Raw genomic sequence first — 57,671 nt, 5'->3', positions numbered from 1 at the left:
ATCCAAGCAGCTGATCCCCCGTCACACCTCCCGCCACCATCAGCCCAAAGAATCCCAACGCCCACGCATACATTGGAACAAGCGCAATGGCTGATTTTTTAGTCCACAACTTCGCTGTTTTTGTCAGAACCATGTTGAATAAGAACGCGATTGCGACGGTATACGGCACAGGCACGGGCCCGACCCAAGTGTTGAGATAGACGATTTCTAGGAGGACGGAAATAACCCCTCCTAGGGAGAGCCAGAAAAGTCCCCATGCCGCTTCTCCCCTACTGAATTCTTGGTACACGTAGGAGCGGTTGTCATCGCTTGTTATGTGCTCAGCCACTCTTTTATCTCACTAGTTCTGCAACGATGTCGAGGCCACTAGGAAGGGGGCCTTGGCCCATCTGGTAGCACTCCGTGCGTAGGAGAGGTTGGGCGATCAGGTTGCTTAGCGCAAAAACAGCCGGCGCCGCATTCGGATCGCTAACGCCAGCGATAGCGGCGTGGGGGTTGGTCGCAGTTGTGGATCCGTCTGCAACCCAGAGTTGGGTGGCATGGGCTTTCATTGCTTCCTTTTTCCTAGCGAAGGCCTCATCGCTCAGTAGGATACGGACGTCGACGCTCTCGACGCACGCTATTTCATCTGGGCGCGAGCGTCGCCAAGCTTCGGGAACGGCGCTGATGGCATCGAGTCCGGCGTCAAGGTCTGTTTTATCTGTGACGGCCCAAATGATGCGGGCGACGGGCACACGCCGGACGGCTTCATGCGTGATCTTGTGCGCTTGAATGTGGTCTGGGTGTCCGTATCCTCCATCGGGCCCGTAGGTGATCACGAGGTCGGGGTTAATTCGCGCCAGAATTTCAACGAGCTGCTCCACTGCTTCCTCACCAGAGGAGACGAATGCGCGGGGATGTTCATGTGCTTTATCACCGACCATTCCTGAGTCGCGCCAATATCCCGCCCCGCCAAGGTGTTCCCCGCGCGCGCCTAGGAGAGAGAGGGAGCGTGACAACTCCCCAATCCGGAATCCCCCCAGTTGATCGGCCGAGTCTGCGACGAGCCCTTGGTAGGGTTCGCCGATAACTTCTCCTTGCTCTCCTAGCGTGCATGTCACCACGGTGACGTCAGCACCACGGAGCGAGAGTTCTGCGATGAGTCCGCCAGTCCAGATGGCTTCATCATCGGGGTGGGCATGAACGGCTATTACTTTTTTGCCGATAAGGTCGCGCATTAGTCCTCTTTGGGTGTCCAAGTGGCCAGGGCTGCAAGGTCTTCTGGCCACTGATCTAGCTGTGGGTCCGGTCCTACGATACCGCTGCCGCGCACTTGTAGGCGCAGGTCCTTGGTGATCTCGGTAGTAAAGTGTTGGCTTGTTTCGATGTTGGAGGCAATCGCGTTGAAGTCCTCTGGCGTGCGAACACCAGCGAGCACTTCGCTGATTTCAACATCGGTTTGTTTGTTGCACCAGTTGGTGAAATTAGTGGCCGGTTTAGGCCGTGAGCATTGGTAGCGATCAAGATTGTTCGCAGAATTCCACGTCATGATGGCATCCACGCTGCCGTCGATAAGCTTCGTGCCTAGGAGAGAGGCGGTGTCCGTGGTCACGAGCTTCGCACCTACTCCATGGCGCGCAAGAAGATCCACGAGCGCGCGGGCGGCGTTTTCTGCGTGTGGATCCGCGGGATCAACGCCGATCCTCACGTCCCTTCCTAGGGACGCAAGCAGCTCCGCATGGGGCTCATAGCTTTCCGACGCCACCACCAAGTCGCTAGAACGCCCCATAGCTAGCTTGGCAATTAGTCGGCGGTCCACCAGCGACCGTAATTCGGCCCGTTGGGCCTCGCTCAGATTAAGGTTGGCGATCAGCTGGAGCGTTAGGGGGCTTTCTTGAGTGCGCACCTGAGTGTTCGGCATCAACTCGAAGGCCTCGCGGGCGACCTCCGTAGGAGTGATGTCAAGGTAATGGATTTGCCCCGTCCGCAGCATCTCCGCCCCCTGGGTTACATCGCGAACTTCGGAGAAAGTAATCGTCTCATTCTTCGCAGGGTTTTTGCCCCAGAAGCGATCATTGCGATTCAGCGTGAGGATTCCTCGTTGTTTGTCGACGCTCGCCAGCGAATACTTCCATCCCGAAGCCGGAATGCTGTGAGCCATTACTGAGGTGAAGCTAGCGTCGCTATCTCGCAATAGGTGGCTGGGTAGGAGTGCGGAAAATAGGTCACGCCAATCGGCTACTTTGGCAGAGAAATCCACGTCTACCGTACGACCGCCATTAGAGGAGCGAATTCCAGCTATTGCTCGATACTTCGATGCGCCCAGAACGCCCGGGTTTGTCGACTTCGCCTCCCACAGATATTGGAAGTCGGACACTGTGATGGGGGTTCCGTCGCTCCACTGAGCTTCCGAACGAATGGTATACCGCACCGTCTGAACAGCGCTCGTGCTAGTAGGAGGAGCTATCTCCTGCGCGGAGGTAAGAAGATCAGCATTAATCTCCCCTCCTAGGAAGGCGCTAGGAAGGACGAGGGTGGCAAGCGCACGAACAAACACAGAGTCGTCCGACAACACGTGTGGATTCAATCCTCCGGTAATCGGATCTATGCCTATCGACACCGACTTTTTGGTTTTCTTTTCCGGCTTTGGTGCCGCCGAGGTACTGCTGGCAGCACTACTGACAGGGGGAGATTCCGGTTCTTTTTCCACCGGTGCGGGACCGGGATTTGCCGAACATGACACAAGCACCGCGGCCGAGATTGTTGCTAGGAAAACGCGGTGCTTGTTCATCATGCGAGCTATCTTACTTGTTGCGTGCTTTCTCACGTGCACGGGCACGGCCACGCTCGGTGGCATTGAGAATGACCTTGCGTACGCGTAGGACGTCTGGGGTCACTTCCACACACTCATCCTGACCACAGAACTCCATGGCTTCGTCGAGGGAAAGCACATGTGCCTTGGCCAGTGTGACGGTGGCATCAGCAGTAGCTGAGCGCATGTTGGTCAGCTTCTTTTCCTTGGTGATGTTCACATCCATGTCTTCATCACGGTTGTTAGCACCAACGACCATGCCTTCATAAGCTTCCATGCCTGGCTCGACGAAGAAGTTGCCGCGGTCGGAAAGCTGCGTGAGAGCGTAAGCGGTGATCTGGCCAGAACGGTCCGCCACGAGGGAGCCGGATGCACGCCCCTTGATTTCACCTGCCCATACGTCGATGCCTTCTGAGTAGGAGTTGGCAATGCCGGTACCACGAGTCTCGGTGAGGAAGATGGTACGGAAGCTGATCAGGCCGCGTGCAGGAACCTTGTATTCCATGCGGACCCAGTCATCAGAGATGTTGTCCATAGACAGCATCTGCCCCTTACGCGCAGCCATCAGCTGGGTGACGTTGCCCTGGTACTCCGATGGGATATCGATGACCATGTGCTCATAGGGCTCGTAGAGCTTGCCGTCGATAGTCTGCGTGACTACCTGAGGCTTGCCGACGGTCAACTCAAAGCCTTCACGACGCATCGTCTCCACGAGGACCGACAGCGACATTTCACCACGGCCCTGAACTTCCCATGCGTCTGGACGCTCAGTAGGAAGGACACGGATGGACACGTTACCGATCAATTCCTGATCCAAGCGTGCTTTCACCACACGAGCAGTCAGCTTGTCGCCGCCACCACGGCCGGCCAAAGGCGAAGTATTGACACCGATGGTCATGGAGATCGCAGGCTCATCAACGGTGATACGTGGAAGCGCAACAGGGTTTTCTGGGTCAGCGAGAGTATCGCCGATCATCACAGAATCAATGCCGGAGATAGCAGCAATATCTCCTGCCACTACCTCATCGGCAGGCACGCGAGTCACACCAACGGTGCGCAGCAGTTCGGCGATTTTAGCGCTCTTGGTGTGCTGATTGCCGTCCTCATCGTAGTGAATCCAAGCGACCTGTTGCCCCTTCTTCAACGTGCCGGAGTGCACACGGATCAAGCCGATGCGGCCTAGGAAGGAGGAAGAGTCCAAGTTGGTCACATGCGCCTGCAAAGGCCCATCAACATTGACGGTGGGCTCTGGCATGACGTCGTAGATAACGTCGAAAAGCGCTTGAAGATCTTCAGCCTCGGGGATGTTGCCGTTGCCGGGGTTTTCCACAGACGCCTTGCCTTCACGGCCAGAAGCGTAGAGAACCGGCAGGTCGAGCAGCTGCTCTGCGGCTTCTGCAGCCTCGGGGTCGTCCAAAGCTGAGGCCAGCTCTAGGAGGAGGTCCTGAGACTCCTCGACCACCTCGTCAATACGCGCATCAGGCCGGTCAGTCTTGTTGACCAAGATGATCACCGGCATTTTCGCTGCGAGCGCCTTACCCAGAACGAATCGGGTCTGTGGTAGCGGACCTTCGGAAGCGTCGACAAGCAAAACGACGCCATCCACCATGCTCAAGGCGCGCTCAACCTCGCCACCGAAGTCAGCGTGGCCAGGAGTATCGATCACGTTAATAACGAGATCGTTACCCTCTTTGCCCGCGCCTTTACGACGAATAGCCGTGTTCTTGGCCAGGATGGTGATGCCCTTTTCCTTTTCTAGGTCTCCAGAGTCCATCACGCGGTCGACGAGCTCTGCGTGTTCATCGAAGGCGCCTGACTGACGCAGCATAGCGTCTACAAGGGTGGTCTTTCCGTGGTCAACGTGCGCAACGATGGCTACATTGCGAAACTCTGGACGGGTCAAAAGTGTCTCCTGAAAAATTGGATGCGCCTGGTAAAATCACGTCGCCGAATCATGCGAAGAGTCCGGGCGCATAGTACAGCGCTGTTACATTACTCCACTTACCCACAACTGTGCACGTTAGAAACGTAGATACAGCAACATGTAACAAAAAGATCACGATGAGCGACGTGTATCAAGAGAGGAATTTTTCCGTTCCCCCACATTGAGAATATTAGTTAGTAACCCTTGACACTATTAAAGCAGTGACTACTGTTATTCGAGTAAACTCTTGTGATTATTGTGACTTGCTATTGTATTTATTGGCTTCCCTCGCCCAATAAACACGTCTCTCTATACGGCAATAGCAAATCCAATAGCTAGGAAGGCTGTACGTGCGCCGAATTACCCACGCCATCACCGCGACGCTTCTCGCGGCTACTTGCACTCTCACCTCAATCGGTGGTGCAACCGCTATGCCTGCACAACCTCTGCCGGCAGCGCCGCTTTTGTCGTCCTCGTCGACGGTTGACCTCTCCTCCTGGCTCCCCCTGGACCAACTCGGACGCCCGAATGCCGAAACCCTCAGCAAAGCGAAAGACTTTGCCAACACCCTGCCTGAACCAATCCGCAACCAACTGCTCGCAGCCGTGGCCTTCATAGAAGGGACCGGGCAGGGGGAAATTAAAGTCCCCGACAATGGTCCCCAGTTCAACCAGTTCCTCTGGCCCAGCATCGCGGGACGCTGCATCAGCGGGCAACTGACTGCCACAGGGTCAGCAATCGCCGTTCCCGGACCTGCAGAAATTCCAGCACCAGGAGCAAAAGAAGGCGAAACCGCCTTTGTTTTCACCGCGCTAGGAACTGGAAAACTCGCCCCCAATGAGCATCAAGCAATGAATGTTCACTGGTTTAATCTTTCCACGTTGCAGGGCGGAAGTACTCGACTCGTCGGCCACGGAATCAACCCAGATGGCCCTAGCACCGTATCCGGAACCGCTGATACGGGGAAGGGACGCGTCATTGCACTCATCGAGGGAACTATTGCCACAGAGGCAAGCCCCTGCACTTTCCTACCCACGGCTGCACTCTTCGAGGTGAAATAATGGTTGACCTGCATCCAGTGAAAAAGGAAACCTTCGATCCATCGTCGATGACCAATATCGACCCCAAAGGTTTTCAGCGGCGCGTAGACGACTTTCACTCCACCGATTTTGGCCTGTACATGGCCCGTGGTGCTGACCATCCCAAATTCGGCTACCTAGAGTCATGGCTCCTGCCTAGCTTGGGATTGCGAGCCAATATCTTCCATTTCCGTGAAGGTGTCGACGAACGTCAGGATTTCTACTTTGATGTCGCCGATATTTCCCGAGAAGACAACATGTGGGTCACTCGCGACTTGTATGTGGACCTCATCTCCGTAACCGGGGAACCCGTCAAAGTGGTAGACATCGATGAGCTCGCAGCAGCAACCTCAGCGGGCATCATCACCGCAGAAGAAGCCGAACGTGCAATTGACGCGACCCTCCTCGCCGTCGAAGGAATAACCCGCTACAACGACGATCCCATGAGCTGGCTCTCCTCCCTAGGCTACGACCTAGAATGGGCCGACACCGTCAAACTGGAGCCCGCACCATGATCACCATCTATCACAATTCACACTGCTCTAAGTCGCGCGCGGCGCTGGAGTTCGTGCAGGATCGAGGGCATGATGATGTGCAGGTCATTAATTACCTCTCTTCCCCTCCTAGCGAGGACACTCTTCGCGACCTCCTACGCACAGCAGGGCTAAGCCCCCACGAGGCAATACGAACAAACGAGCAGCTCTACCAAGACCTAGGCCTCTCGCCAGAAACTTCCGACGACGATCTCATTGCTACGATGGTAAAACACCCCCGGCTTATTCAACGGCCGATCGTATCCACGGATAAAGGCGTACGCCTTGCACGTCCCACGGAAGTAATAGAGGAGATTCTCTAAATGCGGCTTTTTCGCCGATTATCTGCTGTCACCACCGCCGTCGCTCTCTCGCTAGGAATAGTTGCTCCTAGTCACGCAGTCGTCGGCGGCACTGCAACCAATCAACCCAGTCTCGCTTATGTGGGACTAGGAGAGCAGCAATGCACAGGCGCTCTTGTAACTCCTGAATGGGTATTGAGCGCTCGGCATTGCCTTGGCGCCGGACCATCAACTATCGGCGTCGGCGGCCAAGTCTTCCGCGCTGTCGAACAAATTCCCCACCCCACCGCAGATATCGCGTTAATCAAGCTTGATCGACCATCTGGCACAGCGCCGATGACGCTTTCCAGCAACAACCTGTCTTTTGGTGAAAAAACCATCGCTGCAGGCTGGGGCGGGATCACCCACGGCCACGCGCAGTGGGCGGAGGCTACAACACAGCGCCGTGTCACCAACGTCCCCGGCCCCGACCGCCAGGCCGTCTTAATTGAGCAATGGATCAGCCAAGGAATCCTCCGCCAAGGCGATTCCGGAGGCCCGTTGATGGAAGGCAACGCTGTGGTCGGCGTTCTCAGCATGACCAGTCACACAGGTACGGTCGGCTGGTACACGCCTGTTGCGGAGCACACCGAGTGGATTTCAGCCATAAGCGGAGCGTCCAAACCGCCCGCCGCCGACGCTCCTAGCCCGCTTATCGACGCCACCGCTTTCCCCACCGTCATTCCGCTTCCAAGTTTCCCGCTCCCCTTCCACAGCCACTAAAACTCCTCGGGTTAGTTTGTAGCTCACACATAAAGCGAGGTCCTCACCAGAACTGGTGAGGACCTCGCTTTTTCTCTATCTCCTAGGGACTAAAGAATCATAATCACGACCCCGCTTTATCCCGTAAGCATATCCCGTTAGCCACCCTACAAAAACCACGCCTACTGCATAGACAGCAACCATCATCCAAGGGATATCAAACACTCTGAACGGATGATCTTCGACAGGTAAGCGGATCAGCTCTGCACGCTCTAACGCGAACAGCCAAACCATAGTTCCTACTGCGCCGGTCAAGGCTACGAATAGTCCTTGCATCGCACTGAATCGTCGAATCAGCTTCTTCTCCCCTCCTAGGGAGAACATTGTGGTGACTTCACGACGAGTCTCAAAGCTGGCCAACGCCACTAGGAGAAGGATGAGGCCAAAGCACAGCACCCACGACAGGAACAAAACTACTGCCACTTCAAACCGATCTTGTAACGCCGACAGCCTCGTTACCGTGACATTGGCAAAGTCATCTCCGGAATAGCCTGGCTTTAGTTTCTCCCACCAACTAAGCTCCGAACCACCCACTAAGTAAGAAGCCCGGAATACTGCTTCTACGCCCAAAGATCGCGCGGTCTCTGGAGAGACGACCACGGCGTTAGTATGGGCGCCTGGCACAGCCATCGCAAGAAGTTCGTGATGGTCGCCGTCTTTGTCAGTCGTTTTCCTTTTAACGGCCACATTGATTTTTCCTGATTCAACGAGATCCGGATTAAAGGCCACTGCCCCGCCGTGAGCAATTGTCTGTTCTAAGCGGTCGATTACTTTTTTATCGAGAGTTTTCAGCTCGCTGTCGGCCAGCATGCTTATAACTGATGGCGTCACCACATAAACAGAAATTTCTTTATCCCAATTGTTAAAGAAGCTAAAGGAATCCAATAGCGACAACCTAGAGTCTGAATCTGCCACCTTCTTACTAGGAGGGAGGACGTTAATTTCGCTGAACCTCCCCCGTTGCGAGGAGTAATAAGAAGCGTATTCGTCGACACGCAATGGTGCGGAATGCTGTGCTTGCTTTTTCCGAATAGCAGCCTCATAAGGACTAGAGTCCGAAGCCACTGCCTCGTTAGCTGTTATCCGAATCCCGTTGACATGGACTTGCGTTCTTAGATCCGCGGGACCTGTGACACTTAGGAATACAAAGACGCATATCATCATCGTTCCAGTGATCGCGCCAACCGCAGGCCCTGTTCTGGATATGCTTCGGAGCGCATCGCGCAGCCCGAGTCGCATACTCAGAGGCATTCGACGACCGAGCTTCGCTAGGAAGAGGATTGTGGCCGGCGCCGATATAATCGCACCAATAACGACCATCACCGCCCATACCCCAATAGGCTGCTCAGGATTCGAGAGCACAATGCCTATCAACCCCAGAATGCCAAGTGCTGGCCCCACAAAGTAGAGCGGCCTCAACCTCACAATGCGTGTCGACGCCCCCTCCGCCAGCGCTTGAACAGGCTCCATCGAGGCGCTGCGTATCGCAGGAAGCATCGCTGCACACAGGCCGGCAATGACAGCTACAGCCACCGACAAAAGTGCAATGTCCCAGGCAAAGCCGAAGACATACACGCCTTCTATGCCCCACGGAAGAAGCATCCCAAGGAATAGGCCAGCCACCGTTCCTAGTAAGGAGCCCAGCAAGCCGACGAGTGCCCCCTGCCACAGCATGATCTTCCTCAGCTGCCGGGGATCGGCACCGACTGCAGCCAACAATCCAGTTGAACGAATTGATCGCCGTGCGGCAACCGCAAAAACCGTGCCGACGATACTCGAGACCAAAATAACCGCGAGCGCCCCCACGGACACAAACATAAGGAATTCAATGTCTACATAAGAAGCGAGAAAGGACGAGTATCTCGATGGGATTACGTGCTCCACGCTATGAACCGAGACTCCTTTCGCCTCTTGACTTACGGCTTGGTCCACTATGCGCGGCGACTCCCACTCCACAGAGACTCCTTGAGGAAGCCGCGCACTTACCAACTCCGAGTCCCCGCCAAACTGAGCTACATTAATATCTTCTTTATTCAAGACCCCCACCGCTTTAGCCACACCGTCCATCACATTGGTGGAGTGATCATCGGTTCGCTCTGCGATGGTCAAAGTCAAAGGTTGCGCGCCTGCCCACGGGATAAACTTCATTTTCTCTCCTACTCGCTTGCCTAGGAGGGAGAGGGCGTCGTCGCTAAGAGCGATCTCACCGCGCGCTGGCACCTGCGGCTCATTCTTCGCCTGCGGAGAAGTCTTCAGAGTAAGGCGGATATCCGCGCCATAGGAGCTAGCAACCGAGGTCTCGAGCTGCCACACCGGGGTAAAAGTATCGGCGATGTCGGGAACAAGGTTCTTAATGCGCTCGATATCCGGTTTTTCCAGTTCCTCGCGGTCTCGCACACACCAGTTTTCCTCTTCTTTGTCTTTTTCTGAGCAGACGGTGTTGCTGATGTCCGCATAAGTACTAGGAAGACGACCCCTATCGTAGGACTGAGCCGAGATTCCCAGCAACGCGTTAGTAAAAGCGCATATCACCATGATCGGCAGTGCGAAAAGAGCAATTGCTACGCCCGATCGGATTTTGTGTGTAGACAGCTCGCGCCATGCCAGGCGTCTAGAAAGCGAAGTCACTATTGATCCCCCTGCAATCGTCCGTCACGCAAATACACCGTGCGATCTGCGTATGCGGCAAACCTCGGCTCGTGCGTCACTAGGAGGCCGGCTGCGCCTTGGTCAATGCGCGACCGCAGCACAGTCATGATGGCTTCTCCGGTGGTGGTATCTAGGGCGCCGGTGGGCTCGTCGGCAAGCAATAATCGACGATCGCCGATGAGAGCACGTGCGATGGCAACACGTTGGCGTTCGCCGCCCGAGAGCTCCGCCGGGAAGGAGTCGCCCGCGTTAGGAAGGCCGATGGCTTCCAAAGCTGCGGCAGCTTGTTCCTCACACGCCTTCCTAGTCATGCCGCTGAGTTCAAGCGGGAGGCCCACGTTTTCGGAGGCGGTAAGAGTTGGAATGAGGTTGAAGTCCTGGAAGACAAAGCCGACGGATTCGCGTCGCACGCGGGCGCGTTCTTTGGCGCTGAATCCGCTGGTGTCACAGCCGTCGATAAGCACGCGCCCGCGAGTAGGAGTGTCCAAGGTCCCTGCAATATTAAGAAGCGTCGATTTTCCCGCCCCCGATGGTCCCATAACCGCGACGAGCTCGCCGGCTTCTACTGTAAGCGACACCGAATCGAGAGTCGTCGTTGTCCGAGAACCGTCATCATGAATTTTGCCGATATTATCCAGAACTAATACTGCCGGTTGGGTCATCATTGTGGTTGTCCTTCTGCGGGGATCTCTAGAGTCTCTATGTGATCAAGCCATCTCGACTCTGCTTCAAGATTGAATATTCGCCTCTCCAGTAGGAGGCGAGCTGCGGTTCGCTGCGGTGCGAGCGCCATTTTTTGCTTCACAACGTCGCGAAGTTCCCACATCACAGCTTCCCGCTGCCGCTGCACCATCTCTCCTACTCCCGATGCATTGGTGGCTTGAGCCATCGCAATTTTGATAACGAGCTCATCGCGCTGATTTTTAGAAAGCAGCGTGGGAGTGCTCCACCATGTCTCCAATTCATCCCGCCCGTGAGCGGTAATGCCGTATACCTGCGCGGTATGTCCTGTGCTGCCCTCTACTTCTCCTAGGGACTCGACAAAGCCGTCGCGCTCCAGCCTTTGGATTGTCTGAAATACCTGACCGATGTTGAGGGGCCAGGTATGTTGCGTGAGTTCATGAAATTGTGTCCGCAACTCTCCTACTGGCCGTGGCTTAGCCGCTAGGAGGCTGAGTAGCGAATGCCGAATAGTCATACAGCTGCCTTCTTTGCAGAGTTTCTTGCTACCAAAGAGATGGTTACTCAGTAACCATGATTAAAAGTTACCGAGTAACCTTTAGGAGTGCAAGCTTTGCATGCAAAAAGAGAGGAGATTCGCAAAGAATCCCCTCTCCTAGTGACAACGAGAGCTAGCAGCGTTCACTACATGCCCGTGCCCAGCTCCACGCCCAAACCAGGAACAGAATCAATGAGGTTACGCGTATATTCTTCCTTCGCCGATAGGAAGAGGTCGTCAGTCGTCCCCTGCTCCACCACGCGCCCTTTTTGCATCACCACAACTTCATCCGCTGTTTGACGCACCACGGCAAGATCGTGCGTGATAAACAGATAGCTCAAATTGAGTTCGGACTGCAGATTGGCCAGCAGCTGCAGGATCTGGTTCTGCACCAGAACGTCCAGGGCCGAAACCGCCTCATCCAAAACGATGATCTCAGGGTTTAACGCCAGCGCGCGAGCTACAGCGATGCGTTGGCGCTGACCGCCGGAGAGTTCGTTGGGATAGCGTCGCATAGCTGAACGCGGCATAGCCACCATGTCTAGGAGGTCGGCCACGCGCTTCTCTCGCTCTTTGCGATTTCCTACCTGATGCACAACAAGCGGCTCTTCGATGCATCGGAAAATTGAATACGTTGGGTCTAATGAGCCATAGGGGTTTTGGAACACCACTTGCAGCTTGCGCCGCATCGCAAAGAGTTCCTTCTTCCCTAACGTAGATAGGTCCGTGCCTTTGTAGTAGACCTTGCCTGAGGTTGGGTCAATAAGGTTGAGGACCATATTGGCCACAGTTGATTTGCCGGACCCCGACTCTCCTACTAACGCGAGGGTCGTTCCTTGTTTCAGGGAGAAGCTGACGTCGTCGACAGCACGCAGCTCGGCTTTTTTACCACGCTGGCCACGAACATCGAAAACTTTGGTGAGATTTTCTACCCGAATGATCTCTTTACTGTCCGTCTTTTCAGAAGCAAGGATCTCAGAGCTTTCCACTCCATGCTCTTGCGCCGATTGGATGCGAGCAGAAGCTAAGGAAGGCGCAGCTTTAACCAACCGTTTGGTGTATGGATGCTGCGGGTCGCGGAGGATCTGAAGGCTGGGGCCGGATTCAACGACGCGCCCGCGGTGCATCACCACGAGGTGTTCGGCACGCTCAGCCGCCAGACCAAGGTCGTGGGTAATAAAGAGAACTGCGGTTCCCAAGTCCTGAGTGAGCCCACCCAAGTGATCTAGGATGCGCTTTTGTACCGTCACGTCCAGAGCCGAGGTGGGCTCGTCGGCAATGAGCAGCTTGGGACGCGCTGCCAAACCGATACCGATGAGAGCTCGCTGACGCATGCCTCCGGAAAATTCGTGCGGATATTGTTTCGCGCGGCGGTGGGCGTCGGGAAGCCCTGCTTCCTCTAAAAGCTCTGCGACGCGAGTATCCATATCAGAACCCGGGACCACATTATTTGCTTTCAGTGATTCCTTTACCTGCGTGCCAATGCGCCACACAGGGTTGAGGTTGCTCATAGGGTCTTGAGGGACAAGGCCGATCTGTGAGCCTCGGTAAGCCTGCATTTGTTTATCGGAAAGCTTTGTAATGTCTTTTCCGTCAAACAAGATTTGTCCGCCCGTTACTTTTCCAGTTCCGGGGAGCAGACCAATGATTGCCATTGCAGTGGTGGATTTACCCGAACCAGATTCACCCACGATGGCCACCGACTGGCCGGGATAGATGGTCAGGTTGACGCCGCGGACGGCGTCGACAGTGCCAGTTGAGGACGTAAAGGAGATTTGTAGGTCCTTCACCTCTAGAAGCGGCGCATTATTATTTTCACTCATTGCTCTTATCGCTTCCTAGACTTCGGATCAAGGGCATCACGGACTACGTCGCCCATCATGATAAAGCTCAAGACTGTCGCACCAAGCGCTACCGCCGGATAGAACAGCACCATGGGCTGAGTACGCAACGATACTTGGGCCTTAGCAATGTCTCCGCCCCACGAGACGATGTTCGGCGGGAGTCCAATGCCTAGGAAGGAGAGGGTGGCCTCCGCCACGATAAACGTTCCTAGCGCCACCGTCGCGTACACGATAATCGGGGCCGCAGCATTAGGCAGAATATGGCTGCTCAGGATCTTCCACTTAGATGCACCCACTGCACGCGCGGCAATAACGAATTCCTCGTTTTTAACCGACAGCACGGCACCTCGAGTGATACGGGCAATGTTGGTCCAACCAAACATAGCGAGCACCACCACGACCGTCATGACTGTGCGCTCCTGCTTAAACATCTGCATAACCACAATCGCCGCTAGGACGAGAGGGACGGCAAAGAAAATATCAGTAAGCCGAGACAACAAGGTGTCCAGGATGCCACCAAAGAAACCAGCGGCAGCTCCAATAACGGTTCCTATGATCACTACCGCAAGAGTGGTAAACACTCCTACTGCGACAGATGCCCGCGCACCGTAAATCATGCGTGCATAGATATCGCAACCTTGGCGATCAAAGCCAAAGGGATGTCCTTCTGTCGGATCTGCCAAAGATTTGGAGAGCTCACAAAAGCCTGGATCCGTGGACGTGAACATCTGCGGAATGACTGCGAGGAGCACTGCGGTAAGAATCAACGCAGCAGAGAACCAGAACAGTGGACGGCGGCGCAGATATTTCCATGCTTCACCCCATGTGGACGTGGGGGCAGACTCGTCGGCGACGGCGTCGACAGCACCCAAACCTGTCTCATCTACATCTGCGATGAAGTGCTCCTGCCCGGGGCGGGGCTGGAAAATATTGTGATTATGCATAGCGGATCCTCGGGTCAAGCAATGCGTAGATCAGGTCCACGACGAGGTTAGCGATGATATAGACGATCACGAGGACCGTGGTAAAGGACACGACTGTGGTGGGCTCGCCTTTAAGAATTGCCTGGTACATGGTGCCACCAACACCGTTGATACCAAAGATTCCTTCGGTCACGATAGCTCCGCCCATAAGCGCTCCAAGATCAGCGCCTAGGAAGGTGGCTACGGGGATCAGCGAGTTACGCAAGACGTGCCTCATGGTCACGTTTCTGCCGCTTAAGCCTTTCGCCCGCGCGGTGCGTACATAATCTGCCCGCAGGTTTTCTGAGACTGATTGCCGGGTGAGGCGAACCACATAGGCAAAGGACAACGCCCCTAGGACGATGGCTGGCATGAGGAGCGATGTGACTGACGTGTTCGATCCGACGGTTACCGGAAGAATCCCCCACTTCACGCCGACAAAGAACTGGAAAACAAAACCAATCACAAATGATGGAACGGCAATGACGATGAGCGACATGACGAGCACGGTGGAGTCGAAGATTCCGCCGCGACGCATTCCTGCGATCACGCCAAAACAAATGCCAAAGACAGCTTCAAAGATAAGCGCCATGACGGCAAGTTTTATGGTCACAGGGAAGGCATGAGCCATGGCTTCCGCGACAGGGCGACCGGAGAAGGTGGTGCCAAAGTCAAGGGAGAAGATGCCCTTGATATACAGCAGATATTGGATGATAAATGGCTTATCTAGATTGTATTCCGCCTCGATTCGTGCCCGGGTGGCTTCCGTCAGACCGCGGTCTCCACCGAGGGCCGCAACGGGATCGCCCGGCATGAGGAATACGAGTGCGTAGAGCAGGAGTGTCGCCCCAAAGAACACTGGGATCATTTGAAGCAAGCGGCGCCCAACATAGCGCAACATATGCAATTTCCTTAAAGCTTATTAACGATGGCTGAGCCCCGCGCAGAGACCACGCGGGGCCAAGCAACAAACGTCTTATATGACGGTGGGGTTTAGCCCTTGGTGATTTGTTCGTACACAGGAACGGACTTCCAACTGAAGACCACGTTGTCTACGTTTTGCGAGTAGCCACCGGTCACATTCGAGTACCACAGAGGAATAGCGGGAAGCTCCTTAAACAGGATCTCTTCTGCTTCCTGGTAAAGCTTGATTCCTTCTTCCACGGAGGAAGCTGCGGCAGCGTCGTTAAGCTTTTTGTCAAACTCAGGGTTGGAGTAGTCGCCGTCGTTGGAGCTGGCGTTGGTGGCGTAAATCGGGCTGAGGAAGTTACCCAGAAGCGGATAGTCGCCTTGCCATCCGGTACGGTATGCGCCCTTGATAGTGCGGTGCGTGACCTCGTCTCGCAAAGACTTGAAGTCTGGGTATGGCTTGCCGGATGCGGAAATTTCCAGGTTGTTCTTGATCTGGTTAGCTACCGCATCAACCCACGACTGGTGTCCGCCGTCAGAGTTGTAAGCGATGGTGAACTCACCGGTAAATGGAGAGATAGCGTCGGCCTTTGCCCACAGTTCCTTAGCCTTAGCAGCGTTGAATTTGGCGACATCGCTTCCGGGCAGCCCTTCCTTATATCCATCGACAACTGGGGATGAGAAGTCCTTGGCCGGGGTACGTGTCTCCTGGAAGATAGCTTTGGTCACTTCTTCGCGGTTAATCGCCAGGGAGATAGCTTGGCGACGCAACACGCCTTCCTCACCCGAGAAGTGCTCAAGCTTCTGCGGGATAGTAAAGGACTGGAAAACCGCAGCAGGCTGGTTAACAGCGCGCTCGCCCAGCTCGCTCTTAAAGGTGCCAAACGCAGAATCCGGAATAGCGTCGAGAACGTCGAGGTTACCGGCCAGGAGGTCGGAATACGCAGCATCCTGAGAAGAATAGAACGTAAACTTCACGCCGTCGTTCTTAGCCTTACGGTCCCCGGTGTACTCCTCATTGGGCACCAGGGTGATGGACTCGTTGTGGTTCCACTCCGCAACCTTGTAAGGGCCGGAGCTGATGGGCTTTTCACCAAAGGCCGCGATGTCATCAAACGCCACATCTGGAAGCGCAAAGTACGCGCTATAGCCTAGGCGAGCAGGGAAATCCGACACGGGCTGGGAAAGCTCAATGCTAAAGGTCTTATCATCGATAACCTTCAGCCCTTCAAGCTCCTTTACGCCGGTGTCAAAGCCCTTCACCAGCTCAAAGAAGGACGCATTGCGCTGATCGTTGGCCACAGCGTAATTCCAGGTCTTGACGTAATTCTCTGCTTTGATGGGAGTTCCATCCGAGAACTTCAGTCCGTCTTTCAAGGTGACCTTGTAAGTTCGGTCCCCCTCAAGGGTGATGGACTCGGCCTGCTCATTATGTGCCTTGCCATCCGAGTCATAGCGAACCAACCCCGAGTAAATAACATCCACGATGCGTCCGCCACCGGTCTCATTGGTGTTTGCGGGAATCAGCGGGTTCTGCGGCTCCGAGCCGTTAGCCAGAACGTAGTTTTTACCGGACTTGCTACCAGAGGAGTCCGAGGAGCAAGCAGCGAGGCTCACAGCAAGGGCCGCGGACATACCAACGGCGAGAGTCTTCTTAAGCGTCATTTACGACCTCCCAGGGGATGACGGACATCTTTCGCAATAGTCTCCAACCGGAAACGTGGTCATTGCTTGCACGAAATCCTAGTCCGTGACGCATGTCATTCATAAGGGCTACAGACGTGCCTAGGTCACTAAAACTGTCCACTTATAGTTTCTGTAAAAATTTCGCCCCTCCTACCTGCACGTCAGACGAATGGTGAGTTTCCCCATATGATTTTAAAGTTATTATCTTGTTACCAAATGGGGGTGAGATTCTTACCCCCTTAAGGCGGGAAAAACCACATCCCGAGACAACGGGGCTAACCTCTCGGAATCACTGTCGAGCCCAAACCACGCGATTTCCGCAATTTCTTCGTACACGGTGTGCGGTTTTTCTTCTCCGCTATAGAGAAACACGTCACAATCAACGGTCGCCCCCGGCTCGTTGGCAGCTGGTGCCTGATAACGCCCGATTGCTTCTAGTTCATCAGTGCCCATATGGATATGTAGCTCTTCAGCGATCTCCCGAATCGCCGCTGCCATGGGATCCTCCCCCTTCTCCAATTTCCCACCAGGCAGCATAAAAAAGTCAGTGTTTCGCTTGCGAACACTCGCTACTTTTCCGTCGTTAAAAAACACAACTGCCGCGATTCTGATAATCATTTCTCTCCTAGCCATAACCGCACATCCACATCCGGGAGCTTTGCACAATGAGCCCGCTCTTGAGCCGCCCATATGTCCCACCACGGCTCGTAATCAGGGTCACGTGCCAAGGCCCGCGCCTTCCGCCACGCTTCCGGGCCGTCAAGAACAACGCTAAAAACATAACCTTTGCTTCTCGACGCCGCCACTGTCTCCCTCGTGATCGCCCCAACGCCTTCGATCACCAGGTTCTTAGCTTGCACAGGCACCCACTCACCGCGCCGGTCGTGCTGCCAATCCCACCGCCAGTACCCAGAGGCCTCACCCAAGACCTCCTCAGCCACGATCCGAGAACCTTCAGCAAGGCCATGCCACCCTGGATAAATATCATCGAGATGAACCAATTCGAACCCCAAGATCCCCGCCAGCTTCCTAGCGAGTGTGGTTTTTCCGGAACCGGAGGGGCCGTCGATAAGCACAATCATGCGCCCAAGAACCTAAAACTTCCCGTGTACACGGAAACCGCAATCGCCACTGTCGACATCGCGCCGCATGCCGCGAGTAGGAGGGCGTCACGACGCCCAAAGGTTGAGGTTCTCGCCCACGTCCTATCCGAATACCGGCCAAACCCCCGAGCCTCCATCGCCGTGGCTAGCTTCGCACCGCGTCGCAACGCTAAAACAAGCAGGCCAAACGTCACAGAAAAAGCTGTCTTCATGCGGCCTTTGTCATCCAATCCCCTCGCCCGGCGCGCCCGGCGCAGCGACTGCCAATCTCGACGAAACAGCGAAATAAGCCTGGTACTGGCCACTGCCCCGATCACAAACCGAGACGGCAACTTGAGCACCTGAGCAAGCCCATCTCCGAGTTCCGTGGGATCGATGGCCGTGAGCAACACAATGACCGGTAGCCCTACGGCCAAGACACGCACCATGATTGCGGCGGCGAGACTCAAAGAATTATCCGTCACATGGGCAAAAAGGAAAGACGCATACTCATGTCCTTCGGGCCTGCCGTATAGGGCCATCGAGAGCCCGGCTATCGGGGTGGCAATAAAAATGGGAAGGCCTCGCCGCGCCAGCACTCGCCAGCGCACCCCAACACAGGGCGCACACACCACTGTAAACATCACTGCAATGGCTGCCGACACAATATCCACGCTGATCAAAAGAGGCGTGGTAAACAATGCCAGGCCGAGAACGCGGGAGACCGGGTTGACGTCCTTGATGAGGTTCACAGCTGAATCTCCTTATCTCCTAGCGCCGCGCGGTACAGCGGGTCGTGGGTAATGGATACCACGGTGGTCCCGTTGTCCGTGAGCTGACGCAAGAGCAGAACGAGCTCAGTAAAAGTGCGGCGATCCTGGCCAAAAGTCGGCTCGTCTAAGAACACCACGTGAGGTGTGTTCACCAAAATGGTAGCCACAGAAAGTCGTCGCTTTTGTCCCCCGGACAACGTAAAGGGATTCGCTTCCGCCAAGTGGTCCAGGCGGAGCGTCGCTAGGAGAGAGTCAGCGCGACGACGCACCTCGTCTTGGGACGTTTTCGCCCCTCGGGCCCCGACAAGAAGTTCCTCGCGCACCGTTTTAGCCACAAACTGGTGCTCAGGATCTTGGAAGACGTACCCCATACGGGCAGCAAGCGCTGTCGAGGACCATGTATAAGGGTGGGGGCCGAGCTTTCCGGCGATTGCCGGGGCTACTCGCACTTCCCCTCCTAGGGACGGAAGTAATCCTGCGAGGGTGAGCAAGGTTGTTGTCTTTCCAGCGCCGTTGGCCCCGGTAAGTACAGTCGAATAACCCCGAGGTACGGCAAGGTTCAGCGAATCATGTAGTGGAGAGTCCCAGCCCACGGCCAAATCATGCGTGGTCAGCGCGTGTTCCGCTGATGCGCTCACTGGCTGTGCCGCGGGTAGGAGGGGATCGTTGCCCGGCACCCACACGCCGCCTTGAGCGAGTTCTTCTCCATGCTGAGAAATCACGGTATCGGCTGGGCCATCAGCGATGATGCTTCCGTCATCGCCTAGCACGATAATGCGGTCCACAAATGCGAGCCACGTATCCACGCGATGCTCGATGATTATTACAGTGGCGTTCGTGGCGTCCGCAGCGGTTTCCACTGCTGCCACCACGTCGCGGACTCCTTGTGGGTCCAGGTTGGCGGTGGGTTCGTCGAGAAGCAATAAATCCGCGCCCATAGCGAGCACTCCAGCAAGTGCGAGTCGCTGTTTTTGACCTCCCGACAGCAACGCCGTGGGATGGTCCAGAGGCAGCTGCAGACCAACGTGGTCCAAGGCAACAGGCACGCGACGCCATATCTCGTCCCTAGGAAGGCGGAGGTTTTCACAGCCAAACGCCACATCATCTCCTACTCGCGAGGAGATAACCTGTGAATCCGGGTCCTGCAGCACCATCCCAGGCGTCGCATGGACCTCTAGGAGACCTTCGCCTTCCCCTTCATCGGCGCCCAGCACGCCCGCCAACGCAGAAAGCAACGTGGATTTTCCGGCACCCGACGCCCCGAGTAGGAGGATGCGTTCCCCACGCTCCACCTCAAGATTGATGCCCTGCAAAGCATGCTTGATACGACTTGAGTGACGGTACCCAAAATCCCGTGCATAAATCTGAGGGGGCATTCCTATCTTCCTATTCAACAAGGTGGTGCTGGGAACAGTATTTTTAGTCCAGTCGCATACGGCCCAGCCCAGCCGACGCAGCGACCGCCTCTCACCTTGTGGCGCGCGGATAGATGACACAGGAAAGGCCATAATTGTCGTTTTTGAGAACGGTAGAGCGTACGCCACTGATAAAAGCCCAGGAAAGCTTTTCTTGTGTTCTCAAAAACGACATTTCCCCTTCCTAGCCGCATAACCAGCCACGTGCCACGCGCGGAAAATCCATGGCACGAGCTGAGTGGGAGCCGAGCGAGAGCACTAAACCCGCGCGCGAGCCTCCCGGCCTGCGGCGAAGCGGTCCAAAGCACCAGTTGAGGCCAGCGCTTTAACCAAGAGGTAGCTTACGAGTCCCGCCAAAATCGCACCGGAGACTGCCATCGCCCCTAGATACGTCAGGTTAAACGCAAGTGTCTTGGCGTAGTTGGCACTCAGGAAGAGCTCGAGGATGAATGCGCCAACTCCAGCACCCACACCCGCAAGCATCGCGACGACCACACCAAAGCGCTTATACAAGAAAGCAGCCAAAATCAGTTCTGCGCCCAAGCCCTGCGCCAGGCCTGAATATAGTGTTTCAATCCCCCATTGATTTCCGATTCCTGCGGAGACCGCAGCTGCCAGAACTTCCACGAATACCGCAGCGCCAGGCTTGCGAATCACAAGCCCACCGATCACGCCGCCCATCAACCAAATGCCGGTGGCGATGCCTCCCAGACCAGGAGTAAGTGCGTTAGCCGCCTGGTACCACGCGTATCCAACGGAGTTCCACGCCCAGAAGATCAATCCACAGGCAATGCCCAGAACTGACGCAATAACAATGTCCACAACACGCCACGACGCGCGCGCGGAAGCAGATGAAGATACAGATGTACTCATGTTTTCTCCCTATCGCCGGCATTATCCGGATCAGGTTCCTACGGTTTGGGGCTTTACGACGCACCGTATAGCGACCCATCTCAGCTCAAGGCGTATAGCCCCTTAAGCACCCGTTTTCTTTGTGCAATTATGCGCGCGGGACAGTTTACCTCTATCGGTGTAAAAGAACATCAAGGATCAGGCGATGCATTCGTGCTTCTCTACCCCCGCGCTCCGCCATCCGCACCACAGCTCCTACTTGAGCATCCAGCTCGCTAGGAAGGCCGTCGAGAATATCCCTTTGCATCGAGCTAGTCGCATGAGCAGCCTGACTATCAGCGAATGCAAGCGTGGCGTCCACACTATCTGCGGGAAGATTAATCCCTAATGCACGCCCGGCCTCTTCGACTTCCCGCATCAGGTTTTTTAAATCCGCTCGGTATGTTGTGCGAATATCTCCCAAAGGCTTCTCCACAAGAGCGCCTAGCGCGCCAAAGCACGTGACAAACATAGCCTTTGCCCAAATGTCTTCCATCACCGCAGGGTGAACAATCGGTTCGATACCTGTTTTAGCTAAAACCTGCTGCAATTCATTGACAGTGTCCTGCGTTGCCGGGTCTACCGAACCAAAAGTAAAGCTCAGGACTCCTCCCGTAAATTCGACTTCCGCAGGCCCCCTCCTAGTAAGGAAACTACGCACCACACCTGGGACAACTGCAGCAGCACCAAAAGTATCGATGGCTATCTGTGGCATTTCCACAGAATTTTGTGTGGTCACCAGCACGGCGCCGCAGGGCAGCGCTTCTGGCAATCCGGGGGCTGAAAGAGTCTTCGTGGCTAGGAGAACGATGTCTGCCGACTCTACTTCTGAGAGAGAAGACACCGCCTGCACGGGAACGTCGCGAAGCCCCTCGGGCGTGTGAATACGCAGTCCCCTGCTTTTTAGTGCCTGCAGACTCTCATTTCGAGCCACAAAAGTAACATCTGTCCCAGTCTCATGAAGCAAAGCGCCGAAGTATCCGCCAACCGCCCCGGCGCCGATAATAACGATGTGCATGATCTAGACCTTATGCCACAGTGCTTTCTTGTTGGGGAGATGACTGAATCCCCGCTACGATGGAATTTCTCTATTTCCCTCTCACGTTAGGATTTTCTCATGGCTGGTGGCCTCGCTGCCCTTCTCGACGACGTAGCCCTTATCGCCCGAGCAGCTGCCGCCAACGTTGATGATGTTGCAGCGGCAGCTGCAAAAACGAGTGCCAAAGCCGCAGGCGTGGTGGTCGATGACACCGCAGTGACCCCACAATATGTCAAAGGGGTGGCACCTGCCCGAGAACTTCCTATCATCTGGCGTATTGCTAAAGGCTCCATCGTTAACAAGCTGCTCATTATTTTGCCTATTGCGTTGCTACTCAACGCCATAGCGCCGGGCCTGCTTACTCCCATCCTCATGCTTGGAGGCGCTTATCTGTGCTTTGAGGGGGCAGAAAAAGTCTGGGAAATGATCTCCGGCAAGCAGCACGCGAGTGAAGAAAAAGCCGGCGATAAAGACGAAAACACTCTCGTCCGCGGCGCAATTACCACCGACCTCATCCTGTCTGCAGAGATCATGGTTATCTCGCTGAATGAGGTAGCCGATAAGAGCATCTGGATGGAAGCCGCAGTCCTTATTACTGTCGGAATTTTTATTACCGCAATTGTCTACGGAGCGGTTGCCCTCCTAGTCAAGATGGATGACTTTGGACTAAAACTTGGCACACGCGATTCAGCTGGTGCCAAGCGGCTCGGCAGAGGGCTCGTCACGGCAATGCCCAAGGTACTCAATGCTATTTCCGTTATCGGAATGCTGGCCATGTTGTGGGTGGGCGGTCATATCGTGGTTGCCGGGCTTGCGGAGCTTGGGTGGTGGCATCTTCCGCATGACGTGATCCACGATCTTGTTCACCGGGTGGGGCACTTAGGCAAGTTTGTCCGGTGGGTTGTGGAAACAACATGTTCATTGATCTTCGGCCTTCTCCTAGGCGGCATCATCGTGGCCGTAGTCGAGCCGATTCACCGTGCATTGCACAAGAAAAAGCATTAAACGCTTCTAGGCCCGCGCCTACCCCTATTGTGTAGAACCCCGATAAGATTTCTTATCGGGGTCAGTTTTCGTGATGCGTCAACATAATTCACTGCGTATGCTGATTCTTCGTATTTTCACCCCAGATTCATTAGCCCCTCTTGCCGATCCGGCTCCCCCACTCAGTGCCTTAACTCTAGGAGCAACTGCCTCATGTCCCAAGAATTCATCCGAGTCATCGGCGCACATGAAAATAACCTTCGCGGCATTACCGTAGATATCCCCAAGCGCAAACTCACCGTTTTTACAGGTGTCTCGGGATCAGGAAAGTCGTCGTTAGTGTTTAGCACGATCGCCGCGGAGTCGCAACGGCTCATTAATGAGACCTACTCCACCTTCGTACAAGGCTTTATGCCCACGTTGGCGCGACCAGACGTAGACGGCCTGGAAGGTATCACCACGGCCATCGTGGTGGATCAAGAACCCATGGGCACCAATTCACGTTCCACAGTAGGAACGGCAACAGATGCCACCGCGATGCTTCGCATTCTATTCTCCCGAATCGCACAACCGTCCGTAGGAGGGCCTGGGGCATACTCGTTCAACGTTCCTAGCGTCCAGGCCTCCGGCGCGATCTCCGTAGGAGGAGGGAAGAAAGAACACGTCAACTTCAAGCGCACCGGCGGACAATGCCCCACGTGCGAAGGCATGGGCCGGGTGAGCGACATTGATATGTCTGAATTGGTGGATACGTCGTTGTCGCTTAACGACGGCGCCCTCCTAGTCCCCGGGTACAAAGTGGGCTCCTGGGTGTGGAAGACTTTCGCGGAAACGGGACTGTACCCGGCAGACAAGCCCATCGATGCGTTCACCGAAAAACAAAAACACTCGCTGCTCTACCAGGAGGCGACAAAGGTCAAGTTCAACGGCTTCAACTACACCTATGAGGGTCTTGTTCCTAGGGTGAAAAAGTCTATTCTGAGCAAAGATCGCGAGTCGATGCAAAAGGCTATAGGAGAGTTTGTCGATCGCGCCGTGACCTTCATCGCCTGCCCCGAATGCGGCGGCACGCGGTTGGCTCGCCATGCCTTGGAGTCCAAGATCAAGGGAAAAAACATTGCCGAGCTGTGCCAGATGGAGATCAAAGACCTTGCGGAGTGGATGCACGGCGTCACTGATAAATCCGTTGCCCCCTTGTTGGAAGCGATCCAGCACAACTTAGAGAGCTTCGTCGACATCGGCCTGGGCTATCTCACCTTGGATCGTCCGGCAAGCAGTCTTTCTGGTGGTGAGGCTCAGCGGACAAAGATGGTGCGCCATCTAGGCTCCGCGCTCACCGATGTCACATATATCTTTGATGAGCCCACCGCCGGCCTGCACCCGCACGACATCGAGCGGATGAATCGCCTGCTCCTGGAGCTCCGCGACAAAGGCAACACCGTGCTCGTTGTGGAGCACAAGCCTGAAACCATCGCGATCGCCGACCACATTATTGACCTAGGCCCAGGCGCAGGTAGCGAAGGCGGCATACTGCAATATGCGGGGGGCTTGGCAGGACTTAAAACATCAGGAACGATCACTGGCAAGCATCTCGACGACCGCACCACCACCAAAGCCAGCGTCCGCGCTTCTCGCGGAGTCATCGAGGTCCGCGATTCCACACTGAACAACCTCGACCACGTTGATGCAGATATTCCGCTGGGAGTACTCACCGTGGTTACGGGTGTGTCTGGGTCGGGAAAATCCTCTTTGATCGCATCGCTGCCCAAAAACGATGACATCGTCATGGTCGATCAGTCCCCTATCCGCGGTTCCCGCCGCTCAAACCCCGCCACGTACACGGGCACCCTGGAACCCATTAGGAAGGCCTTTGCAAAAGCCAACGGCGTAAAACCCGCGCTATTTTCTCCTAATTCCGAAGGCGCGTGCGCCAATTGCAAGGGCGCGGGCGTGGTGTACCTCGACCTGGGGATTATGTCTGGCGTTGACCTTCCTTGCGAGGTCTGCGAGGGGCGGCGTTTCGACGACTCCGTCCTGGGCTATCACTTTGGCGGCAAAGATATTGCCACTGTTTTAACTATGCCTGCCAAAGAGGCCTTGGAGTTCTTCTCCTCAGCAGAAGCCAAAGTTCCGGCCGCGGCCAAGATTCTCAAGCGGATTGTCGACGTCGGACTCGGATACATCACGCTCGGTCAACCGTTGACCACATTGTCAGGTGGCGAGCGTCAACGCCTCAAGCTCGCATCGCATCTGGCCGAGAAAGCCACCACTTTCATCTTGGACGAACCGACCACGGGGTTGCATCTGGCGGACGTCGATAAGCTCCTTGCCCTATTGGATACCCTCGTTGACGCGCACAAAACCGTGATCTGCGTAGAGCACCATTTGGGAGTGATCGCCCACGCTGACCACGTGATAGACATGGGTCCCGGAGCAGGTTCTGCCGGCGGGCGCGTTGCTTTTTCTGGGACGCCGCAAGAGATGATCGACGAGGCGCATACTCTCACTGCGCAGTACCTGAAGTCTTATGTGAGCTAACCTCTCCTACTCATCGCGCCAGTAGGAGAGGGTATGTTAGGTAATGCTAACATTGCTAACTATGTTGCCTGATACCCATATCGGCTCATCCCCCACCAGCCTCCGTGGGATGAGTCCGCTTTCCGCCTGGCTTGTGCCGATATATGCGGTGCTGAGCTACTTCGCCGCGGGCATTGCTCTTGTCATTATGGCTTCTGCGCTTACTCGGTATATTCACGAGGAGGAGGCCCATCCTCTCTCCTACGCAGCAGCCGGCGCGGCCATCCTCGCCGCGAGCATGTTCACCGCCTTAGATATTCGCACCGGTGCACGCACTGCGCGCGACCACGAACGCCATACGCGACATCGTCTTTTAGCAGCGCTCTACTCTGCGCCAACCATGTCTAATCGGGATCGAAAAGAATTTCATCCCGGGAAACTCGTCGCACTCTTGACCGATAACGTCGAGCGAGCTGCAGAATTTCGCCATGCTTATTTAGGTTCCGCGCTAGCAGCCATGGTCTTCCCCATCGCTGTCGTCGTCTACATTGCCGTTGCTTATGACTGGCTTTTGGGGCTTAGTATGCTCGGTCAATTCATCCTTGTCCCCCTCCTCCTACGCGGCTTCATGCGATTGTTCCGGAGCCGTTCTGCCGATTCACGGCGCAAGCGGGCTGGACTTTCAGAAAAGTATCTCGACGCCATCAGAAATCTCACCACGATCAGCCTCATCACTGCTGGCAGTCGGGTTGAACAGCAACTACGCGCAGAAGGCGAACGCAACCGTGGCGCCACCATGAAATTGCTGGCAGGCAATCAAGTGGTGATCATCGTTATGGATCTTGCGGTTTCGCTTGTTCTTATCTGCACCACCGTTGCGATTATCGCTGTGCGTGTTTCCAGCGGATCCCTCTCTCCTAGTCACGGTTTAGCGTCCGTCTTCCTGTTGGTTCTCCTACTCGCACCGTTAGCCCAGGTCGCTGGTTTTTTCTACGTAGGAATGGGAGGCATCGCCGCGCAGCGAGCGATCAAGAAGTACCTTCACACGCACGAACACACAGAGGCCCTAGATAACAATGACGCCGGTTCGACGGAACACGACGTCTCCCGCGACGCTATCGTCGTCGATTCGCTGAACTTTTCCTACGGAGAGACTCCGGTACTCACCAACGTCAGTATCACGGTTCCGCATGGGGCAAAACTAGCTATCGTTGGTCGCTCTGGATCGGGCAAATCCACGCTGCTCCACCTCCTTCGCGGTCTCCTCCCCACGACTCCCGGCGCGATTACTATCCGAGGCCTAGACGCAGCAACAACGCCTCTCAACAACATCCGCACTGCCACCGCGACCGTAGCGCAGCACACCTGGCTCTTTAGCGGTTCGATCGCTGACAACCTGCGCATCGCGCGCATCGATGCCTCAGAAGCCGACATGTGGGAAGCACTTTCGCGCGCCAACCTAGCCGATGAGGTACGCAGTATGCCCCATGGCCTAGACACCGACGTTGGCGAGCGCGGGGCCTTCCTCTCCGGCGGACAGGCACAACGACTATCCCTTGCCCGCGCCTTATTATCCGGCCGCGACATTGTGCTTTTCGACGAACCCACCAGCCACATCGACCTCGAATCCGAGGCGCTCATCGTCTCTGCGATCCAACAACTCCCCGAGAGCATCACAGCCATCATGGTCACTCACCGCCCCGCCCTCCTAGCCGCAGCCGATACCGTCTACACAATGGAAGCAGGTGAGCTGCGATGACCGTGACAACTACGATGCCACCGTCACTAGGAGAGGTTGTGCGTTGGGTGCTTTCAATCACCCGACCCGTCCACGCTCCGCTCTATTTTTCCATCGTCATGCGCATTATCCAGCTCAGCTTAGGAATTATGATCTTTGGCTTGGCTGCACAAGGCGTAGGAGGAATCGTTATAGGCACTGACCGGATAACCCCTGTCCTGGTCACGTTGGCGGTGCTGGCCTGCATCAAAGCAGTCGCTCACTATCTCGAGCAGTTTTCCGGTCATTATGTCGCGTTTAAGGCTCTTGAGTTGCTCCGCGGTGCAGCTTTTTCCCGCCTCTGGCCTAAGGCCCCCGGGGTGTTGCGTTCCACTAAATCTGGCGACCTGGTCACCTCCCTTACCAGGGACATCGACCGGATTGAGGTGCTTTATGCTCACACTATCGCCCCCACGATTGCGGGAGTCACCGTTCCCCTAGGATTCGGTGTTGCATGGGGTCTACTTTATGGCTGGCAGCTGTCTGCAGTTCCCCTTATTTTTGGCTTGTTTTCTGCGCTTGTGGTTCCACTGATTGGGGCAAAGCAGTCCTTCGTTGCCACACAAAAAGTGTTGAGCAGGCGCCGTGAGCTGTCGCAACACGTCACGGATTCGGTGTTCGGCGCCGAGGAAATCGTCTCCTACGGACGGCAGCAGGAACGGCTTGAGCAGAGTTGGGATATTGCGGGGGACGTCGCAAAGCTAGCTATGCCCGCCGCCCACTATCGTGCGCTTCGGCGTGGAATCAACCTCGGACTCACCTACGCGTGTGTGCTCGGCGTGCTCATCGTCGGAATCGCAAGCAACGCGAACCCCGCCGACATAGCGTTCATTATGGGCGGCTGCCTGCTGCTTTTCGACGCCCCACGTGGCCTAGAAGACGCCGCCGGTGCGCTCGATCACTCGCTTGCTGCCGCACGCAGACTCCACCACATTTGTCACCTCCCAGCTGCGGTCAGCGACGGCACTCTTAGTGTTGATCGCACGCAACCCGTCACGATCACCTGGGACAACGTTAGCTATGCATATCCCGACGCCCCGGAAAAGCCGATACTGCAGGGGTTTACGCAGACCATCGCAAACGGTGAGCACGCGGTCTTTGTTGCGCCATCAGGAAGTGGCAAATCCACGGCAGTCCATCTCCTACTCAGGTTTGATAACCCCAGCAGCGGCGACATCCTACTCAACGGAATTTCCGTATCTCAGTATCAGTTGGCAGAACTGCGCAAAGCCATTGCGCTTGTGCCGCAGCGCAGTGAGTTGCTAACCGCAAGCATCAAATCCAACCTCCTGCTCGCGTGCCCCGATGCCACCGAAGAAGCCATGTGGCATGTGCTTAGTGTGGTGCACTTAGATCAAGAGATTCATCGCCTACCACAGGGCCTGGATTCACTCACCGGAACCGAGGTTGCGGGGCTATCCGGTGGGCAAATGCAGCGCTTATGCTTGGCACGAGCCCTGCTTACCCAACCATCGGTGCTGGTTCTCGACGAATTCACCGCCAACGTCAACGCAGAGCTGGACCAGGCAATCAGAAGCTCGCTTAAGGAGAATTATCCAGAGCTTACGATCATCGAAATCTCACATCGTGCGCACGAGCATGGTGATGACCAGCGGGTTATCTCTTTACTCTCCTAGCGAGGAATGCGCGGAATAGCAGAAGGAGGGACCAGATTATTCTGATCCCTCCACAGCACTTCAGCCTAAGCCTTTTTGACCACCGAGGATTTCAGGTAGATCCGCCCGAGGCTGGGCACAGAGGCATCAATGTCGTGGCCATTGACAGGCTGATCGAGCAGTCGGATGCTCTTGACTTTTGTCCCGACCTTGATGGTTCCACCGCCACTGCCAGCGATTTTCAGGCCTTTAACCACGGTCACGGAATCGCCGTCGGCAAGCAGATTACCCACGGCATCACGGATGCCTTTGTCTTCTGCAGACGATGATTCGTCGTCGTTGTCCGCGACGAGGGTCCATTCATAAGCGCACATCGGGCACACGAGGAGCGCACCTTGTTCATAGGTGTACGGCTCCGAGCATTCAGGACACGGAGGAAGTTGATCTAACATTGAACTTAAATTACACGACATTCCGCTGGAATTTAACTTCTACGAGAGGCGCTGTGATATCGCCTTACAACCTATGTCCTAGGACCCGTATGATACGGATCCCACACGAAAACCATTGCTGACAATCATTGCCATTAGTGGTAGCCTCACCAAGTGTCTTCAAACTCGTCCTCCCCCTCCGCACGCGACCTGCATACCCTGCTCAAAGGCCACACAGACGGCGGTATCCAGCAGCTCGCCGATCGTCTCATCTCACCGAATCCCACACCCCACCTGGCGCACCTATCCACAGGGACCAGCGCGTACACCTGGTGCCTCCTAGACACCTTCATCTTGGCCGGACTCTTCGCCTGCGACGTCCAGATTGAAAGCCGACCCCCTTCAGCAGCAACACCTCTGAGCATTTCGCTTATCGACGACACGCTCACCGCCAACCCAGACTTCGTCGTTTCTTTCCCTCTTACCTGCGACGAAAACGGCACCCACTTCACGGAGGCGTTCTACCCCTACGCAAACCTCTTTCCGACGATAGAGCATTATCATCATTGGGCTCCCCGACAGCCACGCCCCACCGTCCCCATCAGCGTCAGTCACGCACACTCCATCGCAGCCGATTTCGCCATGGATATACGGGCGCACAACAATAGCTGCGAAAGGGCTGACGTGCTTCCCCTGGCAATCGTCTCGCACTAGTACATGCGCAAAGATAGCACCTGATGAAGAACGCCCCCGGCATCGAATCTCCCGAAGGAAAACGATGCCGGGGGCGGGAATCCAGAAGCCATTGAAGCCATTGTGGCTCGGAGCAGTCTGACTAGACGTTGAACTTAAACTCCACCACGTCGCCGTCGACCATGACGTAGTCTTTGCCTTCCTGACGAACCTTGCCTTGAGCCTTGGCCTCAGCCATGGAACCAGCGGCATCAAGGTCTGCAAAAGAAACGATCTCCGCTTTAATAAAGCCGCGTTCAAAGTCAGTGTGGATCACGCCGGCCGCCTGAGGAGCAGTGTCACCCTGGTGAATGGTCCAGGCGCGGGATTCCTTGGGGCCTGCGGTGAGGTAGGTTTGCAGTCCGAGGGTGGCAAACCCGGCTTTGGCCAAGGAATGCAGTCCGGGCTCGGTCTGTCCTACGGATTCGAGAAGCTCCATGGCCTCGTCTTCTTCGAGCTCAAGCAACTCGGTTTCGGTCTTTGCGTCTAGGAAGACACAGTCCGCTGGGGCCACGAGGGCGGCGAGTTCTTGCTTGCGGGCGTCGTCGGTAAGCACTTCCTCGTCGGAGTTGAAGACGTAGAGGAAAGGCTTTGCCGTCATCAGGTGGAGCTCGCGCACCTTGGTCAGGTCCAACTCGCCGTTCTTTGCGGCGCTAAACAGCGTGCGGTCATCTTCCAACACGGCTTGTGCCTTCTTGGTCTCTTCGACGACCTCGGCCAAATCTTTATTCTTGCGTGCATCCTTTTCCAGACGCGGCAGGGCCTTTTCGATGGTCTGCAGGTCTGCAAGGATCAGCTCAGTGTTGATCACGGCGATGTCCGACATGGGATCAACCTTGCCGTCAACGTGGATCACGTTGTCATCGGCGAATGCTCGCACGACCTGGCAGATCGCGTCGGCTTCGCGAATGTTGGCTAGGAAGGCGTTGCCCATTCCCTCACCCTCAGATGCGCCTTTCACAATGCCGGCGATGTCCACGAAGGAGACAGTCGCGGGCAGGATGCGCTCGGAGCCGAAAATCTCGGCTAGGCGGGTCAGGCGGACGTCGGGAAGCTCGACGAGGCCGACGTTCGGCTCGATGGTGGCAAACGGGTAGTTTGCGGCGAGGACGTCGTTACGGGTCAGGGCGTTAAAAAGGGTGGACTTGCCAACGTTAGGCAGGCCGACGATTCCAAGTGTTAGGCTCACAGGCTCACATCCTAGCAACCTCGCTCCTAAGCCCAAACGCGCACGCCCCAGGAAACCCCTATGCCTTATACATAGGAGTTCCTGATCAATAGCGCTATGAGTTCATTCGGGCGGGGTGGCTGTGACAGTCGCTACCGATGCATACCGTGCGTATAAGGCACAATGTTGTTGTGACTTCGAATACTTCGCCCCACGACCACTCGGCCACAAATCCCCTGCCAGAAGAGCTCGGGGCGCTATTCGATGCTGAGGATAACCGGATGAACCAGCACGTCGCCAGCCCCGCGTCCTCGCAGCCCACGGCGACTCCGGGGAACACCGAACCTGTAGAGCCGCGCACGGAATCGTCGACAAGCTCCTTGCCTGACGAGGAAGCAACAGCCATCTTCGAGGAACTCGAACCAAGCTCCGAGCGCACCCATATTGACCGCTCTGAAATTATTGCTGACGGCGTCAAAGTCCTAGCCCAATGGTGCATCCGCATCCTGATCATCGCGGCGACGGGCTTTGCCGGCTGGTACGTGATTAAACAATTCTGGCGAGGCCTTCTCCCGGTTATTTTGGCGTTGATTGTCTGCACAGTGTTGTGGGGTCCCACGGCATGGATGCGCAAGCGAGGAGTCCCCAGCGGTCTTGCTGCACTCGTGAGCATCCTTGCCAGCTTTGGTTTTTTCGGCGGCCTCATCTGGGTTATCTCCCCCGATATAGCTCGCCAATCACAGACGTTGTACTTCCAAGCATTTGAAGGGATTCAAAAGGTACAGCTGTGGCTTCAGGGCCCCCCTTTTAATCTCGACTCAGACGAGCTCAGCAATCGCATTAATACTGCGGTGCAATGGTTCCAACGCCAAAGCGGGACCATCGCAGGCGAAATCTTCTCAGGTATCGGCATAGCTACCTCGGCCTTAGTCACCATCGGTGTGGTCTTGGTGCTTACGTTTTTCTTCCTCAAAGACGGAGAAGGATTCTTGCCTTGGCTGCGCAACATCGTGGGCAAGCGCGCAGGCTGGCATCTCACGGAGTTGCTTACACGATCCTGGATCACGCTCGGGGGCTTCGTCCGTGCTCAGGCTCTGGTTTCGCTTGTCGACGCCATCTTCATCGGAGCAGGCCTCATCCTACTCGGCGTTCCTATGGCCTTAGCCCTTGCCGTGCTCACCTTTATCGCTGGCTTCATCCCCATCATCGGAGCGTTTGTAGCCGGAGCCCTCGCCGTTTTAGTGGCACTTGTATCGCTGGGGCTTACCAAGGCAATCATCACACTGGCCATCGTTCTTGCGGTGCAACAGCTAGAGGGCAACGTGCTTTCTCCCCTGCTTCAATCGCGAGCAATGAACCTGCACCCGGTGGTCGTTCTGGTGTCTGTGACTGTGGGCGGCGGGCTGTTTGGAATCATGGGCGCTTTCCTAGCCGTTCCCACTGCCGCGATGATCGCCGTCCTCTTCCGTTACCTCCAAGACATGACGGCATTACGGGCTGGAGAGAAGTCAGCCGATGAGATCACTTTTGTTACTACCGCCGGTTCCATCACCGGAAAATTTGGCGAACGCCGCGGAAAAGAACTCTTAGAAAAGCGACGCCGCGAGCAACAAGAGCAAAAAACCGACGCTCCTCATCATGCCTCCACAGAGGGGACAGATACCAGGACAGGAGCTATTTCTCCGTTGGATAAGCTCAACGATCTTGTTCACTTCTTTGGCAAACATAAATAAAAATGCCTCTCGACGCTCCCGCGACACAACCTTATTAAATTCCTAAGATCGCGCTCGTTGCGTAAGATAACAAACGTGTCACAAACGTCCGAAACTCGCCATCAATCCCAGACGCCGCAAGCGTCCGGGAAGTTTTTCGGCATCTCTGTGTGGTCATCGATGTCGATCCTCGCGGCAGCGTTGATCACTGGACTATTGATCACGCTATCTACGGGTGTCATTGGCTGGCCTTTCCTAGCGCTTTTTGCCATCTTTGCTATCGTTTTTACGCTGCTTACAGAACCACGAGGCCTCTTCCTCATGGTCGCGAGCATTCCGTTGCTCTATTCCATAGCGGTCCTGGCTACCGGATGGTTCCTCGTGCAAGCTAATACGGCAGACGGGGCTCCTATCCGCAGATCTCAGGTCATCACAGCGGCTTATCCGTTGACGCAGCATTTTCCGTTGCTTATCTCGGTCACCGTGGGGGCGGCGCTCATCGCTGTTGTGCGCATCATGCTTTTGCGTCGTGGGGAAAAACGCATCACCGACGTCAAGACGAGCAACAGAATACGCCAGACTGAAGCCAACAATCGCAGCCGCAGCGCAGCAAGAAAAGCACGCGCTCAGGCCCAACGCAACCGCAGCGAGGCCACGGGATCGCGAGTCACTGTCGACGAGCTCATGCGTCGTAATCGCGAACAACCCCACAAGCCACGGGCGCCGCGCCCTTCGCTTAATGACCCGGAACAGCGCGTGCCTCGCACATATGCACCTCGTCCGCGATCCGCACCTGCACAAGGCCCGGTTCCTCACGCAGAGCCACGCCGCCCAGGCCCCGAGCGCATGCCTCAGCGAAGCCAAGCGCCGCATCCCCAGCCCAGGAGGGTGGCCCCCGAGCGCCCCATGCCGGAACGCAAGCTCATCGATCCTGAGCTATCGCGCCGCAAGACCCGGCGTTTTGACGACGATCTTTATAGCTAACAATAAAATCCCCCTTTCCTAGTCACAGTTCAGTTCTGTCTGTGACTAGGAAAGGGGGATTTTTATGTCTTTAGTCTTTAACGCGAGGCGGACGCAGCTCGCGAGGAAGCGCGAAAGTGATCTTTTCTGCGGCAGTGGTAATTTCGCTGACATCGGTGAAACCGAATGGTTCGAGATACTCCAAGACCCCCTGGACCAGAATCTCCGGAACAGATGCCCCAGAGGTCACTCCCACGGTGGTCACGTCATTGAGCCATTCGGGATCAATCTGGTGAGCATAGTCCACCAGATAAGAGGCTTTAGCTCCTGCCTGTAGTGCCACCTCGACCAATCGTTTTGAGTTGGATGAGTTCTGCGAGCCAACCACGATCACTAGGTCGGATTCCTCAGCAATAGCTTTTACCGCTACCTGACGGTTCTGGGTGGCGTAGCAGATGTCGTCGCTAGGAGGGTTGTGGAGGTGGCTAAACCGCTCGTGCAGCTTATTCACAATCGTCATAGTCTCATCAACGGACAACGTGGTTTGCGATAGCCAGATCAGCTTCTCGTTGTCCAAAAAATCTGGAAGGGCGTCCACGCCCTCAACCCCGTCGACAAGGTGCGTGACATCAGGAGCCTCACCTGCAGTGCCTTCTACCTCCTCGTGGCCCTCATGGCCGACGAGGAGAATGTGGTAGCCGTCGCGAGCAAAACGCTTCACTTCATTGTGAACTTTGGTCACAAGCGGGCATGTTGCGTCGAGAGTTTTCAGGCTGAGTTGACGCGCCTCCTCGTGAACAGCCGGGCTAACCCCGTGCGCGGAGAAGACGAGGTGAGCTCCCTCGGGGGTTTCATCGGTCTCGTCGACAAAGATGGCGCCTTTATCGGCAAGCATGTCAACCACGTAGCGGTTGTGGACGATTTCTTTACGCACGTACACGGGCGCGCCGTATTTTTCCAGAGCGCGTTCAACGGTTTCTACGGCTCGGTCTACTCCGGCGCAATATCCGCGAGGAGCCGCTACTAGGACGCGCTTGCCTTCGGTGTTACCGTCGCTGTGGCTGTGGCTCGCGCTGGAAGTAGTGACGTCATGTGGGCGTTGGTCGGGTGAGGTCATGACGACTAGCTTAAACTACTGCGCGATGTACCGAGACACTGTGCCGTATGCTTTACGAGAACATATCTTTTGCAGTGAAACGAGGATGGAGGCCGTACGTGGCTAGTTCGCCGAGTGCACCGGAACAAGCATGGCCGGTTCGCGAGCTCAACGCCAAGATAAAAGGCTGGATTGAAAAGCTGGGCCACGTGTGGGTTGAAGGTCAGATCACGCAGCTCAACGTGAAGCCAAGCTGGAAATTTTCCTATATCACGCTGCGCGATCCTGAGGCCGAGGCCAGCGTCCAGCTCACCTGTCCGACTCAACTTATCCGCTCACTCGCCACCCCTCTATCCGACGGCGACAGAGTTGTGGTCTACGGAAAGCCCGCGTTTTATACGGGTCGCGGTTCTTTTTCCCTGTGGGTCACCGACATTCGCCCCGTAGGTATAGGAGAGCTACTCGCTCGCATCGAACGGCTGCGCCAGCAGCTCGCGCAGGAGGGGCTTTTCGACGCCGCCCTCAAACGCCCCCTCCCCTTCCTACCCAGAAACATCGGTTTGATCACTGGCCGAGGTTCCGCTGCGGAGCGCGATGTCCTTGCTGTTGCCCAATCTCGTTGGCCCGAAGTCACCTTCACGGTCAAAAACACTGCGGTCCAAGGAGCCCGCGCAGTAAGCGAAATCATTGCGGCACTAGAGCAGCTCGACGCTGACCCCACTGTGGATGTCATCATCATCGCGCGCGGAGGCGGTTCGGTGGAGGACCTTCTGCCTTTTTCTGAAGAGGCCCTCCAACGCGCGGTTGCCGCAGCCACCACTCCTGTGGTCTCTGCGATTGGTCATGAACCCGATAACCCAGTCCTAGATAACGTTGCGGATCTTCGTGCTGCAACGCCTACCGACGCCGCCAAGCGGGTGGTTCCCGATGTGATCGCAGAACGAGAACTGATTGCAGAACTGCGCTCCCGCAGTGCTGCGGCACTGCGTAGTTGGGTACAACGCGAGCAGCATATGATTCAAGCTTTCCGTTCCCGCCCTGTTCTTGCGGATCCTTTATCCATGGTTCGTGCTCACACCGACGAGGTGAGCAGGATGCTGACCACTATGCGTCGTGAGATCACCTACCAACTCAATAATGAACGAGCTACCGTCGGCGCTTTGCGCAGTCAGGTCTCCGCGCTTGGCCCCTCTGCCACGCTGGCCCGTGGTTACGCAGTAGTTCAAGTTATTCCACGGGATGGGACACCACCAGAGGTGGTGACAACGATCGACCAATCCCCACCCGGCAGCCAGCTGCGCATTAGGGTTGCCGATGGCTCGATCACTGCCGCAAGCATGCAGACCTCACCTGCTGATTAGCTTTACACACAACGCTCTTATCTCAATCAACAACTAACAAGGACAACTTTGATGAACAGCGACGTGATCGGTCACGGAACCGGCGAAGACTCCTTCACTGCCATTGAGCAACTCAGCTATGAACAAGCCCGCAACGAGCTAGCTGAGATTGTTCGCATCCTGGAACTCGGTCAAATGAACCTAGACGAGTCCCTCACCTACTGGGAACGCGGTGAGGCTCTTGCCAAACGATGCGAGGAGCATCTCGCCGGGGCAGCACACCGCGTAGAACAAGCCCTGGCGCAAGGAGCAGAAAAATCCGCCGCCGAACACCCTGCCGACGACGGAGAAGACGCCTTCTGAGTGGCGTCGTAAAGCTTTTTGTTTTCTATTGCGTAGAAATCGGCTCTGCCTTTATAACGCGGGAGATGAGCTCATCAAAGTTCTCTTTAGGAGCAGCGCCGCTGACTAGGATGCGGGAGTCTCCCAAGTCTGCGATCCACAACGCGCGCACTCCTTTTTCCTCGGAACTGTATTCCGAAACGGTGACGCCCTCTACGATGTGAGAACCAGTTTTTTCGCGAACATGTGAGTCAAATGCTGCAGCAGCTTCCTTCTCTCCCAACCCAGTTTGTTCCAGCTGAATAAAGGAAGCCCCATTAATCACCCAGCCCACAACCGGCGCAGGAGTTCCCCCCAAATCATCCCGGCGCGCGGAATTAGCTACCCAACCAGGTATCTCCCCTGGATAGCGCACTGGAAACCCCATGCTGCAGGCTTCCAGGTGAAGATACGTCTTTGCGTCGACGGCATGGACGGGGCCATTTTCCGGCGCCCCCTTGTTAAAGCTGCACATTCCGGTAAAACCAATGCTAAGAGCAGCAACAAGAAGGATCACGCCAAGAGACAACACGATGTCTCTGCCGTTCTGATAAATACGAGGTTTCTCCACAGCCACGCACAACAGTATGACACGTCTAAGCCACGACCGTGCGAAGAAGTCCTTTCCTAGCCGCTTCTTTTCCGCTTTTCTCCTAGGAAGACTCCCCCTACAGCCGTAGTGCGATACCCTTCTCACTAGTTCAATTCTGCGCGAGAGGTCACATTTCCACACTTTCGGGTGTGCTGGTCAACCACCATAGGCCACGAGGGTGCAAGAATGTATGGGTATCAAGAATCCCCCGCTAGGAAACAACCCTCGGCGAGGGACCTCGTTAAATTTCTGCAGAATATACAGGCGCCACAGGAGGCCACCCTCATGACCAACCTTCATCCAGAAATTCCAGACCGTAACCTAGCCCTTGAACTCGTGCGTGTCACCGAGGCCGCAGCTTTGGCTTCAGGGCGATGGGTCGGTCGCGGAATGAAGAACGAAGGTGACGGCGCTGCCGTCGATGCAATGCGCAAGCTCATTAATTCGGTCCAGATGCGTGGCGTCGTGGTTATCGGAGAAGGTGAAAAAGACGAAGCTCCGATGTTGTTCAACGGTGAAAATGTGGGAACTGGTGAAGGCGCCGAGGTGGATATCGCCGTAGACCCTATCGACGGCACCACGTTGATGGCAGAAGGTCGCCCTAACGCGATCTCCGTGCTCGCTGCTGCAGAACGCGGTTCCATGTACGACCCATCAGCAGTGTTCTACATGAAGAAAATCGCGGTGGGCCCTGAGGCTGCAGGCTCCATCGACATCGAGGCTCCGGTCGCACACAACATCAATGCTGTAGCAAAAGCAAAGAACATCGCACCTGATCAGGTGACTGTTGTGGTCCTTGACCGTCCTCGTCATGCAGACCTTATTAAAGACATCCGCGAGGCAGGCGCAAAGGTCCGACTCATTCGCGATGGTGACGTCGCCGGCGCCGTAGCAGCAGCCCAGGAGACCAACTCTGTGGACATCATGATGGGCACGGGTGGCACCCCCGAGGGCATCATTACTGCATGCGCAATGAAATGTATGGGCGGAGAGATCCAAGGCATGCTCGCTCCTCGCGATGATGCCGAGGCTGACCGCGCACGTAGCGCGGGTCATGATCTCAGCCAGGTCCTTCTCACCAATGACCTAGTCAGCTCCGATAACTGCTTCTTTGTGGCGACCGGCGTAACCAACGGGGATATGCTCCGCGGCGTAAGCTATCGCGCAAATGGCGCGACCACGCGCTCTCTTGTTATGCGTTCTAAGTCCGGAACAATTCGCTACATCGAGTCTTCCCACAAACTGCAAAAACTACAGGAGTATTCGGTCGTCGATTACTCCAAAGTAACCAAATAAGTCTTCTTAAACCCACGGTGGTCTGACCAAATATGCGGTGAGGCCACCTTGGGTTTACCCCCGCGCTGTGACATTCCTGCATTGAAGTGCGTCACATTACCCGCGGGCTCCATATCCTAGCCACATACGGCAGCTTTTTTCGGCATACTTGTAGTCGTGTGAGTACATCGTCGTACCTTTTTCGCTCCATATAACGGAGCTTATGCACGGAGACGATGTCCACGACCAAGAGAAACTTCGTATCTACAAAGGTGGATCATTCATGACTGAGCAGCAGTACCGCATTGAGCACGACACCATGGGTGAAGTAAAGGTTCCTATTGATGCTCTATGGCGAGCACAAACTCAGCGCGCTGTGGAGAACTTCCCCATCTCAGGTCGTGGACTGGAATCCGCGCAGATCCGCGCAATGGGACTGCTCAAGGCAGCTTGCGCACAGGTAAATAAGGATCGTGGCCTCCTCGACGCAGCACAGGCAGATGCCATCATCGCTGCTGCTAAAGAAGTTGCAGAAGGCAAACACGACGCACAGTTCCCCATTGACGTGTTCCAGACAGGCTCCGGCACTTCCTCCAATATGAACGCCAACGAGGTCATCGCCTCCATTGCCCATGCAGCCGGCGTTGAGGTACACCCCAACGACCATGTCAACATGGGACAATCCTCCAACGATACGTTCCCCACGGCTACCCACGTTGCAGCCACAGAGGCCGCTGTCACCGACCTAATCCCCGGTTTGAAAGTTCTCCAGGAGTCCCTAGAGAAGAAAGCCAAGGAATGGGAAAGCGTGGTTAAGTCCGGCCGCACGCACCTTATGGACGCCGTTCCCGTCACCTTGGGCCAGGAGTTCGCCGGCTATGCACGCCAGATCGAAGCTGGTATCGAACGCGTCGAGGCTACGCTTCCGCGACTAGGAGAGCTGCCTATCGGCGGAACCGCCGTTGGTACAGGCCTTAACACTCCCGCAGACTTCGGCGACAAGGTCACTGCAGAGCTCGTAAGTCTGACCGGTGTTAAAGAACTGCGTCCTTGCGTCAACCATTTTGAGGCACAAGCAGCCCGCGATGGTCTGGTGGAGTTCTCCGGCGCAATGCGCACCATCGCCGTGTCGCTGACTAAGATCGCCAACGACATCCGCTGGATGGGTTCCGGCCCACTCACCGGCCTCGGCGAGATTCACCTGCCCGATTTGCAGCCGGGCTCGTCCATCATGCCAGGCAAGGTCAACCCAGTCCTATGCGAGACCGCTACCCAGGTAGCTGCCCAGGTTATAGGCAACGACGCCGCTGTTGCATTCGGTGGCGCCCAGGGAGCATTTGAGCTCAACGTTTTCATCCCAATGATGGCACGTAACGTGCTTGAGTCTTCTCGTCTCCTAGCTAACACAGCACGCATCTTTGCCACCCGCCTGGTGGACGGCATTCAGCCAAATGAAGAGCGCATGAAGACCCTCGCAGAGTCCTCCCCGTCCATCGTGACCCCACTCAACTCCGCTATCGGTTATGAAAACGCCGCAAAGGTCGCTAAGACTGCTCTAAAGGAAGGTAAGACCATCCGACAGACGGTCATTGATCTTGGCTTTGTAGCCGGCGAGAACCTTACGGAAGAAGAGATGGATAAGCGTCTCGACGTCCTCGCGATGTGCAACACAGATCGCGATAAGTAAGTAGGCAGACAGTAGCCACGCTTAAGAGCTGGGAAGGCATGCGGTGTCTTCCCAGCTCTTCGTCTTTTCTAGGAGAAAACCTAGGCTCCACTCTCCTATCAAAATTTTGCACAGGGTAAATTGTTGCACTAAGTTTACTTTTATGGCGAACGACCCTGAACTCCCCCTACGAGAGCGGAAACGCCGACAAACACACGCATCCATCGAGGACCATGCAACCAGGCTCGTCCTTGAGCGAGGATTAGACATCGTCACAGTGGAGGATATCTGCGCCGCAGTCGGTATTTCCAGACGCACCTTCTTCAACTATGTTGAATCAAAAAACATCGCAGTCTTTGGCAATACGCCCCGGTCTCCCCAGCCAGACGAGGTCTCCGAGTTTCTACGCACAAAGCATGCCAAACTCCCCCACGCGTTAATGTCGTTAGCCCTTAATAATGCATTTTCCGGAGAGCACACAGACGCAGTACTTCGAGCCGAGTTGCTTCGACGCAGAAAAACGATCAGTCAAAATAATCCAGAACACGTTAGCTGGTCAAAGCAAAAAATCACTCTCTTCCAAAGAGAACTCTCTGCGATCGTCGTAGATTATTTCGACCAGCATCCCGACCTCCGCGTCCTAGAAACACCTGCAAGCGTTGAGGCAGAAGCCATGGTTCGGATCGTTATTTCTGCGATTCTCATGGGATACCACCAATGGGCCTCCGACGAAACCGGAAGTTACGACGATCTAGCCCTCGCTTGTTTCCATGCCCTCGACATCCTTATCGCCTTTGCAAAGAAAAGCTCATGACGTTTTCAACGACATCCCTCAAACAGCAGCCACCACGCGATCGCCCCATAGGATGGATCATCGGCGCGCTCATGCTCAGCATGCTCATGGGCTCGCTCGGTCAAATGATTTTCTCCACTGCACTACCAACAATCGTTGGCAGCCTCGGCGGTGTACATCATATGTCTTGGGTCATCACGGCTTTCCTCCTAGGGCAGACCATCGCGATGCCGCTTTTTGGAAAACTGGGCGACCTCATGAACAGAAAACCGCTCTTCCTGTTTGCCAACGCTCTCTTCATGGCAGGCTCGTTACTAGGAGGGCTAGCACACTCCATGCCCGTTCTTATCGCAGCACGAGCAATCCAAGGAGTGGCCGGCGGCGCGTCAATGGTGTTATCCCAAGCCATTACTGCGGAAGTTACTTCCGCGCGAGAACGCGGAAAATATATGGGTCTCATGGGAATGGTCTTCGGAGTTTCCTCCGTCCTAGGGCCTGTCATCGGAGGTTGGATTACAGACGGCCCCGGCTGGCGCTGGGGATTGTGGTTTAATCTCCCCATCGGGGCTATATCCATGACGGCGATTGCTCTATTGCTCAAACTCCCTTCCAAGAAACGAGAGTTTCGTTTTGACTGGTGGGGAGCGATCACCATGGCTTTAGCCACAACGTCTTTAGTTCTTTCCGTGACATGGGGCGGACATGACTATGCATGGACCGACCCGGTGATCATTGGGCTTCTCCTCTGCACTCTCCTACTCGTCGTGCTACTTATCTTCATAGAGCTACGGGTTCTAGAGCCGATCATTCCCCTTACGCTTTTTAAAAATCGGAACTTTGTCCTCACCACCGGGGCAGGGCTATCAGTTGGCGTCATCATGTTCGGTTCTATGGCGTATCTGCCCACTTATCTTCAGATGGTCCACCACATGAGTCCCACGAGGGCCGGCCTTACCATGATCTCCATGATGGGTGGACTCATTGCAGCATCGATCACCGTGGGGAATCTGGTAGCAAAGACCGGCCGATATAAGGTCTTTCCTCTCGCCGGACAGATCGTTACCTCTATAGCACTTGTTCTTATGGGCTCCCTTGCTTTCGACGATTCCCTGGTGCGGGTGTGCTGTTATCTTTGTGCCTTTGGTATCGGGATAGGAAGCACTATGCAGATTTTAGTGCTCATCGTCCAAAACTCCTTCCCGCTATCCGTAGTAGGAACAGCCACCGGCGCCAACAACTTCTTCCGCCAGGTGGGAGGCACAATAGGCGCAGCACTTATCGGTTCCATATTCCTAGGCAACCTTGGTCGCCAGATGTCGATGCACCTTCCTCCAGCAGTTGAGCACGTCGTGCGACTAGGAGGGGAACCAGGACAATTCCACATTGCAGAAAGCAGCGGCAACCTCACTCCGGCATCCGTCGCTGCCCTACCAGACATTATTAAAAACGCCATCGCCGTGTCCTACAACGATGCTCTCACACCCGTTTTCCTTCTCCTTGCACCGATCTCACTGATTGCAGTAGAGCTTCTTTCCTTGATAAAGGAAAGAAGCTCGCTGAGACAGTCGAGACAACAGTGTCCAAACCTTAGCCCCAGCCGTCTTATCCCCCATTGCAAAAGGCTGCACTCACAACGGAGTGCAGCCTTTTCATCGTCTTAGCTGAGGTCGAGTGCAGCGGCAGTATGATCATCTATTTCCGGCTTGGGAAGCAGCTTTTCCCAAATGTCGGTGTCACGCCATTGTCCCGCCATTTCACCATATGTCATTTTTGCTAGGTGTCCTAAGGTCCCTACTTTTTCAAACCCTCGTGATTCATGCAGGCCCGCGGAGCCTTCATTTTCTGGAAAAATCCATGAATGAATGGACCATATTCCTAGCCCCTGGCACACGTCGATAAGCTTATCTAGGAGAGCCCCGGCAACTCCACGCCCTCTAGCATCCGGATGAATATAGATCGAGTCCTCCACAACCCCGCGGAATACCGAGCGCGAGGAGATGGGAGCTGCAGATACCCACCCTAGGATCTTCGAGTCATCTTCCGCATCTACGGCAACAAAAAGTGTCTCGGGAATCTTAGTCCCCGAGAACTTTTCCCAACTGGGTGCCTCAATTTCATAGGAGGCATGTCCAGTGTTCAACCCAAGGAGATAGATCTGTTGAACCTGCCCAAAGTCTGTCCGACGCAACGGCCGGATATAGAAATCCTTTGTGTGCATGTGTTCAATTCTGTCTAATTAGGACCTTGTTAGCCACTCGGAAGACCAGCTTTCTTAAGAATCGCAGACTTGAAGCGCTTATTTCTTCCGGATCTCCGCTGAGTATTCCCCTTTTTCATCTCGGATCCACGAAATGGTGCCTTTTTCAAATGTTTGACTCCAACCCCGAGAAATAGCTTCCTCGTCGTCGAGCGGCGCCCCGAGATCAGAGTTCACGCCGCCTCGCGCGATCCACGTTTCCGCGATTTTGCCTATCACGGGCTCAACGTCATCGTTTTTATAGACGAGGTACTTCCCGCCCTCGAATGAGGCCATATATGCACCTCCACCAACGTGTTCTACACCCGTGAGGGGACCAAAGTTTCGGGCTTTACCTATTTTTTCCGCCAGCTCTGAGGGGATCTGTATGGCGGTTCCGTTGGGTAGGAAGAATTGGGTCAAGGCGCTGTCATCGTCACCTTGAGGAAAATCTGCCAGCTGAGAAAGCGATTTGGAAGCACCAGCTGTGCTTTCCACTGAGTTTCCAGATTCCGAAGGCGCATCCGCGGAAACTGCATCGTGCGTTTGAGCATCGGTAGGAAGCAAAGAGCTTGAAGCTGGCCCTGCATTGCTAGCTTTATCCGTTGCGGATGAACATGCCGTTAGCCCTGTAGCAAGGAGCACACTAGCTACTAAGACTTTTGCCCGATTCCTCGCTAGAAGACTGTCTTGAGACATAAAATCACCCTCTGTGTGTTAAGCCGTAGTGCAAACATACTGCGGAGCCGATTGTGAGTGTGAACCGACCTTTTTTGCAACCATCTACGCTAATCGTTAGCAGATCGAGACTCGATGGTTACATCTCTATGGCGGCTTATCGACGCCCACGTGGCTTCGTTTTTCGCCCCGCCTTCGGTCGTTGTCCTTTTGCTTTCCTGTCAGCTTCTCTTCGTTGTTGTTTGGCCAAGCTCTTCTCCCGAGCACTGAGCTTCTTTTCACCCGATTGCCGCGAAGAGTTGGGCTTTCGACCTTTGGCAATTCCCACAAAATCTTGAATATCCTCGGCATCGCGGTCTTTCTTCCACGCCAAAGCTATGGAAGTCTGCCCCACGTGAGTAGGAGAAGTGAAGTCCCGATGCTCTATGAGTTTTCCGCTCATAGCCTTGATAAGCGGGCGGGGCGCGATTGCGTAGCCGACATTTGCCGCCACAACCTGTAAAGCAGAGCGCAGTTCATCGATGTCCAGTTCCAAGGCTTCACCAATGCGGTAATTACAGATCTCACCTTCCAGGTCGGCATCGGAAAGCTTGTCCAGAAGCGTGAGCGTGTGCTCTTTGGGCAAAGCTATCCCCATGCTTTCTTGATATAACCGCACCACATGGAGATCTGCGCTGCCGTCAATGCGAGAATCAGGCAACCTTACCAAGGCTATATCCACAGAGCCTTCGAGCAGTTGTGTCACGGGAGCATGCGAGGCAGCACTATGGATTCCACCGTGCTGAGTACGGTCATCGAATCGGTGCAGCCACTTGTCCGGCTCGGTGCCAATGACAAAACTTAAGCTCATCATGGAAAACAATGCTACCGTTGAACGCGTGAATGAAGAATCTGTACGCAAGCCGTCTGGCACTGCAATGAAGCCCCAGACCGCTGCGAAGAAGTTGGGCATCTATTTGCCCGCCACTCCAGAGGAGTTCCAAGCTAACGCTCTCACCCATGAGGAGTTTGTGGCACTTCACAGCGATCCGCCTGAGTGGCTACAAGAATTGCGCCGCATGGGGCCGCACCCGCGTCCGGTTGTCGCGCAAAAACTCGGCGTCACCATCACTGCTCTTAAACGCAATGATATGGACAAAGCTTTGACCACAGCGGAAATCAAAGCTCTCTTGGAAAATCAACCAGAGTGGTTGCGTGCTGCACGCACTACCCTGGCCAACTCACGCAATGAGTCCACCAATAATGCGACTTCAAGCAATGAGGATAACAATAACCGGGACTAGTTCCTACGGCTTCTCCGCTCGTACCGACGGCTGAAAATGGGTAACCTTACCCGTTTTTCAGCCGTTTTTTAACTTTCTTCAGCACCTCTACCTGCTTTTATGCACCGTTTTGACATTAAGCTCCAGTAAGAAGTGTGACACGTCACCAAAGCCTTCATTTGCCAACAAATTCACTTGATGAATTTTTGCACTTTGTGCAGTTTCGGGCGTATTCTCACATTCCATGGCGAGAATCAACAGAAACGCCTGCGGGAACCGTGCAGTACCGATGGAATCCCACAGAAAAATAAAAAAAATCCGTACTCATCAAGCTATCGAAGACAGCGCAACGCGCCTTGTACTAGAACGTGGTTTTTCCAACGTCACTGTCGAGGAAATTTGTGAACCCGTCGGAGTGTCCAAACGAACATTCTTCAACTACTTCGCAACAAAAGACGACGCTGTCTTAGGCACAGGCCCGCGAAAACCTACACAACAAGAAAAGGAAGCCTTCCTCTCAACTGAGCATGAGGACCTCCCCAACGCAGTCCTCAGCATGCTGGTGAAACTCATCTTTGACCCCACCCGTGATGAATATTTTTCCGCTTCGACGCAAAAACGCCGCAGGGAAATCTGGGAGAAGGACCCCGTGCTCATGCAACAGCACTTTGGTCGTTTTCACCAAACAAATTCAGAGTTAGAAAAACTCATCACCAAATATCTTCACACCCACCCAGCTGCAAGAAAAACAAAGCTCGAAGAACAACGTGAGGCCACAGTGCTCTGTGGAATTGCTTTCACCACCATCAAGCTCGGGTTCCAGTCTTTTAATAACGACTATCCCTCACCACAGCAGCTCCGTGACGCTTGTGAAGGAATGTTCTCCGCATTCCAAGATGTTTTCCGAGCAACTCCCTAAAACTCCCCTTTTGCGTCTTACCAGCCCGCATCAAGACGCCCTTTTATAATCTAGGACTTTCCCATGAACACCATTGATATCGATTCGGTGGACGTCGAAAAGCAAGAAAAGCACAAAGCTTCTCGACGTCGCACCAAGCCCAAAGCAAAACGGGAATCGAGCATGACTCCCGAGGAACAAAAACGCGCCTGGTGGGTGCTCTCTGCGCTCATGGTATCCATGCTACTTTCCAGCCTGGACCAAATGATTTTCTCCACAGCACTTCCTACCATCGTTGGCGAACTAGGTGGCGTAGACCACATGATGTGGGTTATCACCGCCTACATGGTCGGAGAGACCGTCATGCTGCCGATCTACGGCAAACTTGGAGACCTCATCGGCCGTAAAGGGCTCTTCATCGGAGCGCTTCTCATCTTCCTCATCGGCTCCATCTTTGGTGGCATAGCCAACACCATGACCATGCTGATCGCTGGACGCGCGATTCAAGGCATCGGCGGCGGCGGACTCATGATCCTCTCTCAAGCGATCATCGCCGACATCATCCCGGCCCGTGAACGCGGCCGCTATATGGGCTGGATGGGCGGAATCTTCGGCCTTTCCGCTGTTCTCGGCCCTCTCCTAGGCGGTTGGTTTACTGAAGGCATCGGCTGGCGATGGGCATTCTGGATGAATCTCCCTCTCGGAGCAATCGCAGTCGCTATTGCGATCTATTTCCTCCGTATCCCAACCCATGAAAAGAAACCGTTTACATGGGATTACCTGGGAACGATCTTTATGATCATCGCTACGGTTTCCCTAATACTCGTGACCACCTGGGGCGGCTCTCAATATGAGTGGTCTGATCCGCTGATCATCGGCCTGATTATCACTACGGTCATTTCCGCAGGTCTCTTAATCCTCGTTGAGCTCAAAGCAGCTGATCCGCTCATCCCACTCTCGTTCTTTACCAACCGTAACTTTGCGCTCACCACTGCCGCTGGCTTGGTCCTGGGAATCACCATGTTTGGTGTCCTAGGCTACCTTCCTACATACATGCAGATGGTATCCGGCATCTCTGCAACCGAAGCCGGATACATGATGATCCCCATGATGGTCGGCATGATGGGACTTTCTATTTGGTCTGGTGCACGCATCGCTAAAACTGGAAAGTACCGTCACTTCCCCGTCATCGGCATGGTGGTCACGCTCGGCGCACTCGCGCTGTTCCACACGCTTCACACCGATATCTCTCTCTGGCAGATCGGCCTTTACCTCTTCATCCTCGGCGTTGGCTTGGGATTCTCTATGCAAGTCCTGATTCTCATCGTGCAGAATACGCTCCCAATGGACGTTGTTGGATCTGCTACCGCCGTGAACAATTTCTTCCGTCAAATCGGTGCGTCCTTGGGATCTGCTCTTGTCGGCGGTATCTTTGTCGGCAACCTTTCCTCTCTCATGGCTGAACGACTCCCGGGTGCTATCCAGCAGCTTCCTCCTGAGCAGCAACAAGCCATGGCCGCACAGGGCGGACTTGATTCCAATGAAATCACCCCTGCTCTTGTCCACCAATTGCCTGGACCTGTGCACGATGCTTTCGTTTCTTCCTACAACGACGCGCTTACTCCGGTCTTTGTGATTCTCATGCCGATCGTGGTTCTGGCACTCATCCTGGTATCACTCATCAAACATGAGAAGCTTCGCGACACCACCATCTCGCAGCAGCCTCACAATTCCGATGCAGTGACCGAACCAGAAGAGCCTGCGTCCGATTCACCTGCTACCAAGGCCTAAAATCTCAACGTGTAAGCCCCCGATCACCAGCGTCACAAAGACGCACGGTGCCGGGGGCTTTCTCGTATTACCTCGTGTGGATTAGAGCAGCTTCCAATCCTCGAGGCCCTCATACAGCGGGTACTGTTCAGCGAGCTTGGTCACGCGTGCCCGCAGCTCAGCAACGTTAGCGTTTGTGCCCTGAGCCAGCGCCGTACCAATGATATCCGCAACCTCAGCAAAGCCAGCGGTATCAAAGCCACGAGTAGCCAGTGCCGGAGTACCAATGCGCAAACCGGAAGTGACCATTGGCGGACGAGGATCAAACGGGACAGCATTGCGGTTCACCGTAATGCCCACCTCATGCAAGAGATCCTCTGCTTGCTGTCCATCCATCTGGGAGTTACGCAGATCCACCAAAACCAAGTGAACGTCGGTACCACCAGTCAAAACGTCTACGCCTGCGGCCTTGCAGTCGGCAGAAACGAGGCGCTCAGCAATGAGTTGTGCACCCTCAAGAGTACGCTCTTGACGGTTCTTGAACTCCTCAGTAGCAGCAATCTTCATGGCCACGGCCTTAGCCGCAATAGCATGCATGAGAGGACCACCCTGCTGGCCTGGGAAGACCGCAGAGTTGAGTTTCTTCGCATACTCTTGCTTGGCCAGGATCATGCCCGAGCGCGGACCACCTAGGGTCTTATGCACCGTGGTAGAAACAACATCCGCATAAGGAACCGGGCTTGGGTGCAAGTCCGCAGCAACGAGCCCAGCAAAGTGAGCCATATCCACCCACAGCTTGGCACCGACCTCATCTGCGATCGAACGGAATGCCTCGAAATCCTGCTGCCGTGGATACGCAGACCAACCAGCAATTAACACCTGCGGCTTCTCTGCCAGCGCTTGTTCCCGCACCTTATCCATATCAACCCGGAATGTCTCAGGGTCAACCTCGTATGCAGCAACCTCGTAAAGTTTGCCGGAGAAGTTTAGGTGCATACCGTGGGTCAGGTGCCCACCGTGTGCCAGCGACAGCCCCATAATTTTGTCGCCTGGGTTAGCCAACGCCATGAGCACAGCGGCATTTGCCTGTGCACCTGCGTGTGGTTGAACATTTGCAAATTCCGCACCGAAGACCTCTTTTGCACGATTGCGTGCCAGGTCTTCTACGATATCCGCATTTTCACAGCCTCCGTAGTAACGGCGGCCTGGGTAGCCTTCTGCGTATTTGTTAGTAAATACGGAGCCTTGTGCCTGCAAAACCGCACGAGGCACAAAATTCTCAGAAGCGATCATCTCAAGGGTGGATCGCTGACGATCAAGTTCGCCTGCGATAGCACCTGCAACTTCGGGATCCAATTCGCTCAGCGACTGGTTGCGGATGTCATCTGTCATTGCTGGACCACTTCACCTTTCTCATTATGTAGCCGACCAACAACGCATAAGTGTGGCCGGTAGGGGCACTACGCGAATAATTCTAACTAATCACAAGACCCACAACAGCTTTCGGCTGGAAAAGCAGCGGCAGCCTTGGGTTTATTGCACCCCCGTAGACACGAGCTCCATTATGTGCAAATGAACACACTTTGAGATTACGCCCCCACCAATTTCTGGGAGGCAAGCACCGCCATGCACAATAGACGTCATGGCTCGCCCGAAAGATTCCAGCCCATACCTTGACTTCGACCGTGATTCCTGGCGGCGTCTTCGTATGTCTATGCCCCAAGTTCTCACTGAGGAAGAGGTCATTGAGCTACGAGGAATCGGTGAAAACATTGATTTGGAAGAAGTCGCAGAGGTGTATCTTCCGCTGAGCCGTCTCATTCATCTACAGGTTCAAGCGCGTCAAGAGCTAACGGCAGCAACAGAAACCTTCCTAGGCGAAGATGCCGCCCATGTTCCGTTCATCATTGGGGTTGCGGGTTCTGTGGCTGTGGGAAAATCCACCACAGCGCGTCTGCTCCAGGTACTTCTGCAACGATGGGAAGAGCATCCGCGAGTCGATCTGGTCACCACAGATGGTTTTCTGTATCCCACGGATGAACTGAAAAAACGTGGAATTTTGGGTAGGAAAGGTTATCCGGAAAGCTACGATCAACGGGCGCTGCTGCGCTTTGTCACCGACGTAAAATCCGGAAAACACCACGTTACGGCACCGGTGTACTCCCACACTCTCTATAACAGGGTGGAAAACCAGGTGGCCACGATCTGCCAACCAGATATTTTAATTTTGGAGGGGCTCAACGTACTCCAAACCGGTCCGACCTTATCGGTGAGCGATCTTTTTGACTTTAGCGTGTATGTGGATGCCGCCATCGAAGACATCGAAAGATGGTATATCGATCGATTCCTCCACCTACGACAATCAGCATTCCGTGCCCCAAATGCGCACTTCTCTCATTACGCCGACATGTCCGACACTGCTGCGGTCAATGAGGCTCGCATGATCTGGCAGACCATCAATCTCCCCAACCTGGTCGAGCACATCCTTCCTACGCGGGTACGTGCTTCCTTGGTGCTTGGTAAAGATTCCAACCATAAAGTGCGGCGCGTAAGAATGCGCAAAATCTAGGAGGCTGCGCTGCGCGCCCACTCTATGACAGGTTGTAGCTTGTCGACGTCCACCTGATCCACAACCTTGTTATACCCAGCGATAATGCTCTTATCATTCGCATTTTTCAATGGTTTAGCCTTCAAAAATGCCACAAGCGACGTCATTGCCGCCTTATGCGTAGAACTGAGCTGCGAATAGTCCAACCTACCCGGGAGGTAAAAACGCGCGCAGCTTTCAGGGGCAGAGCTTCGCATTTGATCGCGTTTCTGGGCTGCGTCGAGAAGCGTCATCCCTACCGCTACGAGCGCGATCGGGTGGGTTTCATGGTATCGCTGCGCGACTTTGATGCCGGCGATACTCGGGCCATGAACCGGGCTGAGTATCACCACGGGGTGTCCGTCGCTAGGAATGGGGACGTCGAGCACTCCGATGCTCAGGGCGTCTACCGACTGCGCTAGTGATTCCGCATAGTGTTTGGTCGAGCCGTACACAGAGTGGAATCTGATGTGAATCATTTTCCAAACCTGCGGCTTCGTTTGGAGTACTCCCTGAGCGCGCGGAGAAAATCGAGGCGACGGAAAGCTGGCCAGTACGTATCCGTGAACCAAATCTCCGAATACGCTGCTTGCCACAGGAGAAAGCCAGACAATCGCTGTTCGCCCGAAGTACGAATCACTAGATCGGGATCGGGCTGCCCCGAGGTGTAAAGGTGCTTAGAGATAGAATCCACGGTAACTTTGTCGGCTATTTGCTCCGCCGCAGTACCAGACTCGACCTCTCCGGAGATGAGCTCGCGTACCGCATCGACGATCTCCTGACGACCTCCGTAGCCTACTGCTACATTCACGGCCACACCCGTATTATGAGCGGTCTTCTCCTGTGCATAGTTCATACGCTCTGCAACTTCCGACGGAAGCAGATCCAAGTGCCCCACCAGGCGAAGTCTACAGTTGATCTCTGGGTCGGCAAGCTCGTCAACGACGTCCCCAATGATGTCAAAAAGCATATCGAGCTCATCGCTAGCCCTGCCCAGATTCTCTGTGGAGAGTAAATAGACTGTCACCAACTCCACATCGGTGTCTTTACACCATCGGACCATTTCGCCGACTTTTTTAGCACCTACGCGATGTCCATGGGTAACATCAGCAAACCCTGCCTCACGTGCCCATCTGCGGTTGCCATCGCACATGATGGCAACGTGCGAAGGTTGCTTAGCGCCTGCGATCTCTCCCAGTAAGCGCTTCTCATAAAATGGATAGAGCACCACCTGTAGCGCCGCCTTGAACGGCGATGTAAGGGTCTCTTTCATGTTGTTGCTCCGCCTTCTTATGCAAGGGCGCCATCTAACGCAGTAGCGCACTACCGACAACGTGTCAGCTTAGAACCAGTACTTCTTGCCTCGATCAAGCACTCCGGCCTCTGCCATAGCTTTATCCAGCGTCTCGGTATCAAAAAGGTCGATCCCGTGTGCTTCCGCAAATAACCGACGCCGGTGAAGGCGCGTATAGCGACGTCGAAACGCCCAACCAATGTAGAGCACAGCAACAAGCAACGCGATCAGCACAAACCACCCGATTGGGGATGCTTTTCCAAACTCAGAGCCCACCGGACCAGTGATGGTTTGAGCGAGGTAGGTGATCGCGTTGGCTGGATCAACCGTATTCATCTAAGAGTTCTCCTCATAGTCACTGCTAGTCACTGTTACGTCATCCTCACCAGTTGCGTCCGCTGAGAATTTTTCTGCATTACTTCAACATACGCGTTCCCGTATGCCGGCGATGCTGCACTACAGGGGAACTGATAAATTCTAGCGCGGACTCACTTTCATAGAAAACGCACTTTTATTAAATAAGGTCTCGTTTTTACCCTTGTCCTCTACACTGCACCACCACGCTTCACTTACGGTAGTTAAAAACGCAGGACACGCCAAGAAAAGTTCAGTTGCCCAACCATCAGCTCGTACCCGCTTTTACTTAGCTGTGAATTAACCAACACTTCACATTATGGGCGATTCAGGTCTTTATACTCTCGATCAATTCCAGCAAAGAGGTCATTTTCTGGAATGGCAGTAGTTACGCGTGTTCTTGCCAACTCAAATTCCTCAGTAGGCCATAAACGCTGTTGGTCTTCCACCGGAGTACCAAAGAAAGCCCCTGCAGGATCTATTTGCGTGGCGTGGGCACGCAAAGCCTCATCACGCTGCTCAAAATATTCTTCACATCGAATTTGGGTGGTTACACGCGCCATGATGTCCGCACGATGAATCTGCCATCGCTCAAGCATGTCTACGTAAGGGCTTTCTTTCCCCTCTTGAATCAGCAAGTTGTGGAACATTTGCATACGTTGTCGGATAAACCCATGTGTGTAATACAGTTTGAGCGGCTCCCACGCAGCTCCAAGCTCTGGTTTATAAGCCGTCTGCCCTGAATGATCCCAAGCAAGCATAGAGACTTCATGGACCTTAAGGTGGTCAGGATGAGGATAACCACCATTTTCGTCGTAGGTAATGATCACGTGTGGCTGGAACTCTCGAATCACTGCCACGACCTTATCCACTACTTCCTCGGTGTCCGCAAGCGCAAAGCATCCGGGTGGTAACGCAGGTAAAGGATCTCCTTCAGGTAGCCCTGAATCGATGTAGCCCAGCCAACAATGGTGAGCACCTATGGCGCGAATTGACTCCGCCATCTCTTTCCTACGCACCTGCGCCATATTTTCTAGGATTCCAGGTTTATCCATGGCCGGATTAAGGATGGCTCCCCGCTCGCCACCAGTGCAGGTCAAAACGAGCACGTCGCAGCCTTCAGCGGCGTACTTTGCCATCGTGGCGGCACCTTTGCTGGCCTCATCATCTGGATGAGCATGTATAGCGAGAAGACGCAACCCGCGCATAGGAGTGGTCCTTTCCTAGCTAGTCATTTGTTCTTCAACTATAAAGCCGCAGTGTAGTCGGAGTTGCTAGTGCAGGGGTGAGATACTGATCGGATACTATGATGTGCACAGGAGGCGTCGAGAAGTCGCCCACGCTACCCGCGCTTCGCCGCAGATGCTGGAGCAATAAGCGAGATGGCGGGTACAGGATCTCACTGAGGAGCGTAAGAGATGACACCACAAGAGCCTTCGTCGTCAAGCAGCAGTAATACCGCCCGCGCACGCTACTCGGATCCCCAGAAACCACAAAAATCATCTCACCTAAGCGGCAAGCTCCTTGCCATTCTGATCCTCGTTATCACCGCTGCAATCGCGGTTGCGCTCATCAAATTTGTACAGCAAGATCGCCAAACAAAGATTTCTGGGCAGATCGCCAATGTTATGCAGGTTGATGGCAATAATTTCACGCTCACTGTCGACGTAACCAGGGATGATACGGACGTCGACCATTACTGCATCGTTACGGCCCTAGACTACGAAATGGCCGAAGTAGGACGTCGCGAATTCTTTTTGCCCAGCGGAGGAGATAAAACTCAGCGTATCGAGGTCCCTATCAAGACGTCTCAGGGCGCCGTATCCGGAAATCTCTATGGCTGCAGTTCTTCCATCCCTTTCTACTTGCACCGTAGTTAACCACAGCAAAGGACACACAGTCTCTTAGCGGGATCTCCCAGCCACAGCATCTGTGGTAGAATCCCAGCAAAAGCGCGCTATCCGCGTGATTCGGCCCCGAAACGTAAGTGTTGCCGTGCCAAACCGCACGTAAATTCTTTTATTCGGGGCCATCATCATGGCAGCAGAAGAGTACCTTGAGGCATCTTTCGCCTCATAGACTCCTCGCCGCCATTGATTTACATTGCGGATTGCCTCGATTACCAACGTGTAGAGGGATACGGATTATGGCCGAAAACCAAAAGCAGTACATCACCCCGGAAACCAAGGCTAAGCTCGAAGAAGAGCTCAATGCACTTATTGCACACCGCCCCGAGGTCGCAGCTGAGATCAACGAGCGCCGCGAGGAAGGCGATCTCAAAGAAAACGCCGGTTACGACGCTGCACGTGAAATGCAGGATCAAGAAGAAGCTCGCATCAAGCAGATCTCTGAAATCCTCGCTAACTCCACCACCGAGCGTGTAGGTATCGTTGAGGGCGTCGCCCACATCGGTTCCGTAGTGCACGTTTACTACAACGGCGATAAGAACGATAAGGAAACCTTCCTCATCGGTACTCGTGCGGCAGCCTCCGATAACAAGGACCTGGAAACCTTCTCTGAGCAGTCTCCCCTCGGTGCTGCAGTTGTTGGAGCTAAGGAAGGCGAGACTCGCGAGTACACTGCACCCAATGGCAAAACCATCACGGTGACCGTAGTTACTGCAGAGCCTTACGACTCCACCAAGGCCGCTACCATGCGTAAAAACTAATGCGCCGCATCGCCCGCTGCTTTTATTCCCTTATTGCAGCGGGCTTTTGCCTTTCCTCATTAGCGTGCACCCCTGCTTCCCACGTGGACTCACCTAAAAAGATTGCCACGGCAACGAGTGCGCGCTTAACTGCTAGCGTGACGACGTCGCCATCAACTCGAGTACCCCAACATCGCAGTAGCTCAGATTCCAGTACGACAGTAACCAGTGAGCCTTTTCTCTCACCTTCGCCTCCTCTCCTAGCGCCTGGACAGGTTCCATCATTCATTGACTGCGTTGGTTCTCCGACTACTAGACCTCGCACAATTTCTTTATCATGCACCGATAAAGACGACCGCGTTGTTGATATCACGTGGTCTTCGTGGAGTTCTGTTGAAGCCGTTGGCACTGGATTCAGAGAAATGGGAAAAACTCCCCGTACACCGGTAACAATCACCTTAAGAAATCCACTACAAAGTGCCGAAGCTATCGTTTTCGCTGATGTCTATGTCGATGGAGCAATGATTCCCTTATAACGCAGAAAGGTGACTGCTTCCTAGGAAGCAGTCACCTTAAAATGCGTATTTCTTATTTACCTCTGATTGAAGTAGCTCAGGAGACGGAGAATCTCCGTGTACAGCCACACAAGTGTCACAGCTAAGCCGAGCGCCACGCCCCACGCATTCTTGGAAGGAGCTCCCTGACGGATGAGACGGTCAGCGATATCAAAGTCCTGCAAGAAGCTCATCGCCGCTAGTCCAATGCATACGAGTGAGAAGATAATGGCGATAGGGCCACCGCTATAAAGCCCGAGGTTCACGCCGAAGAGGCTCAACACCAGGTTGCCCACCACAAGAACGAGAACACCGATGATGCAGGAGGTAAGAATCCGGTTGAACTTAGGCGTCACCTTCACTGCGCCTGTCTTGTATACGTACAGCATTCCCAGGAAAACGCCAACAGTGCCCAGCACTGCCTGACCGATCAAGGTTCCAGCGTTTTGCCCGCCGACAAGCCAGCCAGACAAGACAAGCGAGATACCGCCTACGAACAATCCCTCAAATGCCGCATAGGTCAAGGTGATAGGCGCAGAGCCAAACTTACGACCAAAGGAAGAGATCAGAACAGTGATCAGACCGCCGATAGCGCCGACGCCCGTCAGCATCAACGCAATGCCGGAATTCACCTGGGCAATTCCGAAGTTAAGGATCGCAAACGCGATGATGACTCCAAGGGTAATTCCCGTTTTAGAGACAACGTCATCCACGGTCATGGGACGATCGTTAACCTGCGGATCAAGCTGATTGTAACCATATCCCCCATAGGGGTTATCGATCTGCTGCTGGTAGCCCGCCTGGGTCTGTCGTTGGCGGGAACCCGTCAGAGAATTTAAGACCGGATTGCTACTGCGCATGGGGCGACACTTTTCCTTTCGCACCGATTCATTTTCTATGTACTACCTAGAAACGATACAGGTAACACTTTTGTTCCCGTAATTAAAAAATGCCTCGCTCTTTACTTCCTAGAGCGTTTATGGGCTGGGGATCAAAAGCTTTTCCGCAGCAACTCTCTCGTTTGCCGCAAGAGGGCGCAATTCCGCTGTGGTTGCCGGATTTAAACAGTGTTTTAGCGCATCCATGAGCGTCAACCCCTCGTTAGCATGTGCCAATGGAATCGGCAGCGCTATCGAGCCCGCCGCAACGTCAACTCTGGTGTGGGTTCCAGAAGGGATAGTCACTGTTTCTCCCATGCCCACAAAACGACAATATCCAGGAGTAGTCACAGTTGCAGTACCTTTATAAATCCACAACGCTAGATCCTGCTCAGCACGAGCAAAGGTGGTTGTCGCAGGAATGTGTGGAGGCTCTCCTACGCTTCCCATCCCCGTTGCACTGCCTGTAAAAGCAGATGGTGTCAATCCAGTATGCCTTCTAAAAGCTCGTGTCAACGATGACGTTGCACTGAATCCCACCAAATTCGCGACTACTGAGATAGTAAAATCATGAGGAAGAAGGGTAGCCGCAACAGAAACCCGATGAGCCGCACGCCATTCACTAAAGGTGAAGCCGGTTCCCTGCAAGAATTGACGCTGTAATGTCCGCGAGCTCACATGAAAACGTTGGGCAAATGACACGAGTGACGTCTGATCTGCGGGGTTAGCAACAAGTAATTGAGCGACCATTTTTGCGGCACCGGACTGCGGGGCAGGCGGAGGGCATGCACGCTCACTAAAAAGGCTTGCTATCTCCGGAGATAAGTCCTTCTCCCCCATCAGGCTCCGGGCAAACTCATAGACCATACGATGAGACCAACGGGATCCTAAGTGTATACGCCTAGTATTTCCTTGAAAATGAAAATCTGGGAACGTAATTGGCAATACCACCCCATGCCCCGAGACAAAAGCACCTACTGGAGCCACCACTATATCCCCAGCCATCACTGCAACTACCCGATCCGGCGCGTTGACAGTCGCAGTGCCTTGATCGCACCAAAGTAACACCGTGCTACCGAACCTAGACGTATGGGAAGTCACGCTAACCCTTTCTACTGCATCTAACATAAAATGCAATACTTTTTGCGCATCATTAACCATCGAGAAAAGCAAAAGCCACACGTGGTACGTGATGAGATACTTCCTCGATATTCTCAATCATTTTACGTAGCCCCATAAAGGTGCCTTTATGCCACATATTACAACATAGGTTTCCCTAAGCATACTTCCATAGGTTGATAGAGAAATATACTTCACACAAAAGCAAAACCACCGGACGCATCACAGCGCCAGTGGTTTTAAGAGAAAATAGCACGTAACTTTTCTAGACAGTGAGTCGAGATTTTCTATATGAACTGTCATAAGAAAGAGGCCTCAAGGAGGTAACACCAGTATGTCGTTCACCGCGATTTTCTAGAACATACGTCCATGCGGAATCTGCATAAGGATCAATCACACCGAGATGATACACAGCGCTATCGAAAGACTCCTTTTTCGCCGCAGCTGAAGAT

At 54.6% G+C, this 57,671-nt stretch carries 55 protein-coding genes and 1 pseudogene (2 of these 56 cut by a window edge); 23 read left to right on the top strand and 33 right to left on the bottom strand.

Annotated features, from left to right (window positions below; translation table 11 throughout):
* The 4 genes in view from CKV68_RS10760 to typA are tightly spaced (at most 10 nt apart) and all read right to left on the bottom strand, a layout consistent with a single transcriptional unit that may run on beyond the window.
* Positions 1-328, bottom strand: the 5' portion of a protein-coding gene (locus CKV68_RS10760) for a hypothetical protein (RefSeq protein ID WP_014525577.1). 74 nt of this gene lie to the left of the window's left edge; the window shows 328 of its 402 coding nt (coding positions 1-328); the start codon lies at positions 326-328; its stop codon lies off the left edge, out of view.
* A 4-nt stretch (positions 329-332) separates the two neighbouring features.
* Positions 333-1,217, bottom strand: a complete 885-nt coding sequence (mshB, locus tag CKV68_RS10755; RefSeq protein ID WP_095076181.1) for an N-acetyl-1-D-myo-inositol-2-amino-2-deoxy-alpha-D-glucopyranoside deacetylase — start codon at positions 1,215-1,217, stop codon at positions 333-335.
* Entirely contained in the window at positions 1,217-2,773 is a 1,557-nt protein-coding gene (locus CKV68_RS10750) for an ABC transporter family substrate-binding protein (RefSeq protein WP_095076180.1), read from the bottom strand. The genes mshB and CKV68_RS10750 overlap by 1 nt, the downstream gene beginning before the upstream one ends.
* A gap of 10 nt (positions 2,774-2,783) precedes the next feature.
* The gene (typA, locus tag CKV68_RS10745) at positions 2,784-4,694 is read right to left on the bottom strand and encodes a translational GTPase TypA (protein ID WP_013911198.1); all 1,911 of its coding nucleotides are present in this window, start codon (positions 4,692-4,694) and stop codon (positions 2,784-2,786) included.
* 371 nt (positions 4,695-5,065) lie between these two features.
* Here typA and CKV68_RS10740 point away from each other — a divergent pair, with 371 nt between their 5' ends.
* From CKV68_RS10740 to CKV68_RS10725, 4 genes are read left to right on the top strand one after another with little or no spacing between them, the layout of a single operon-like run.
* On the top strand, positions 5,066-5,776 hold the full coding sequence (locus CKV68_RS10740) for an Rv1157c family protein (protein WP_014525574.1): 711 nt from the start codon (positions 5,066-5,068) through the stop codon (positions 5,774-5,776).
* A complete protein-coding gene (locus CKV68_RS10735) occupies positions 5,776-6,309 on the top strand; it encodes a ribonuclease FAU-1 family protein (protein ID WP_013911196.1) in 534 nt (177 codons plus the stop codon). The genes CKV68_RS10740 and CKV68_RS10735 overlap by 1 nt, the downstream gene beginning before the upstream one ends.
* Complete coding sequence (gene arsC / locus CKV68_RS10730; protein WP_014525573.1) at positions 6,306-6,650, top strand: arsenate reductase (glutaredoxin); 345 nt, start codon at positions 6,306-6,308, stop codon at positions 6,648-6,650. Before CKV68_RS10735 ends, arsC begins: the two co-directional genes overlap by 4 nt.
* On the top strand, positions 6,651-7,391 hold the full coding sequence (locus CKV68_RS10725) for a S1 family peptidase (protein WP_013911194.1): 741 nt from the start codon (positions 6,651-6,653) through the stop codon (positions 7,389-7,391). It abuts the gene before it with no gap.
* A 75-nt stretch (positions 7,392-7,466) separates the two neighbouring features.
* Here CKV68_RS10725 and CKV68_RS10720 read toward each other — a convergent pair whose 3' ends face one another.
* The 13 genes from CKV68_RS10720 to CKV68_RS10660 form a co-directional block, all read right to left on the bottom strand.
* On the bottom strand, positions 7,467-10,058 hold the full coding sequence (locus tag CKV68_RS10720) for an FtsX-like permease family protein (protein WP_095076179.1): 2,592 nt from the start codon (positions 10,056-10,058) through the stop codon (positions 7,467-7,469).
* Entirely contained in the window at positions 10,058-10,744 is a 687-nt protein-coding gene (locus tag CKV68_RS10715; RefSeq protein ID WP_029974967.1) for an ABC transporter ATP-binding protein, read from the bottom strand. The genes CKV68_RS10720 and CKV68_RS10715 overlap by 1 nt, the downstream gene beginning before the upstream one ends.
* Positions 10,741-11,277, bottom strand: coding sequence for a PadR family transcriptional regulator (locus CKV68_RS10710; RefSeq protein ID WP_013911191.1), 537 nt, complete (start codon positions 11,275-11,277; stop codon positions 10,741-10,743). Before CKV68_RS10710 ends, CKV68_RS10715 begins: the two co-directional genes overlap by 4 nt.
* A 167-nt stretch (positions 11,278-11,444) precedes the next feature.
* Complete coding sequence (locus CKV68_RS10705; RefSeq protein ID WP_038618081.1) at positions 11,445-13,121, bottom strand: dipeptide ABC transporter ATP-binding protein; 1,677 nt, start codon at positions 13,119-13,121, stop codon at positions 11,445-11,447.
* 5 nt (positions 13,122-13,126) lie between these two features.
* Positions 13,127-14,086 carry an ABC transporter permease gene (locus CKV68_RS10700; RefSeq protein WP_095076178.1) on the bottom strand — a complete coding sequence of 320 codons (960 nt, stop codon included), beginning with the start codon at positions 14,084-14,086 and terminating at the stop codon, positions 13,127-13,129.
* The gene (locus tag CKV68_RS10695; protein ID WP_013911188.1) at positions 14,079-15,005 is read right to left on the bottom strand and encodes an ABC transporter permease; all 927 of its coding nucleotides are present in this window, start codon (positions 15,003-15,005) and stop codon (positions 14,079-14,081) included. The genes CKV68_RS10700 and CKV68_RS10695 overlap by 8 nt, the downstream gene beginning before the upstream one ends.
* Before the next feature lie 92 nt (positions 15,006-15,097).
* A complete protein-coding gene (locus CKV68_RS10690) occupies positions 15,098-16,678 on the bottom strand; it encodes a peptide ABC transporter substrate-binding protein (protein ID WP_014525570.1) in 1,581 nt (526 codons plus the stop codon).
* Between the two features lie 252 nt (positions 16,679-16,930).
* A complete protein-coding gene (locus CKV68_RS10685; protein WP_014525569.1) occupies positions 16,931-17,317 on the bottom strand; it encodes an NUDIX hydrolase in 387 nt (128 codons plus the stop codon).
* A complete protein-coding gene (locus CKV68_RS10680; RefSeq protein WP_013911184.1) occupies positions 17,314-17,781 on the bottom strand; it encodes an AAA family ATPase in 468 nt (155 codons plus the stop codon). Before CKV68_RS10680 ends, CKV68_RS10685 begins: the two co-directional genes overlap by 4 nt.
* Positions 17,778-18,533: an energy-coupling factor transporter transmembrane component T family protein gene (locus CKV68_RS10675; protein ID WP_095076177.1), complete on the bottom strand. Its 756-nt coding sequence runs from the start codon at positions 18,531-18,533 to the stop codon at positions 17,778-17,780. Before CKV68_RS10675 ends, CKV68_RS10680 begins: the two co-directional genes overlap by 4 nt.
* Positions 18,530-19,930, bottom strand: coding sequence for an ABC transporter ATP-binding protein (locus CKV68_RS10670; RefSeq protein WP_095076176.1), 1,401 nt, complete (start codon positions 19,928-19,930; stop codon positions 18,530-18,532). The genes CKV68_RS10675 and CKV68_RS10670 overlap by 4 nt, the downstream gene beginning before the upstream one ends.
* Before the next feature lie 297 nt (positions 19,931-20,227).
* Positions 20,228-20,842, bottom strand: coding sequence for an ECF transporter S component (locus CKV68_RS10665; protein ID WP_023635446.1), 615 nt, complete (start codon positions 20,840-20,842; stop codon positions 20,228-20,230).
* A gap of 151 nt (positions 20,843-20,993) precedes the next feature.
* Positions 20,994-21,878, bottom strand: a complete 885-nt coding sequence (locus tag CKV68_RS10660; protein ID WP_095076175.1) for a 2-dehydropantoate 2-reductase — start codon at positions 21,876-21,878, stop codon at positions 20,994-20,996.
* Positions 21,879-21,977: 99 nt separating this feature from the next.
* Here CKV68_RS10660 and CKV68_RS10655 point away from each other — a divergent pair, with 99 nt between their 5' ends.
* The 4 genes from CKV68_RS10655 to CKV68_RS10640 all read left to right on the top strand — a co-directional run bounded on the left by CKV68_RS10655 (position 21,978) and on the right by CKV68_RS10640 (position 28,814).
* Complete coding sequence (locus tag CKV68_RS10655) at positions 21,978-22,904, top strand: DUF808 domain-containing protein (protein WP_095076174.1); 927 nt, start codon at positions 21,978-21,980, stop codon at positions 22,902-22,904.
* Positions 22,905-23,096: 192 nt separating this feature from the next.
* Positions 23,097-25,421, top strand: a complete 2,325-nt coding sequence (locus CKV68_RS10650) for an ATP-binding cassette domain-containing protein (RefSeq protein ID WP_095076173.1) — start codon at positions 23,097-23,099, stop codon at positions 25,419-25,421.
* 43 nt (positions 25,422-25,464) lie between these two features.
* Entirely contained in the window at positions 25,465-27,159 is a 1,695-nt protein-coding gene (locus tag CKV68_RS10645; protein WP_414017494.1) for an ATP-binding cassette domain-containing protein, read from the top strand.
* Between the two features lie 14 nt (positions 27,160-27,173).
* The gene (locus tag CKV68_RS10640; protein ID WP_095076286.1) at positions 27,174-28,814 is read left to right on the top strand and encodes an amino acid ABC transporter ATP-binding/permease protein; all 1,641 of its coding nucleotides are present in this window, start codon (positions 27,174-27,176) and stop codon (positions 28,812-28,814) included.
* Positions 28,815-28,879: 65 nt separating this feature from the next.
* On the opposite strand, the gene CKV68_RS10635 is transcribed toward CKV68_RS10640, so the two are convergent.
* Positions 28,880-29,266: a zinc ribbon domain-containing protein YjdM gene (locus CKV68_RS10635; RefSeq protein ID WP_014525562.1), complete on the bottom strand. Its 387-nt coding sequence runs from the start codon at positions 29,264-29,266 to the stop codon at positions 28,880-28,882.
* 132 nt (positions 29,267-29,398) lie between these two features.
* On the opposite strand from CKV68_RS10635, the gene merB reads away from it, so the two are divergent.
* A complete protein-coding gene (gene merB / locus CKV68_RS10630) occupies positions 29,399-29,938 on the top strand; it encodes an organomercurial lyase (protein ID WP_095076171.1) in 540 nt (179 codons plus the stop codon).
* A 121-nt stretch (positions 29,939-30,059) separates the two neighbouring features.
* On the opposite strand, the gene ychF is transcribed toward merB, so the two are convergent.
* A complete protein-coding gene (ychF, locus tag CKV68_RS10625; RefSeq protein WP_014836193.1) occupies positions 30,060-31,145 on the bottom strand; it encodes a redox-regulated ATPase YchF in 1,086 nt (361 codons plus the stop codon).
* Positions 31,146-31,282: 137 nt separating this feature from the next.
* Here ychF and CKV68_RS10620 point away from each other — a divergent pair, with 137 nt between their 5' ends.
* Together CKV68_RS10620 and CKV68_RS10615 are read left to right on the top strand one after the other, a co-directional pair.
* The gene (locus tag CKV68_RS10620) at positions 31,283-32,857 is read left to right on the top strand and encodes an AI-2E family transporter (protein ID WP_029974976.1); all 1,575 of its coding nucleotides are present in this window, start codon (positions 31,283-31,285) and stop codon (positions 32,855-32,857) included.
* A 159-nt stretch (positions 32,858-33,016) separates the two neighbouring features.
* Positions 33,017-33,820 carry a DUF6542 domain-containing protein gene (locus tag CKV68_RS10615; protein ID WP_095076285.1) on the top strand — a complete coding sequence of 268 codons (804 nt, stop codon included), beginning with the start codon at positions 33,017-33,019 and terminating at the stop codon, positions 33,818-33,820.
* Between the two features lie 70 nt (positions 33,821-33,890).
* Here the strand turns inward: CKV68_RS10615 and CKV68_RS10610 are convergent, their stop codons facing one another.
* On the bottom strand, positions 33,891-34,916 hold the full coding sequence (locus tag CKV68_RS10610) for a 4-hydroxy-3-methylbut-2-enyl diphosphate reductase (RefSeq protein ID WP_014525557.1): 1,026 nt from the start codon (positions 34,914-34,916) through the stop codon (positions 33,891-33,893).
* 98 nt (positions 34,917-35,014) lie between these two features.
* Between CKV68_RS10610 and xseA the strand changes: the two genes are divergently transcribed.
* A complete protein-coding gene (xseA, locus tag CKV68_RS10605; protein WP_167376977.1) occupies positions 35,015-36,256 on the top strand; it encodes an exodeoxyribonuclease VII large subunit in 1,242 nt (413 codons plus the stop codon).
* Positions 36,257-36,307: 51 nt separating this feature from the next.
* On the top strand, positions 36,308-36,598 hold the full coding sequence (locus CKV68_RS10600; RefSeq protein ID WP_013911168.1) for an exodeoxyribonuclease VII small subunit: 291 nt from the start codon (positions 36,308-36,310) through the stop codon (positions 36,596-36,598).
* A gap of 25 nt (positions 36,599-36,623) precedes the next feature.
* Here CKV68_RS10600 and CKV68_RS10595 read toward each other — a convergent pair whose 3' ends face one another.
* On the bottom strand, positions 36,624-37,193 hold the full coding sequence (locus tag CKV68_RS10595; protein ID WP_095076169.1) for a DUF4245 domain-containing protein: 570 nt from the start codon (positions 37,191-37,193) through the stop codon (positions 36,624-36,626).
* A gap of 300 nt (positions 37,194-37,493) precedes the next feature.
* Between CKV68_RS10595 and glpX the strand changes: the two genes are divergently transcribed.
* The 4 genes and pseudogenes from glpX to CKV68_RS10575 all read left to right on the top strand — a co-directional run bounded on the left by glpX (position 37,494) and on the right by CKV68_RS10575 (position 42,533).
* Positions 37,494-38,504, top strand: a complete 1,011-nt coding sequence (gene glpX / locus CKV68_RS10590; RefSeq protein ID WP_014525554.1) for a class II fructose-bisphosphatase — start codon at positions 37,494-37,496, stop codon at positions 38,502-38,504.
* Between the two features lie 262 nt (positions 38,505-38,766).
* The gene (locus CKV68_RS10585; RefSeq protein WP_095076284.1) at positions 38,767-40,170 is read left to right on the top strand and encodes a class II fumarate hydratase; all 1,404 of its coding nucleotides are present in this window, start codon (positions 38,767-38,769) and stop codon (positions 40,168-40,170) included.
* A gap of 142 nt (positions 40,171-40,312) precedes the next feature.
* Complete coding sequence (locus CKV68_RS10580) at positions 40,313-40,963, top strand: TetR/AcrR family transcriptional regulator (protein ID WP_095076168.1); 651 nt, start codon at positions 40,313-40,315, stop codon at positions 40,961-40,963.
* Positions 40,960-42,533: pseudogene (locus tag CKV68_RS10575) on the top strand (MDR family MFS transporter). Before CKV68_RS10580 ends, CKV68_RS10575 begins: the two are co-directional and overlap by 4 nt.
* Before the next feature lie 66 nt (positions 42,534-42,599).
* Here the strand turns inward: CKV68_RS10575 and CKV68_RS10570 are convergent.
* The 3 genes from CKV68_RS10570 to CKV68_RS10560 form a co-directional block, all read right to left on the bottom strand.
* On the bottom strand, positions 42,600-43,160 hold the full coding sequence (locus tag CKV68_RS10570; RefSeq protein WP_013911162.1) for a GNAT family N-acetyltransferase: 561 nt from the start codon (positions 43,158-43,160) through the stop codon (positions 42,600-42,602).
* 78 nt (positions 43,161-43,238) lie between these two features.
* The gene (locus tag CKV68_RS10565; protein ID WP_095076167.1) at positions 43,239-43,877 is read right to left on the bottom strand and encodes an LGFP repeat-containing protein; all 639 of its coding nucleotides are present in this window, start codon (positions 43,875-43,877) and stop codon (positions 43,239-43,241) included.
* A gap of 136 nt (positions 43,878-44,013) precedes the next feature.
* On the bottom strand, positions 44,014-44,709 hold the full coding sequence (locus CKV68_RS10560; RefSeq protein WP_095076166.1) for a LysR family transcriptional regulator substrate-binding protein: 696 nt from the start codon (positions 44,707-44,709) through the stop codon (positions 44,014-44,016).
* On the opposite strand from CKV68_RS10560, the gene CKV68_RS10555 reads away from it, so the two are divergent.
* The 3 genes from CKV68_RS10555 (at position 44,708) to CKV68_RS10545 (ending at position 47,807) form a co-directional block, all read left to right on the top strand.
* Complete coding sequence (locus CKV68_RS10555; protein ID WP_014836184.1) at positions 44,708-45,139, top strand: DUF5997 family protein; 432 nt, start codon at positions 44,708-44,710, stop codon at positions 45,137-45,139. The genes CKV68_RS10560 and CKV68_RS10555 overlap by 2 nt on opposite strands.
* A gap of 268 nt (positions 45,140-45,407) precedes the next feature.
* Positions 45,408-46,037: a TetR family transcriptional regulator gene (locus CKV68_RS10550; protein WP_041479142.1), complete on the top strand. Its 630-nt coding sequence runs from the start codon at positions 45,408-45,410 to the stop codon at positions 46,035-46,037.
* A 63-nt stretch (positions 46,038-46,100) separates the two neighbouring features.
* On the top strand, positions 46,101-47,807 hold the full coding sequence (locus CKV68_RS10545; protein ID WP_038618047.1) for an MDR family MFS transporter: 1,707 nt from the start codon (positions 46,101-46,103) through the stop codon (positions 47,805-47,807).
* Positions 47,808-47,888: 81 nt separating this feature from the next.
* Here the strand turns inward: CKV68_RS10545 and glyA are convergent, their stop codons facing one another.
* Complete coding sequence (gene glyA, locus CKV68_RS10540) at positions 47,889-49,178, bottom strand: serine hydroxymethyltransferase (RefSeq protein WP_014525547.1); 1,290 nt, start codon at positions 49,176-49,178, stop codon at positions 47,889-47,891.
* 250 nt (positions 49,179-49,428) lie between these two features.
* Between glyA and coaA the strand changes: the two genes are divergently transcribed.
* Positions 49,429-50,355, top strand: a complete 927-nt coding sequence (gene coaA, locus CKV68_RS10535) for a type I pantothenate kinase (RefSeq protein WP_013911156.1) — start codon at positions 49,429-49,431, stop codon at positions 50,353-50,355.
* Here coaA and CKV68_RS10530 read toward each other — a convergent pair.
* The 4 genes from CKV68_RS10530 to mca form a co-directional block, all read right to left on the bottom strand.
* A complete protein-coding gene (locus tag CKV68_RS10530; RefSeq protein WP_014836181.1) occupies positions 50,352-50,852 on the bottom strand; it encodes a flavodoxin domain-containing protein in 501 nt (166 codons plus the stop codon). The two genes, coaA and CKV68_RS10530, sit on opposite strands and share 4 nt — an antisense overlap.
* On the bottom strand, positions 50,849-51,646 hold the full coding sequence (locus CKV68_RS10525; RefSeq protein WP_095076165.1) for an isoprenyl transferase: 798 nt from the start codon (positions 51,644-51,646) through the stop codon (positions 50,849-50,851). The genes CKV68_RS10530 and CKV68_RS10525 overlap by 4 nt, the downstream gene beginning before the upstream one ends.
* 69 nt (positions 51,647-51,715) lie before the next feature.
* Positions 51,716-52,003 carry a hypothetical protein gene (locus tag CKV68_RS10520; RefSeq protein ID WP_014525544.1) on the bottom strand — a complete coding sequence of 96 codons (288 nt, stop codon included), beginning with the start codon at positions 52,001-52,003 and terminating at the stop codon, positions 51,716-51,718.
* A 335-nt stretch (positions 52,004-52,338) separates the two neighbouring features.
* The gene (mca, locus tag CKV68_RS10515) at positions 52,339-53,229 is read right to left on the bottom strand and encodes a mycothiol conjugate amidase Mca (RefSeq protein ID WP_095076164.1); all 891 of its coding nucleotides are present in this window, start codon (positions 53,227-53,229) and stop codon (positions 52,339-52,341) included.
* 210 nt (positions 53,230-53,439) lie between these two features.
* Here mca and CKV68_RS10510 point away from each other — a divergent pair, with 210 nt between their 5' ends.
* Positions 53,440-53,901 (top strand): DUF4307 domain-containing protein, encoded by a 462-nt coding sequence (locus CKV68_RS10510; protein WP_095076163.1) that lies wholly within the window; start codon positions 53,440-53,442, stop codon positions 53,899-53,901.
* Between the two features lie 266 nt (positions 53,902-54,167).
* The gene (gene greA, locus CKV68_RS10505; RefSeq protein ID WP_013911150.1) at positions 54,168-54,689 is read left to right on the top strand and encodes a transcription elongation factor GreA; all 522 of its coding nucleotides are present in this window, start codon (positions 54,168-54,170) and stop codon (positions 54,687-54,689) included.
* Between the two features lie 22 nt (positions 54,690-54,711).
* On the opposite strand, the gene CKV68_RS11320 is transcribed toward greA, so the two are convergent.
* The 4 genes from CKV68_RS11320 to CKV68_RS10485 form a co-directional block, all read right to left on the bottom strand.
* The gene (locus tag CKV68_RS11320) at positions 54,712-55,041 is read right to left on the bottom strand and encodes a hypothetical protein (protein WP_171483526.1); all 330 of its coding nucleotides are present in this window, start codon (positions 55,039-55,041) and stop codon (positions 54,712-54,714) included.
* 219 nt (positions 55,042-55,260) lie between these two features.
* Positions 55,261-56,082: a Bax inhibitor-1/YccA family protein gene (locus CKV68_RS10495; RefSeq protein ID WP_013911148.1), complete on the bottom strand. Its 822-nt coding sequence runs from the start codon at positions 56,080-56,082 to the stop codon at positions 55,261-55,263.
* A gap of 117 nt (positions 56,083-56,199) precedes the next feature.
* Positions 56,200-57,228, bottom strand: coding sequence for an AraC family transcriptional regulator (locus CKV68_RS10490; protein ID WP_054314773.1), 1,029 nt, complete (start codon positions 57,226-57,228; stop codon positions 56,200-56,202).
* Between the two features lie 256 nt (positions 57,229-57,484).
* Positions 57,485-57,671, bottom strand: the 3' portion of a protein-coding gene (locus tag CKV68_RS10485) for a hypothetical protein (RefSeq protein WP_052099791.1). Its footprint extends 26 nt past the window's final position; 187 of the gene's 213 nt are visible here — the last part of the coding sequence; its start codon lies beyond the right edge, outside the window; its stop codon occupies positions 57,485-57,487.

Source organism: Corynebacterium ulcerans (assembly GCF_900187135.1).
Lineage (GTDB): Bacteria > Actinomycetota > Actinomycetes > Mycobacteriales > Mycobacteriaceae > Corynebacterium > Corynebacterium ulcerans.
This window is presented reverse-complemented; position numbering and strand designations above follow the sequence as displayed.

Coding starts and splice junctions, on each gene's coding strand:
- CKV68_RS10660 (WP_095076175.1), bottom strand. CDS start 21,878: ATGCACATCGTTATTATCGGCGCCGGGGCGGTTGGCGGATACTTCGGC.
- CKV68_RS10615 (WP_095076285.1), top strand. CDS start 33,017: ATGTCGATCCTCGCGGCAGCGTTGATCACTGGACTATTGATCACGCTA.
- CKV68_RS10585 (WP_095076284.1), top strand. CDS start 38,767: ATGACTGAGCAGCAGTACCGCATTGAGCACGACACCATGGGTGAAGTA.
- CKV68_RS10525 (WP_095076165.1), bottom strand. CDS start 51,646: ATGAAAGAGACCCTTACATCGCCGTTCAAGGCGGCGCTACAGGTGGTG.
- CKV68_RS10570 (WP_013911162.1), bottom strand. CDS start 43,160: ATGCACACAAAGGATTTCTATATCCGGCCGTTGCGTCGGACAGACTTT.
- glpX (WP_014525554.1), top strand. CDS start 37,494: ATGACCAACCTTCATCCAGAAATTCCAGACCGTAACCTAGCCCTTGAA.
- CKV68_RS10705 (WP_038618081.1), bottom strand. CDS start 13,121: ATGAGTGAAAATAATAATGCGCCGCTTCTAGAGGTGAAGGACCTACAA.
- CKV68_RS10690 (WP_014525570.1), bottom strand. CDS start 16,678: ATGACGCTTAAGAAGACTCTCGCCGTTGGTATGTCCGCGGCCCTTGCT.
- CKV68_RS10670 (WP_095076176.1), bottom strand. CDS start 19,930: ATGCCCCCTCAGATTTATGCACGGGATTTTGGGTACCGTCACTCAAGT.
- CKV68_RS10580 (WP_095076168.1), top strand. CDS start 40,313: ATGGCGAACGACCCTGAACTCCCCCTACGAGAGCGGAAACGCCGACAA.
- CKV68_RS10735 (WP_013911196.1), top strand. CDS start 5,776: ATGGTTGACCTGCATCCAGTGAAAAAGGAAACCTTCGATCCATCGTCG.
- CKV68_RS10490 (WP_054314773.1), bottom strand. CDS start 57,228: ATGTTAGATGCAGTAGAAAGGGTTAGCGTGACTTCCCATACGTCTAGG.
- CKV68_RS10545 (WP_038618047.1), top strand. CDS start 46,101: ATGAACACCATTGATATCGATTCGGTGGACGTCGAAAAGCAAGAAAAG.
- CKV68_RS10565 (WP_095076167.1), bottom strand. CDS start 43,877: ATGTCTCAAGACAGTCTTCTAGCGAGGAATCGGGCAAAAGTCTTAGTA.
- CKV68_RS10750 (WP_095076180.1), bottom strand. CDS start 2,773: ATGATGAACAAGCACCGCGTTTTCCTAGCAACAATCTCGGCCGCGGTG.
- CKV68_RS10555 (WP_014836184.1), top strand. CDS start 44,708: ATGGAAAACAATGCTACCGTTGAACGCGTGAATGAAGAATCTGTACGC.
- CKV68_RS10715 (WP_029974967.1), bottom strand. CDS start 10,744: ATGATGACCCAACCGGCAGTATTAGTTCTGGATAATATCGGCAAAATT.
- CKV68_RS10560 (WP_095076166.1), bottom strand. CDS start 44,709: ATGATGAGCTTAAGTTTTGTCATTGGCACCGAGCCGGACAAGTGGCTG.
- CKV68_RS10600 (WP_013911168.1), top strand. CDS start 36,308: ATGAACAGCGACGTGATCGGTCACGGAACCGGCGAAGACTCCTTCACT.
- CKV68_RS10685 (WP_014525569.1), bottom strand. CDS start 17,317: ATGATTATCAGAATCGCGGCAGTTGTGTTTTTTAACGACGGAAAAGTA.
- mshB (WP_095076181.1), bottom strand. CDS start 1,217: ATGCGCGACCTTATCGGCAAAAAAGTAATAGCCGTTCATGCCCACCCC.
- CKV68_RS10520 (WP_014525544.1), bottom strand. CDS start 52,003: ATGAATACGGTTGATCCAGCCAACGCGATCACCTACCTCGCTCAAACC.
- CKV68_RS10650 (WP_095076173.1), top strand. CDS start 23,097: ATGTCCCAAGAATTCATCCGAGTCATCGGCGCACATGAAAATAACCTT.
- CKV68_RS10695 (WP_013911188.1), bottom strand. CDS start 15,005: ATGTTGCGCTATGTTGGGCGCCGCTTGCTTCAAATGATCCCAGTGTTC.
- mca (WP_095076164.1), bottom strand. CDS start 53,229: ATGCGCGGGTTGCGTCTTCTCGCTATACATGCTCATCCAGATGATGAG.
- CKV68_RS10680 (WP_013911184.1), bottom strand. CDS start 17,781: ATGATTGTGCTTATCGACGGCCCCTCCGGTTCCGGAAAAACCACACTC.
- CKV68_RS10640 (WP_095076286.1), top strand. CDS start 27,174: ATGCCACCGTCACTAGGAGAGGTTGTGCGTTGGGTGCTTTCAATCACC.
- arsC (WP_014525573.1), top strand. CDS start 6,306: ATGATCACCATCTATCACAATTCACACTGCTCTAAGTCGCGCGCGGCG.
- CKV68_RS10710 (WP_013911191.1), bottom strand. CDS start 11,277: ATGACTATTCGGCATTCGCTACTCAGCCTCCTAGCGGCTAAGCCACGG.
- CKV68_RS10610 (WP_014525557.1), bottom strand. CDS start 34,916: ATGACCTCACCCGACCAACGCCCACATGACGTCACTACTTCCAGCGCG.
- CKV68_RS10530 (WP_014836181.1), bottom strand. CDS start 50,852: ATGATTCACATCAGATTCCACTCTGTGTACGGCTCGACCAAACACTAT.
- CKV68_RS10635 (WP_014525562.1), bottom strand. CDS start 29,266: ATGTCGTGTAATTTAAGTTCAATGTTAGATCAACTTCCTCCGTGTCCT.
- CKV68_RS10665 (WP_023635446.1), bottom strand. CDS start 20,842: ATGAGTACATCTGTATCTTCATCTGCTTCCGCGCGCGCGTCGTGGCGT.
- glyA (WP_014525547.1), bottom strand. CDS start 49,178: ATGACAGATGACATCCGCAACCAGTCGCTGAGCGAATTGGATCCCGAA.
- CKV68_RS10655 (WP_095076174.1), top strand. CDS start 21,978: ATGGCTGGTGGCCTCGCTGCCCTTCTCGACGACGTAGCCCTTATCGCC.
- CKV68_RS10725 (WP_013911194.1), top strand. CDS start 6,651: ATGCGGCTTTTTCGCCGATTATCTGCTGTCACCACCGCCGTCGCTCTC.
- CKV68_RS10510 (WP_095076163.1), top strand. CDS start 53,440: ATGACACCACAAGAGCCTTCGTCGTCAAGCAGCAGTAATACCGCCCGC.
- CKV68_RS10700 (WP_095076178.1), bottom strand. CDS start 14,086: ATGCATAATCACAATATTTTCCAGCCCCGCCCCGGGCAGGAGCACTTC.
- CKV68_RS10620 (WP_029974976.1), top strand. CDS start 31,283: ATGCATACCGTGCGTATAAGGCACAATGTTGTTGTGACTTCGAATACT.
- CKV68_RS10645 (WP_414017494.1), top strand. CDS start 25,465: ATGCTAACATTGCTAACTATGTTGCCTGATACCCATATCGGCTCATCC.
- CKV68_RS10495 (WP_013911148.1), bottom strand. CDS start 56,082: ATGCGCAGTAGCAATCCGGTCTTAAATTCTCTGACGGGTTCCCGCCAA.
- greA (WP_013911150.1), top strand. CDS start 54,168: ATGGCCGAAAACCAAAAGCAGTACATCACCCCGGAAACCAAGGCTAAG.
- CKV68_RS10550 (WP_041479142.1), top strand. CDS start 45,408: ATGGAATCCCACAGAAAAATAAAAAAAATCCGTACTCATCAAGCTATC.
- coaA (WP_013911156.1), top strand. CDS start 49,429: ATGGCTCGCCCGAAAGATTCCAGCCCATACCTTGACTTCGACCGTGAT.